Source organism: Acinetobacter sp. Swhac1, from assembly GCF_013390985.1.
GTDB lineage: Bacteria > Pseudomonadota > Gammaproteobacteria > Pseudomonadales > Moraxellaceae > Acinetobacter > Acinetobacter towneri.
The window spans coordinates 1-57,671 of record NZ_JACASN010000020.1 but is presented as its reverse complement, the minus strand read 5'-3'; the positions used below and the strand labels follow the sequence as shown (position 1 = coordinate 57,671).

Below are 57,671 nucleotides of genomic sequence, written 5' to 3'. Positions count from 1 at the left end.
TACCTTGAATTAACGTGATATAGCGAGTTAAATTCGCGTGTTTTTTAATATTATTATTTTCAAAAAAATCAGTTAAACCAAGCAAATCTCGAGCATCGGTAAAACTTGTTCCATGCTGTGTCCGTTTAAACTCGCTTGGCATCAGGGCAAAAGCCTTATCTTGCAGGATGCGCTGAAACCATTGTCGTAAGGCAGGTGCATTTTGGTTAAATTCTGTTAGTTTTTCCGACAACCCATTGATTAAATTTATATAAATTCTAGAAGGAATAAGTTTGGTTTGCGGTCCAATTTTGTTGGATTGTATCCGCAATTTGGCAATGACTTTTTCCAGATGCAAAATTGGCTTATAGACATTAAATGCAGGAATAAGGTCAGGGTATTGCTGCTGTATAGAAAAGCAATCTTTCAACAAAGCTTTGAGACATGAAGCAATTCTAAAACTGAATCCCATATACGCTTCTTGTAATTTTGTAATATAGACTACATCTGTAAAAAGTTGCTGTAAAGTACAGCCATTTCGATATGCAATTGCAGCTAAATGTCGTAGCACAGTAAATCGATTTTCAATACTTTTGATAATCGGCTTACCTGTTTTGACGTATAACAGCGCAAAAACAATTTTTTTCATTTCGGTGCGAATTTGACAGAAGATAAAATCATCTTCACGTGCACTGTGAAGCCATGTATTAAAATTTAATCTACAATGGCAATTCGGCATATACGGTGAAAAGTCCCAAACCTGATCTCCGTATTTAGACAATGTTGCTCCATTTGGCATTCGGGATAGAATAAAAGATGAGGGAACAGTCAGCTGATTATTTTGTAGATTGTACTCATCAGGTAAAAACAGTTCAGCAATACCCAATGAATATAAATATGAATTAAATGAACTCATGCGATCCACCCCAAATCAAGTAATAATTCAAAATGATTCAGCCAATACGCATCTAAATCACCACTTTCCACTTCTTCCTGAATCGACAAAATGCGATCTCTTAAAGTTTCATAAGCGTTTGACAACTCAGTCAGTACTTCATCAATACGATGTAGAACCACACCAAACTGCGACTCCCATTTGATCAAATCCGTTGCTTTTTGTTTGACGTAGCCGAGCAGACTTTTCAGTGATAAAAGCTTACGCACATCTTCATCATCAGCGTGGACTGCATAGTGTTGGCAGAATAAGCAATGCTCAAATTGCTGACAGTTCGGTGTAGGAGCTTGTTCTGTAAAGCCTAAAGCTTTTTCAGGCTGTGGATAGATAGAGGCACATGCACCGACAGGTGAGGGTTGAGCATCAATAGTTTCATCTAACATTTGCACCGAAATTCGTTCAAGCGTTCGAGTTTTTGAGACGGCAACTTCTCGCAGCTCATTAAAGAACTGTGAAATTTGTTGAGCTGCATCTTTGAATGAAGTACGTACATAATTATTTCTTGCTGTATCAAGTGAATGCCCCATCACTTCAGCTTCCAGCAATATATCGCCATCGCTCAATTCAACAGTTTGACTGCTTTTATGTTTACGCCACTGCTGTGGCGTAATCCAAACCATTTTCGGGAAAATGCGCTGTAAAAAATTTTTTATTAATTGTAATCTGCCGTTGCCTACAGGTCTCAATTGCTGAATTTCGTTGCGCAATGGAAAGACAAAATCACATGCTTCATCTTGTACATACCATTCGCGAAGTTCCAGAATCTTCCTAAAAACTGGCTCAAATTTCACCCCAAATTCGGGTTGAACTTCTTTCCCGCCAGCACGACTTTTTGTACCTGAAAAGCGTCGTCCTTGAGTACTTGGTAGGTTTTCCATTGTTCCTATTTGTAATTGCTGAGCAGTATCTAAATTTGCCCCCGTTTGTGCGATAAATAACAACATGCCAATGCAAAGACCATAGGAAGCAAGTCTTTCACGCTCTAAATGTCGCTTGTCTTTATTACGTTCTTCAAGCTTACGAATCGCTTGATTGCGATTTTCACGTACACGTTTTCGATGCTCACTATCTTCTTCTAACTCAAAATCAGCCAGCATTTTGGAAAGGGCTGGAATAATTGGATATTTGGCTAAATAATTCTGCATATCAAACTGGATATGCTGTTTTTCAATTTGATGATGAAAGCCCGAGTAAAAATAAAAATCTTCCTGATCCACAGATTGAAAATGCGCAGGAAAGTCATTTTCTTGTACAACTATACGATGAATTTCAAGAAAGACATTCAACAAAGTTGCATACGTCTTCTGATGATCTTCTTTAGCAATTGGAAAAACAGGAATATCATAACGCTGAGACTGTACTTGCATCGCTTGACTAACAATATCAATTTCATGACAGTCAAATACATATGCGATTAACTTCGCCGCATTACGCTGATATAGCTTTGCTGTATGTGCAGCCAAGCTTTCTGCATCAGTATCTGCAAACAAAGTGCGATCAACTAAATATTTGCTGTAACGACGATACGCATCTATCACACTGTCTTGATTTGAAAAATCATAATTTTTCTTTTGGCTATCCACCCAATCTAAAAAAAGTTTACTGGTGTAATAAAATAGTACTTTGGACAAATCTGATCCGCTCATTTGCAACAAATAGTCCGTTAAGCATTGCAAAAAATAACGTCTTTTTTCATCAAAAGATGCAGATAACTGTTGTTCTGACAACGCCTCGCCAGATACTCTTTTCCGATAAAACAGAGTTCCAATATCTAATTTCTTAAAACCAAATGCAGCAGTTTTATCTTTGCAGACGAGAACAAGTCGCTCATGCTCATTAATTTGTTTGTTAATATCTGAGATATGCACAAAAATCGGATAGTGTCTAAAATTCATAACAATTCTCCCGCTAAATTGACAGAAGACATCACGTATTTCATTAAGCTTGATTCATATTCATGCTGAATTTTACTACGCCACTTTAAGCGAGATTTGTAATTCAAATATTGCAAAGTCGTGCTGATGTTACGATGTCCCATACGGGCTTGCACATACTCAACAGCGGTCATAGCAGAATGCCCATCTGGCAAATGCTGTAACTGACTTTCAAGCAGATTCATCCCAAAACTGGCACGTAAGTCATGGAATTTGAAACTTTTAAATTGTGGATCAATCAAGCGAATTTCGGGTAATAGCACGACTTTTAAATAACTACGTACCGCTTCACCCTCATACAGTTTCAGCCTCGCCCCAAATGAGTCAGAGGCTTTGATCTGCTCTATCAGCTCTTGCTGTTCTGCTTTGCTGGTGTAGAAAGATGTACCCAGTTTGGTGAGAAATACATAGTTTTCATTAGAATCACCGTAGCCAGACTTCTGTCTACGCAGACGCGCTTGCTCACTATTGATATAGATTTTAAGATCTTGAGCTAACCAATTGGGGATCAATAAGGTCATTGGCTTTTGAAATTTAGTATCCACGCCTGTTCCCGCTCCAACAGGCAGACGGATGAAACCATGGCTATCAGACTCACGATTAAATAAATTTTCGATTCGTAAAGTACAAATGGTTTGTAACCGGGCACCTGTAAAGAGTGCAAGATAAAACATCAGCTGATATTCACGTGATGATTTTTGCAGTGCTTTTAATACAATAGCTTGCTCTTCAACAGTAAGTGGGCTTAATTCACCCCCATCTACAATTGCTTCAGAGTTTTGGGCTTTAGCAGGAACATGAATTGCAAGATCATGTGACTTAATTGCCATTTTTCGACGTGCGCCAAACTCATTATCCACGGCAATATATTTGTAGACATCTTTAAACGGTATGCCATAGCGCTGATGATCAACTAAGTCTTCTGTAACGAGAAATCGATAAAAATTCACTACCGCATTAATTCGATTACTTGCAGAGCGAGCTGAAATTAGACCTGCATTCGCTTGCTCAATAAGACGAGCACGATATTTAAAAATCGCATTCAACTGTTTTAGTTTATGAAATTTCAAACAATCTAGCTCTTCATCTTCTAAAAATCGCTGAAAATCAATTAATTGGTTAGCAATTGAAGAAAATGTTTTAAAATCATACTGTATTGTTTGTTGTAATTTTTTCAGCAAATACAGATTAAAGACGTCAGAAGGGTTGCCATCTCCCTGAATAATCACAGGGAATTCAAGGTAAGCATCACCATGTTTTTCAAACGCTGCATCATTTAAACGATCAGTTGTCTTAACCAATGTCAATAACTGAAATTTTTTAATGGTCACGACTTTGGCTTTTGATTGGTAGCGTGACTGACCATTTTTAAGTTTAGTGCTCATTTTGAGCCTCCTGTTTATTAAAAAACAGGCAAAAAGTGTCCTTGGGATAGGATTGACAAAAATGCCCCTATCCATCAAAATCGAAGTGTCTGGACGCCAATCAAGACATTCATAAAAGCTCATGTTCCGGCATGGGCTTTTATACTTTTTGCCGAATGAAAATAATTACTTTTTTGTCAATTCTCTCTGTTCCTCTTTTCTTAATCGTTCCAATTCTGTAATAAAAAAAGCATTCATTGACTGATGTCTTTGCTTTGCCATTTGTTTGACCCAAGAAACTAAATCTATGGGTAAACGAAGATTCGTCTGTTTCATGTGCATCACACCAATTGTTAGCATATTGCTAACATAGCAATATGCTAACACTTATGTCAACTCTTTTTTTATAGCATAATGCTAGTGCTATTTTTTACCGACTTAAAAATGTATGAGTAAGAAAGATATCCAATTTAATCTTCGTATTCCTGAAGAGCTAAAAGCTAAAATTGATGCTGCAGCGAAAGTGAATCAACGCTCTATCAATGCAGAAGCGACCTCTCGACTTTACGATTCATTCGTCATGAATGACAACATTCAAGTTGAAGCAGCAAAAATCGTTGAAAACTTTCTTCGAGCTCGATCTCCGACAGAGCGAAAAAAAGTGGTAGCTAAACGTTTAAATTTTGTATTAAGTGAATTGAAAAAAATTTATCATTTTAATGAATTTACAATTGCTGAATTAGCTTTTAAGATCAATGAAGATACGGCTGATGAGGCTGAAGCATGGTTTAGAGCAGAATTAGAACCCACCTTCGGACAATTGAAAAAAATAGCGCAACATACTTCAGTGAATCCAAACTGGTTACTCTTTGGTAAACAGACTCCCTATTATATTCAGCACAAACGTTTAAATGAATATTTAGATGAAGATATAAAGCTGCTTTTAGGTTCGGACCCTAGTAATGAATATTTATCTGCATCAAAAGTGCAAGAAATAAAATTTATTCGCGAATTATCAGAAAAAGGGGAGTTAATTATTCTTAAAATTTATGAAAATTACGCAGTTGAGACTTTTTATCCTCCATATCATATCAGTGACGTAAATGGTGTTGGTGGATATAATTCATTGTTATATTTTTGTTTTTTGACAAAAGTACTCCTGCGATATTACACCGCCAAGGTAAATATAACCAGCCACCTTCTCTCAAAAGAACAGTTTAAACTGATTTTGACTGGAACAGTTCATCCATTAACAATTGTAGAAAAATTACATCATATCCCTTGGGCAAGTGATTTATCCGATAAATTTACAGATGAAAATTTAGATTATTGGGATGGTTTTGATACGTTAAGAGCTAGAATACTACGAGACTTTGCAGAGAAAGAATACATTCAGGAAATTTGGAATGATCCTAAGTTGTATTTAAAGCATCCTATTAAGTTTTAAAAACGGATGATATTTTACTAAGCACCATCCCTTTTTCTAGGCTCATTGGTATATTCAAATAAATCTTGCATATTACAATTAAAATATTTACATAAGGTATCAGCGACTGAAAGTTCAATTCGTACTGCACGATCATAGTAAAGACTTGTGAGCGTATTACGATTAATACCAGTCGCTTGAGCTACCTCACTTAACTTTAAAATTTTTCGTTCACCCATCAAATTTGACAACCTACATCTAATCATAACAACCTTTAAATTAAAAAATTAACCTACAGCAGGTTAATTTAACTTGATAAATAACTTTTACCATGATAATTTAACCTCCAGCAGGTTATATTGTTTTATTAAAAAACAAATTAGCCGTTCTAAATTTCATTATATAGTTTTTTAAGGAAGTTCAGCTATGAATAACTACTTTTCTCCAAAATTCTCTGTTTCAGAGGAAGTTCGTTCAACTGCTATTGCACTAATCAAAGAGTTTAATATTGACCGTACATTTGATTTAGCTTTGTTTCTGAATGTTAACCCCAACTTAAATGACCAAGATGCGACTTTAGCCTGGGTGAATTATTTTGAAAAAAATCAACATGATCTCAGTGACTTCAATCATGTTAGACGCCACTTTATGAAAAATTTTCCTAAAATTATGTTTGCAAATTTCAGTGAATAAAATAATCAAAGGGAGATATCAAATATCTCCCTTAATTTTTATAGCAATGCTCTTATGGTAATCTCAACAAAAAGTAAAATTCAATTTAATTGGTTGTAAAAATATGGAATTATTTATAAAAGCAGGCCATATTGAGCCTTCAGTCATTATTTTTGACGTGTTTGGTACACTTGTAAAAATAGAGGAAAGACGTTCCCCATATAGAAAATTAATGAAATGGCTAAAAGAAAATGGGCGACAACCAAAACCTGATGATGCCAAATTTATTATGTCCCACAATTTGAATTTGGCAGAGCTTACAAAGCGATTAGCAGTAAATATTCCAGACCAATTTATGCAAGAACTTGAGCATGATTTAGATGAAGAGTTACGCTCTATTAGACTGTATGAAGATACCTTATCAACTTTGGAAGAATTAAAAAAACTAGGATTCAGATTGGCAGTATGCTCGAATTTAGCGATGCCATATGGAAAAGTTGTTTCTTCATTTTTACCTTCTCTTGATGCTTATGCTTGGAGTTATGAGGTTGGAGCAATTAAACCAGAGTCACAAATTTATCAATATCTAATTGATAAATTACAATGTCATGCCAAAGACATTTTATTTATTGGAGATACTCTTTTAGCTGATTACAGTGGTCCAACTGAATTTGGTATGTCAGCACGTTTAATTGATCGTAAGAGTGGGCAAAAGCTGGCAGATGTTTTAGCTGATATCATTCGGTAATTAATATTGGTTTAAGTCTGAAAAAATTAGTTGAATTTAAGAAGCCCAAAAGTTTTAGCTTTTGGGCTTTTTTTATGGTTATGGGTTAAAAAGATTTAACTTATCGGCAATATATAAGGTCGGTGTATCGACACGCATGCGTACATTATCCAAATACTTTTGCTCTAAACCATTGGTTGTCCAAAGCCCCATGTCATCATCATTCACAATTCCAAGGGTTTGTCGGTTAATCAACCATAAACCTTCCATTTTGTCATGTGCATAACTTACACGTTTACCCATATCCAATACCAATGTTTTACTTGCTGGTTGAATATTTAGTGCTTGTAATGCTTCCCATTTTTTATCGTTATTCATGAAATATTGCTCGAGGGTTTTACCTGCAATCGTTAAACCAAGTTTAGGATCTTGTACTAGATCGCCCTGAGTTGCGATATCCTCCAAATTGGTAGCATCCTTCAGATCAATACGATAAACATGTTTCATGATATTCGGATTGTCTTTAAGGAATTTGCCATCACGTTCCAGTACTAAAAACTCATGATCATTAATCGCAATAATAGCTGAGTTTGAGTTAGCATCAATTTCTTGACGATAGAGATACTGAGCAACTTTTCCTGTTTCAAGATTGATCGTCACAATACGTGTTAAGGTTGATTTATTAACAGCTTTGGTCGGTAAGTCCATTGTCGATTGCATAATCCCAACCAATGTTTTTTGGTCAGGTGTAATGGTTAAACCTTCCATACCACGGTTGGCACGACGATAACTAAATTCTTGCGGTAAAGTGAAGGTATTGCGCACATCATTTACAAAAGGATTAATACGACCAATTTCTTTTCCATTGGCATCATAGTGCACAATGTGAGGACCATATTCATCACTCACCCAGAATGTACCATCATTCAATGCTGCCAAACCTTCAGAATCGAGACCGTAATCATCAAGTTTGATAGGGTTCGTTATTGGGTCATAAGGCTTTGACGGATCTTTAGTGATGACCTTACCATGAATATCGTAAGGTGTTTCGCCTGTACCACCTAGTGCTGCAGTATTCGGTAATCCACTAATATTATTTCCATCACGATCTTTTAATAAAATCGTTTTGATGAGTTTGATTGAGCCATCATCTTGTACCTCAAATAACCCAATTTTAGGTACATAGTCTGGCATTGGAAAAATCTTACCAGCACCATTCACGCCATCATTATAGTCAGCATTTGGGCCACGATCTGTGATTGCGTAAAATTGTTTATTGTTCGTAGGATGGGCAGCAACATCAGAGCCAAAGCCACCCTGTCGAAGAGTAAATGCACTCGCAATAGTTGTTCCATTCGCCTTAAAGCTTGTTAAATTTTGGTAAGGCAATGCAACACCTTGGGCAAATAAGTTTGGACCACACTGGATGGAGCTTTGCTGAATTTCATTCGCATCCAACTCACCATTTTGATTTTTATCCAAACCGCTTTCAATACGTGTTCCAGCACTCCAGCAATCATCATTTCCAAGTACTAAAGGCGTCTGTTGAATCAAACTATTCAATCCATTTTGACCATTGTCCCCATCATCAGTACATGCCGTTAAGAAAATTGTCGAAGCTAATAAAGCTAAAGTTAGTGGTGTTTTTTTCATTGTTCATAAGCATCATTGTAGATATAGATTTCATGGTAAAAATCAAAAATGACATTAATGTGAAAAAAATATAAATAATTCATGATATTAAAATCTTAGGTTAGCATTTAAGTTCAGCTATCTTTCTAACTTTTTAAAATAGGTTTCACATTTTGAAGCGGGGCCAAAATTATATTTTAAAGCGGTATTGGCTCTAGCTGTTGCATATTCAATACCTTGAATTTCACGCTGATGAGCAAAAACTTGAATCGCAGGATGTAACTGTTCTGAGCAACTGGCATCGTTGCTAAAGTATTTTAAGGTCTTGGTATTGGAAAAATATATTGCAGCAAACAATCGCCCATCTTTAAACACAATCGCTGATGAAGCATCTAAACTGCTTCCAGACCGACCTTCATAATACAGAGCCTCATCTGTTTTCAGTAAATATGGCGCTGAGTAATTGTCGAAATTAGATTGAAATTTTAGATAATCATGCTTTAACAATGTTTGAAGTTCTGTTTGGATTTTTGGATTCAAAACAATTTGAGGAATTGATGAAATATCTGAATATTGAATGAAGTCTAGTTCTTGAGCATAGGTAAAAATGGAGATTGAAAAAAGTAGAAAAAGATAATATTGATTCTTCATATCAAATTTATTATTTTTATGTCCATATTGACTTACTTATGGATTGTTCATTTTATATGGACACTTATGGAGTAATCAAAAATTCAACTATATTGCTTTAAAATTGCTTTAAAATTATGTGATTGAGTTGTAAAATTATGTGTTAAAATTGGCAATTGTCACAGTTTTTGAGTTTTTGGGGTAGGAACTGTTGAAACATTTTTTACTACGACTTGGATTGGATCTGCGTAAGCTTATTTTAATTTCCACAATTTTAAGTGTATCAGGCTTATTTGTCGTAAGTATTTTTATTTTGAATTATGCAATTAAACAACAATTAATTCAAAATTCACTTTCAGTGAATGAAAAGTATGCAGAAAAAATTGCGACCAATGCCAATCAGCATTTTACTAATATGTTAAAAGAATTAGAATATAGTGCTAAAGTATTAGAGAAAAATTTTTATAATATAGATGTAAGAAAATCTGAAGTAGAGCGTTTAAAGAATCAGTCTGATAACTTTAATAGTGTTTTAATTGTGGGTGAAAATAAGCATGTTTTGGCATTTGCACCCAGTAGTTTGAATTTTAATTTCGGTCAAGATTATAATTCATTGGGTATAGTAGAGTCAACTGAAAAAAAGAAAACTTATATTTCTACACCCTATTGGTCTGTAAAAAATAATCTTTTGGTCATGATGTCTCAACCTGTTTATAATGGCAAAGATAATTATTTAGGGATGATCAGTGGTACGATTTATTTACAACGGAAAAACTTATTAAATACAATGCTGAATACACAATATGACTATAAAAAAAGTTATATGTATGTGATTGATCAACATAACCGTATTTTTTTTCATCCAGATAAAAATCGTATTGGTGAAAAAATTATCAACAATACGGTGTTGGATTATATTAATCAGCATAAAAATGGCTCAATCCGTTTAAAAAATAGTTTAGGTATAGATAATTTGGCAGGTTTTGCACATATTCCAAGTGTAAATTGGATTGTGGTTTCTCAGCAGCCGACAGAGGATTTACTTGCACAAGCCAATACCTTGATTTTAAAACTATCGGTTGGAATCTTTATTTTTTACTTATTTATTTTCTTATTGGTTTGGTATATCTCAAGCTTTATTTCTTCACCTTTGAACCGCTTGGCACGTATGGCAAGTATGCTGAATCAGGCTGAAATTCAAGATAAAATTAAAGAAGTTGACCCGTGGTATTTCGAGGTATCAAAGTTTAGAACCTCATTATTACTCAGTTCGGAAACCTTTAGTCATCGGATTGCGGAGTTAAAGCATCACGTCAATACTGATCCATTGACAGGTTTATATAACCGTCGTGGGATGCAATTATTTTTAAATGAGTTGGTCAAAACCCGAACTGAGTTTGCAGCATTGTCTATTGATATTGATTTCTTTAAGAAAGTTAATGATCACTATGGGCATGATCAAGGTGATATGGTACTGCAAACGCTCGCCCAAATAATGCAAACTAATTTTAGGGATCATGATATTTGTTGCCGTTCTGGGGGCGAAGAGTTTTTAGTGCTGATGACGACTGCCGACCCAAGTGTGGCATATAAAGCTGCGGAGCGTTTAAGAACGACCATGCAACAAACCAATATTAATGGTATGGGTGAAATTACCATCTCAATTGGTATCGCATTTTGGTTTAAAGATGCAGAGGATATTTCTGAAGTGCTTAAACTTGCAGATAATAAATTGTATGAAGCCAAACATGCTGGGCGGAATTGCACAAAGTCTACGGCTACATGAGAATTTGGATAGATTCCTATTCAGCTAACACAGAGGCATGCGATGGAAAAAGATCAAGATCCAACGATTGTGGTTGAAGACAGTCCTGAACAAGAAAAATATGAACTTCTGAAAGAAAAGCTGAAATACAAACAAGCGGAGCGCGAAAACTCTAAAAAGATTGATCATAAACAAGTACGGCTGAATATTCAGGCCGATGCCTTGCCAAGCAAAACCTTTTTTATAATGAATGCTTTGGCAGCTATTATTGCAGGCTATGGTTTATTGTCTAATTCAGCGGCAGTGGTGATTGGTGCAATGCTGGTTGCGATGATGCTTGGTCCTATTTCAGGTATGGCTTTAGCATTTATTGATAATCGATGGTTGTTTTTTAAAACAGCATTTAAAACCTTAGTTTTAGGTGTGTCGATGATTGTCAGTATTGGCATCATTTTAGGTCTTATCAATATTAACTTACCTATCACCCATGAAATTCTGTCTAGAACTCAGCCTACCATTATGGATTTAATGATTGCACTTGCGGGTGGTGCAGCAGGGGCATTTGCAGCCGTTTCACCACGTCTGTCTGTGGCTGTTGTTGGCGTTGCAGTTGCGACTGCTTTGGTACCGCCGCTGGTTGCAAGTGGCATATTAATTGCGCATCTGGAATGGAAACATGCAGCAAATGCTCTGCTGTTGGCACTGACCAATATTGTTGCTATTCAAATTAGTTCTTCACTGGTGTTATGGGCAGCTGGTTTTAGACGCGGTTCAGATGAAGAAGTAAATAGCACAGTAATTGAATTTATTAAAAGAAATATCGTGAGTCTTTTAGTACTTTTTGCGCTGGGTATCTATTTAAGCTTTAACTTTATGATGATGTTAAATAAACAGATGTATGAACATCAGGTAGAAAGCTTGATTGAAAGTCAATTTAATCAACATAATAATTTGATTGATACGGTGCAGTTTGATCGGCGTAAAGAGATGACTTTAATTCGCGTAGTCTTGCGTGGAGATATAGCGCCAAAACCTCAACAGATTTCTGCATTGAATCAAAAATTAGCACAAGACCCACGTGGAAAACCAAGTGTGGTTCAAGTGCGGTTTATTCCTGTGCAAATTATTCAAGCCAAAGAAAGTCCTGATTTTGAGATGAAGCAAGTTGAAGCCGAGCAATTGATACAACCTTAGATTCAACAATAAGAAATTGATGGTATTTACAGCTTACTTTAGATGGAGTCTTATTATTCAATAGGGCACTCATAATGTTACATATTACACCGATTTAATTTAATAGCCTCAAAAGGTTATAGTTAAGCCAATTTTAAGCTAAACCACTTAACATCCGATTTATTTCAAATCAGATTCACTATGCTTCCACGCTCTCCTTACAAAGGCACTTCTGGTTTACAACGGATTTTGAATGCCACAGGCTATTCTTTGGCAGGCTTTAAAGCCGCCTTTCAAAATGAAGCGGCATTTCGGCATATCATTCTGATTAATTCACTGCTGATCCCGCTCAGTTTTTTCATGCCTGTCAGTCGTGTTGAACAAGTGCTCATGATTGTGGTGTGTTTACTTGCCATCATTGTCGAACTCATTAACTCTGCTATTGAAGCTGTGGTCGATCGTGTTTCGATGGAGCAACACCCCTTGTCTAAAAATGCCAAAGATATGGGCAGTGCAGCGCAATTTGTTGCTTTGGCAATTATCACATTGACTTGGGGCGCATGCCTGATTCCTGCTTAATCCTTCAAAAAAGCATAAGATAGACTTTAGAATAGATAGTGAGTTGAGTAATCCTAATGCGGCATCAGCATTCAAAATTTTTACTTCTTCAAGCAATTTTACTCCTTCTGAGTTTGCTGATATTGCTCAATTTTTTTAGCGTTGCAGGCATGCTAGATTTACACCTAATTCAACCTTTTATAGATGCACATGCAGAATTTCCACTGCGACAAAATTGGGCATTGGCTGAATTAAATCATCGTTATGTCAAATATATCCTGATTGCAGTATATCTGAGCTATTTGCTGGCTTGGTTGCTGTCTTTCAGATTTCAAAAATTACGTGCTCGTCGTTGGGAGTTTGGCTATTTCTTTTGGATGGTGGTGATTTCGACCAGTGTGATCGCAATACTTAAATCGCAGTCGGCACATGCTTGCCCGTGGGATATGAGCATTGCTACAGCGCATGGCGTTTGGTGGGATTTAAGTGCAACGGCAGGGCATTGTTTTCCTGGTGGGCATGCCTCAAGTGGTTTTGCTTTATTGGTAGGGTATTTTGTTTATCGGGTTGCTCAACCTAAACGTGCTTATTTTTTCTTAATTGCAGCATGTATTTTAGGCATGGGGATGGGCTGGGCGCAAATGATGCGCGGGGCACATTTTTTTAGTCATAACCTTTGGACAGGCTGGATTACTTGGTGTTTGAACTTAGTCGCTTATGCGTTCTTGGCGCATAAATTGCCACAATCAAAATTTAACTTAAAATCCGATTTTAAAGCAGAGGAAATTTAACCTGCACACATAAACCACCTAAACTGGCACTTTTAGAAAACTCTAAACTTGCACCTAAGCGTTGCGTGGCTTTATCTACAATAGATAAACCTAAACCACTACCAATTTCCGCATGGTTATGAATACGGTAAAAACGCTGTCGAATTTGATTGAATAGTGCGGGGTCAATGCCTGCACCACTGTCTTCAATTTGCAAAATAGCATGCTGCGCTTGCTGAAAAATAGTCACATTAATCACGCCTTGTTTGGGGGTATATTTAATCGCATTATCAATTAAATTATAAATAATGGAATGCAAAGCAGAACTTTGTCCATGAATATTCAACTCTTGGCGTTGTTCGACACCTAAATCAATATCTTTTTGCAATGCCAATTGAATGAGCTGTTCCACACAGGCAATGGTCATTTGATTTAAAGATAGAGCTTGATCGCTTTCAATTAGACTATCTGAGGCATCTTGCTTGGCTAAGCTTAATAACTGATTGACCAAATGCTGTAAACGCAAAACCCCTTGGCTTAAATTATTGAGAGCATCACTATGTGGAAATTGCTGCAATAAAATTTGTACTTGTAAATTAAGTGCGGTGAGCGGGGTACGTAACTCATGTGCAGCATCGGCAACGAACTGGCGCTGTTCCTGCTGTGCGGCAGAAATTCGCGTAAATAACTGATTCATTTCCTGAATCGTAGGTGCAAGCTCGACAGGATAATCCAACATGTGAATCGGGCTGAGATCCTGCGCTTTACGACGTGCCAATTCGCTTTTAAAGTCATTGAGCGGTTGGAAATTATGACGAATGAGCCAACCCAAAGCCAAAAGGGCAAAGGGTAAAAATAGCGCGTAAGGAATAAACATATTTGCCGCTAACTCTAAAGCTAAATATTGGCGCACAGAGTTTTGCTGGCTAATTTGAATTTGTAGATTTTCCTGCGGCAAAATATAGGTATGCCACAGTCCAACTTCAGTTTGATGATTATAAAACCCTGGTTTTTCTACGGGTTGTAGCAACACACCTTGAGGGTGTAATTGTGGTGTTGCATCGGTATATGACCAAATATCGACAAATAAGTCTTCTTCACTATATCTCTGATTTAAATTGATTTGGCTTTGTGTAGGTTCTGGATGGTTTGCTGCAATGCGTTCCGCCAAACTTTGCATTTGTGCATCTAAAATTTCATTCATTTCTTCTAGGGCAATTCGATACGCTGCAAATACCAAAACGCAGCCCAACATGACACTAAAGATAGAAACATAAACAATCAGACGTTTTTGCAAAGAGTAGGATTGCATTAAATTTGCCCTAAACGGTAGCCCAAACCACGAATGGTACGAATAAAGTCCTTGCCAAGTTTGGCGCGTAAATGGTGAATATAGACTTCAATGGTGTTGCTGCTGACTTCACTGTCAAAATCATATAATTTATCTTCTAAATTACTTTTAGAGAAAATTTTATTAGGGTGGCTGACCAAAGCCATTAAAATTGCCCATTCACGATTCGACAATTCGATATATTCACCTTTGAATTTTGCCAAATGTTGTTCGGTATCTAAGACTAAATCGCCATAACTTAAAATATGTGCGGTATCGTTTACAGGATTTTGTGCGCCGCTACGTCTGAGCAGGGCATAAATTCGCGCCAGTAATTCATCAAATTCATAGGGTTTAATTAAATAATCATCTGCACCCTGATTTAAACCATCCACCCGTTGTTGCAATTGATCACGCGCAGAAATAATCAGCACGGGCAATTGTAGATGTAACTGGCGAATGTTTTTTAATACCTGCATGCCGTCCATCATGGGTAAGCCTAAGTCCAGCAACACCAACTGGATATCTTGCTGCTCTAATTGCTTTAAGCCATCAATCCCGTTGTTCACCCAAGTAACATCAAATTGCTGTAACTTGAGCAAGGTTTGGGTCGATTCGGCAATCATAAAATCATCTTCAATGATTAATATTTTAGGCATGTTACGACTCGTGCTGCGGTTGAGTGGTAGATGGGGCAGAACATTGATTCAGCATATCATTTTTCGGATCAATCACTTGGCTTTTTACATCTAGTAAGCTCAATAAACTTGGGAAAAGATTGTCCTGACTCAATGCTGTTTGGCGTTGTGCTTTTAAGCAATTCACTTGCGCAGCATTTTGTTGTTGCCAAGTTTCTGAAAACCACATCAGCATCGGTACATGAGTTTGTTGAGTGGGTGCCATAGAATACGGTGCGCCGTGTAAATATAAACCATGTTCGCCTGTCGATTCTCCATGATCAGACAAATACCAAAAACCTGTTTGATAGTTTTTTTGTTGCTCTAAAGTTTGAATCAACTGACTTAAAACATGGTCGGTATAGACAATCGAGTTGTCATAGGTATTGCGTAAGGCATCGGCACTGCACCCCTGAATCGCATTGCTGTTACACGTCGGTTGGAAGGGGTGATAAGCTGCGGTTGAGCGTTTGAAATAAGCAGGTCCATGACTGCCCATTTGGTGCAATACAATTAAATGTGAGCGCATGTCTTTCGGGTCAAGCTGAGCAAGATAAGCCTGTAAACTGTCCACTAAAATTTCATCTAAACATTCACCGCTAGCATCACACCATTTTTGTTTTAGCGCTGCAGGAATTTGATATTGCTGCACCCGATCACAAGCACCTTTACAGCCTGAATTGTTATCAATCCAAGTGACTTGATAACCAGCATGCTGGGCAATATCCAGTAATCCTTCACGGTGATTTGCCAGTTGTTCATCATAGTTTTGGCGTGGCATCCCCGAGAACATGCACGGCACAGAAACAGCCGTGGCTGTACCACATGAGCTGACTTGAGTGAAATTAATCACAGGCAGTTTGGACAGTTCAGGATTGGTGTTTTTTGCGTAGCCATTCAGTGAGAAGCTTTCGGCACGTGCAGTTTCACCAACCACCAACAGCATAATTTTGGGTGCTATGCCTGTTTGCGCACGTTGAATTAAATGTGCATCTTCACCATAGCGCAGCAGCGGCAAATTCTGTTTGGGTGCTTTCTTTTTATAATACGATAGACTAGAGGCAATCGCATTTTGTGGAGAAAGCATGCCTTTTAAATCACGATGCTCGCGGAAGATTGCAGCATAATCCACATAAAAACAGAACAATAAACCCAAAATCAGCACAATCGAAACTACACTGCCTAAAGTCTTTTGCAGTAATTGACGGGCAAAATGAGTCGGCTGAATTTTAACAGACCACACCAAGACCAATGGCAATAGTACAAACAGCACACTCCAAACCACTAAGCGTACAGACAAAAGATCACGTACTTCACGTACATCGGTTTGCAGCATATTTTGAATTTGGTCTGCGGTAATCACTACGCCCAAGCTATTAACAAAATAAGCGCTGAATCCACCGACTACAATCAAAATACTGGCTAATATTTTGGCATTCCAACGCCAGTTTAGCCATTGCAGCAACAGATGATACGCCGATACGATGACGATCACAGTTGCAATCAATAAGCCTATGGCTTTAATGCCCTGATAAGGTGTGAATTGTTGAATTTTCTCATAAAATCCATAGTTCAATACCAAGCCTAACCATAGGGCAAGCAGTAGATTGAAATAGAATAAAGAAATCGGTTTTTGCCAAAAGCGTAGTCGGGCAAAGATAGATGGAGCAAGTGGTGATTCGGGCTGCTTAGACATTGTCAATGATTCAAAAGACTTTAAGATGCTTTAGTTTAAAATTTGAAACTTAAAACTGACTTAAAATTGTGGGCTGAATCTGTTGTAGTTTTATTTGATTAACTTTGAAGATAGAAGTTTTAGAGATATAAACTTTGCATGGATAAGCTGTTCATTCATGTTATTTCTGAAGCTTGCCCTATCTCTGAACATATTTTTATCCAAAGATAGGGCAGATTTTTATACTGAGTTTTCTAGATTTTAAGCCACAGCGACATGGAACATTGAACCAATCCACGCACTGAATACCATGGCGACAATACCCCAGATCATGACACGCAATGCACCTTTCCACATACTTGCGCCACCGACATAGCTGGCAAGCGCACCCATAACCCCTAGACTGATTACACCGACCAACATCACGCCTTTGTCTAACAGATGTTCAGGTAAGAGTAAAATAGACACCAACGGGAATAATGAACCTATAGTAAATGCCAATGCCGATGAAAAAGCTGCCATAAATGGCTGCGCTGAGGTGTGTTCTAAAATACCAATTTCGTCACGGGCATGGGCATCTAGAGCATTGTGAGCAGTCAGTTGTATGGCAACTTGTTCTGCCAATTCGGCATCTAAACCACGAATCATATAAATATTGGTGAGTTCTTTTAGTTCATGCTCTGGATTGAGTTTTAATTCGCGTGCTTCCATCGCAAGGTCATTTTGTTCAATGTCTTGTTGAGATTTCACCGAAATATATTCACCTGCTGCCATAGAAGCAGCGCCCGAAATTAAGCCTGCAATACAGGTAATTAACAATGTTTGAGAAGATGCACCACTGGCTGCCATCCCCACGACCAAACTGGTCACAGAAATGATCCCATCGTTCGCACCCAATACTGCAGCACGTAACCATCCAGACCGTTCAATATAGTGTTTTTCGAGGTGGTAAGAATGTGGCATAGATCAAACTCTCTTGTTATTCAATTTTCGTTTATTGATGTGTGATATAGCATAAATCATTCTAAAAAATTTATCGTTTAAAAATGAGAGGTATTTCACAAAATAGATGAAGTCGTAATGTGGTTTTTGAGTTTGAGCTTGGAGTTTTTTATAAAATTTCCTTAAATTTCAACCTTTAAATGCCTTAAAAAATGATCAATAGCTTGTAAGATGATAAAAGAGATTGATTCAATCAGGCTTGCAAGTAAATAGGAAATATCGTGATGTCTTTTCAGAATATTGTCGTACCTGTAGTGAGCGAAGTCAGTCTAAAAACCATTCATCGGTTGGGTGCAGGGTAAAGTATGCCTAAATTATCTCGTGACTTAGTATCGCCAGACGTATTTGACTTAAAGTCATTTATTTCTCCTCGCATTAGGGGTAGATGTCGCACTTGCAGAAGTCATACGTGGACACGGTACAATTTATGATGCAGAAGTCTGTGATGCTGCGGTTCGTTTAATTAATGAAAAAGGGTATGAATTACCGCGCTAAAATATGCGTAATGAATAGTGCTAAAACTTGATTGTTGTGCAGTTTATCGGAGAGATTCTTAAAAAGTGTTAAATTTATCTCGTAAATTATATAGAATGCTCACTAATTCAAATTGTGTTTATATATAATACGCTCCCATAAAGTAACAGATATTCCAAGTTTCCCCCCACACTTCCCCAAAGTGTGAGTTTTTTTATGCTATGTATTAAAAAGATAGGGATGTAGATTTCCTAAGTTAAATTTAAGCTGACAGATACAACAATGGTTTCTAACAAGTGGATAACTGTCAGGTCTTGTTTGAATGGGGGAAGCTTAATTCCAAATCACTTCCCCAATTCAATATCTTTCAAAATCACACAATCTGCCTGTTCATCGCCAGAGCAATGATCTGCAGAGCTTTGTAGCCAGTTCGCCATTTCCTGTAATTGCGCAATCTTCTGTTTTAAGGTTTCAATATGTTTAAGTGTGAGCTGCTTTACTTCTGCACTTTGTCGGTCAGCATTTTTCCATAAACCTAGCAATTCTTTCATTTGCTCAGAAGAGAAACCCAAAACCCGTGCATGCTTAATAAAAGACAAAGTTTTTAAATCTTGCTCAGAATAAATCCGATAACCCGAAGCAGAGCGTTTGGCGGTATCCAGTAAACCAATTTGCTCATAATAACGAATCATTTTGCTGGAAATACCCGATAGCTTAGAGGCTTGACCAATATTCATGTGACTTCTCTCATAAAAAGGGCGTAGAACAATCTTCTAAACCCTTTGTGTGTTGCATTTAAACCTGTGCTGCTTGGAAATATTTTAAACGGAGCGCATTACCCAATACAAACACTGAAGATAATGCCATCGCGCCCGCAGCAAAAATAGGCGAGAGCAAAATACCTGCAAACGGGTATAGCACGCCTGCAGCAATTGGAATCAAGGCAATATTATAAATAAATGCCCAAAACAGATTTTGACGAATATTGCGGATAGTGGCTTTACTCAAAGCAATTGCATTGGGCACACCTTGTAAATTGCCCGACATCAATACAACTTCGGCTGCTTCAATCGCAACATCTGTACCTGTACCAATCGCAATTCCAACATCGGCTTGTGCCAAAGCAGGGGCATCATTAATACCATCACCCACAAAAGCCACACGTCCAAATTGCTGTTGTAATTCACGTACAACATCGACCTTGCCTTCAGGTAAAACCTCGGCCACCACATGATCAATCTGTAAACGTGCAGCAATTGCCTGAGCCGTATGTCGGTTATCTCCCGTAATCATCGCCACTTTTAAACCCAGTTGATGCAACGCTGCAATAGCAGCAAAAGTCGTGTCTTTAATTGGGTCTGCAACGGCAACAATGGCTGCCAGTTGTTGATCAATCGCCATATAAATTGGTGTTTTGCCTTCTTGTCCTAAACGTGCAGCTTCTGCATTAAAAGCGCTAACATCTAGCCCAATTTGTTGCATATAACGGTCTGCACCAATCTGAATACGTTGACCATTCACCAGTGCTTCAATACCTGAACCTGTGATGCTGTCAAATTCGGTCACAGGCAGTAAACTGACTTGCTTTTCTGTTGCAGCTTGCACAATCGCCAATGCAATGGGATGCTCAGATTTCGCTTCTACCGATGCTAAAAGTACAAAGACCTGATCTGCATCAAAACCCGATTGCACATGAAAATCGGTTAATGTCGGTTTGCCTTCGGTGAGCGTTCCTGTTTTATCCACCGCGACCACTTTAACATCTTGCAAAAGCTGCAAAGCTTCGCCTTTACGAAACAGCACGCCCATTTCAGCGCCACGACCTGTTCCCACCATAATTGAAGTCGGTGTGGCTAAACCCATCGCACATGGGCAGGCAATAATTAGAACAGCGACTGCATTGACCAAACCAAAGGTCAGGGCAGGTTCTGGGCCAAAAATAAACCACACAATAAAAGTAAGTGCAGCCAATAACATCACGGCAGGTACAAACCACATGGTTACTTTATCCACCAAGGCTTGAATGGGTAATTTAGACCCTTGCGCCTGCTCGACCATGCGAATAATTTGCGCCAACACCGAAGCTTCACCAATGGCAGTGGCACGAATATTTAGTGTGCCATTTTGGTTGATGGTGCCACCTACGACTTGATTGCCTATTTGTTTGGCTACAGGAACAGGCTCACCTGTAATCATTGACTCATCTATATAACTATGACCTTCGATCACTTCACCATCTACAGGAATGCGCTCACCTGGGCGGATTTCGACAATGGTATTGGAGCTGACTTCCGCCACTGGCACTTCAATGATTTGACCATCCCGATGAATACGTGCAGTTTTAGCTTGCATGCCAATTAAATGCTGAATGGCTTGCGAGGTGCGACCTTTGGCTTTGGCTTCAAAATAACGACCCAGCAAAATCAAACTGACAATCACTGCCGCAGCTTCATAATAAACATGCACTGTGCCTTCGGGTAAAAGCTGCGGCATAAACGTTGCCACCAATGAAAAACTGTATGCAGCCAAAGTTCCTACCGCCACCAAAGAGTTCATATCAGGCGCAAAATGTAACAGCGCTGGAATCCCTTTTTGATAAAAACGACGTCCTGGTAACAGCAGCACCAATGTGGTTAAAGCAAATTGAATCCACCAGCTTTGTTGTTGCCCAATATTGTGCATCACCCACATGTGAAAGGCAGGAATCATGTGTGATCCCATTTCCAGAATAAACACAGGCAAGGCTAAAATCAGTGAAATTACTAAATCACGTTTCAGTTGTTGCTGTTCCAGATTCTTTTTATCGTGTTGTTCGTTAGAGTCGTGTTGCAGCAGTTTGGCGTCATAACCTGCTTTTTGAATCGCTCGAATCAGGTCTTGGCTAGAAACTGTGGCATTCGGTTGAATCCATGCGCGTTCAGTCGCCAAATTGACATTGGCTTGTTCTACACCAGACACTTTCTTTAAGGCTTTTTCGACACGTGCTACACACGAGGCACAGGTCATGCCATCAATAGACAGTTCTATTGGTTGAATGGCAGCTACATCAAAACCTGCACGTTGCACTGCCTTAATGAGCAGTGCACGGTCTAAAGGTTGCGATGCGTGAATCAGTGCTTTTTCTGTTGCAAGATTCACTTCAGCTTTTTCTACACCATCGACTTTTTTTAAGGCTTTTTCGACACGCCCGACACATGAGGCACAGGTCATGCCTTCTATAGACAAAGTTTCCTGATAGGGAGAGGCATTTGGGTGTTTTGCGTCCATGGTCGTCTCTATAATTTGGAGGATGTGTTTAGCATATAGATTGACACGATGGTAAGGTCAAGTAAATTTTAGCCCAAAATAGGCTTGACCTTGCCAGCATGGTAAGCTTTAAACTACAGTTCAACAAAGGCAGAAGTGTGGAGTTCGCAATGAAACTATTGATTGAAAATATGACTTGTGGCGGTTGTGCACGTGGTGTCACGGCAACCATTCAAGATGTTGATCCTGCTGCAAAAGTTGAAGTCGATTTAGCGACTAAAATTGTGACCGTGGAAAGCACTGCAACTGTAGATCAAATTACGGCTGCATTGGCAGAAGATGATTTTCCTGCACAAGTTCAATAAAACTGCATCATCTAAGAAGCTCCAATGTGTGAGCTTATCGTAAGGTCAATTGGTCAACTGACGAATTGACCTATTTTTTTGCCTGCCGATTTTTTCTCGTTGTTTTTTGATGTGACCAACTGAATACATTTTGATCACGAAGATGCTAAACCAAGCCAATCAGAAGCTGAGATTTTCTAACTTCAAGCTGAGTTTCATTCATTCAGGGCTGAAAATCTGCTGAATGAACTATGTGCTGTCCTCTAAAATATACTCTTCAATATTTATCGGAATAAAAATATTTTTTGGTTTTAACTTGTTGTTATTGAAATATTTATTTTAATTTTTAAATTTAAGGGATAACAGAAAAACCATCATTTTTAGATGTTTTGCTGCATATTTTAAATTAAGGTGAATAAAATTCACTTTGGACTGAGGTTAAATCATTTTTATTCACTTTGTCGTTCCAGTATAAATACCCTCATTCAGAAATTTTAACTTTTTAAATTTGGGTAGTAGATCATCATGACAAAGCCATTCACCTGTTCAATTAAACGTATTCGTTTTGACGAAAACTATGAACCTGCTAACAACACGCGTTTAACCACCAATTTTGCAAATTTGGCGCGTGGTGAAAGCCGTCAGGAAAATTTACGCAGAACTTTAGCGATGATCAATAATCGTTTTAACTCGCTGGCATCTTGCGATAACCCAAAAGGTGATCGTTATTCGCTTGAAATCGACATTATTTCTGCAGAAATTGATATTGAAGGAAATGGCAAAACTTTTCCATTCATTGAAATGCTAAAAAGTACGATCACAGATCATCAAACAAATGAACGTATTGAAGGCATGATTGGCAACAGTTTTTCATCGTATGTTCGTGATTATGATTTTAGTGTGGTCTTGCCAGCATTAGGCTGCAAAGTAAATGAAAAGCCTGAAAGCTTTGGTGATTTACATGGCAAGCTTTATCAGCATTTGGTCAGTTCAGCAGTGTTCCAAGCTGAGTTTCAAAAACAACCTGTGATTTGCCTGAGCGTATCAACCACAAAAACTTATTATCGTACGACCAATGTGCATCCTGTCTTAGGCACAGAATATAAAAATGATGAATATTCACGAACCGATGACTACTTTGAAAAAATGGGTTTAACCGTGCGTTACTTCAAACCTGAAAATAGCAATGCACCGCTTGCGTTCTATTTTTCTGGCGATTTACTGCATGATTACACAGATTTTGAGTTGATCAGTGCCATCAGTACTATGGAAAGTTTCCAGAAAATTTATCGTCCTGAAATTTATAACACCAACTCACCTGCAGGCGAGGTCTATCAGCCAAGTTTGAATTATCAGGATTATTCATTAACCCAAGTTGTATATGACCGTGTTGAGCGAGGTCAGTTGGCAGTCAAGCAGGGCAAATGGACTGAAGAAAACTTTATCAAACCTTATCAAGACATTCTTGAACAATGGGCTGCCAAGTTCGTGCCGCTACATGCTGCCAATCAAGAACGTGTTGCTTAACTTAAAATACAGATAGAAGATTCAAAATGGCTATTTTATTACCGACCTCAACGGCTGGCAGTTTACCTAAACCTTCGTGGCTCGCAGAACCTGAAAAGCTTTGGTCAGCTTGGAAATTAACAGGGCAAGAATTACTGGACGCAAAACAAGATGCGCTACGTCTATCACTGCATGAACAACAGCAAGCAGGGATTGATATTGTGAGTGATGGGGAGCAAACCCGTCAGCATTTTGTCACCACCTTTATTGAACACCTTGAAGGTGTCGATTTCGAGAAACGTGAAACAGTCAAAATTCGTGATCGTTATGATGCCAGTGTCCCTTCTGTGGTGGGTGCAGTTTCTCGTCAAAAACCAGTCTTTGTTGAAGATGCCAAATTCCTGCGTTCACTGACAGATCAACCCATCAAATGGGCGTTGCCTGGTCCTATGACCATGATTGATACTTTATACGATGCGCACTACAAGAGCCGTGAAAAACTGGCGTGGGAATTTGCCAAAATCCTGAATCAGGAAGCGCGTGAACTTGAAGCAGCAGGCGTGGATATCATCCAGTTTGATGAACCTGCGTTTAATGTGTTTTTTGATGAGGTGAATGACTGGGGCGTGGCAACATTAGAGCGCGCGTTAGAAGGTTTGAAATGTGAAACAGCCGTGCATATTTGCTATGGCTATGGCATTAAAGCCAATACCGATTGGAAAAAAACACTCGGCTCAGAATGGCGTCAATACGAAGCAGTTTTCCCAAAACTACAGCAGTCTAATTTGGATATTATCTCACTGGAATGTCACAACTCACGTGTTCCGATGGATTTGCTTGAACTTATCCGTGGTAAAAAGGTGATGGTGGGTGCGATTGATGTCGCAACGAATACGATTGAAACAGCCGATGAAGTTGCAGATACATTGCGCAAAGCATTGCAATTTGTCGATGCTGACAAGTTGTACCCATCGACTAACTGTGGAATGGCACCATTGAGTCGTCAGGTTGCACGAGGCAAGTTACAGGCTTTGGCTGCTGGTACGAAGATTATTCGCCAAGAATTATCTAGTTAAGCGTTCGATCAGGCGAAGTGAATTCAAGCCAAGTGAATTTAAGTTAAGTGAATCAGGGATGCTTTTTCAGGCAAAAAGCATCCTTTGAACTTTCTAAAAAAGTTGAGTGTTGGAATACGGTGATGGTTAAAGCAACAGACTTCAAAAATGCAATGTCTTTCTTATCAAGTGCAGTCAATGTAGTGACGACAATGGGAGATGCAGGACGTCATGGTTTTACTGCATCTGCGGTATGTAGCGTGACAGATACACCGCCAACATTATTGGTGTGTATGAATAAATCATCGCGTTCACATCTCAGTTTTTTAGAGAATAAAGTGCTGTGTGTGAATGTGCTAAATGCAGAACAAGAACATCTTTCCAATGCATTTGCCTCATCAAAATTGAGTTCCGATGAGCGTTTTAAGCAGGCTGAATGGGCTGCTTTGGAAACGGGCGCTCCTATATTAAAAAATGCATTGGTCAGCTTTGATTGTGAAATTTCGCAAATTCAAGAAGTGGGGACGCATACTATTTTTATTTGCCCAATAGTTGCCATTCAAAAAAATCAACAAGATCAGGCGTTGGTTTATTTTAATCGTCACTATCATCAAGTTGGTGAAACTGAGTTTGTTTAATTCGCTATAAAATATTGCAATATGCGATAATCAGTTTATACTTGATTTATAGCAAAATGCGATAAAATATTATGCATGTGATCACCCACGCTAGAATTATAGAGGCAATGCACAAGTGGCCACAGGCTGAAACAGCACTCGATGGTTGGTATCGAATTATTAAGGCAAATGATCCGAAAGACTTTGCCGAAATGAAGCAGTTATTTCCAGCAGTTGATAAAGTTGGAAAGTTTCATGTATTCGATATTGGTGGGAATAAGATTCGACTTATTGCTGTTGTGATGTATCAGGCAAAGCGTGTGTATATTCGTCATGTGTTATCCCATAAAGAATATGACAAAGGTCATTGGAAGGAGGATTAGTATGAACGCAATGATTAAACAGGCTGTAGATCACTGGCACTACGTTGCTCCTTTGCTGAGTAAACCAGAAAATGAAAAAGATTTTCATGCACTTGTCGAGGCTTTAGATGAGCTTTTAGATATTGTTGGTGATGATGAAACGCATCCTTTAATGGGGCTGATTCATCAACTCGGTGACTTGGTTTCTGTTTATGAAAATGAACACCTGCCTATTCCTCATGGAGATGGTCGTGCTGCTTTAGCTTTTTTGATGGCGCAACATGGATTAGGTCAATCTGACTTGGCAGAGGTTGCAACTCAATCTGTGATTTCGGAGATTTTAAGCGGCAAACGCCAGTTGAATATTCGTCATATTAAAGCGCTGTCTGAGCGGTTTAAGGTTTCTGCTGATACATTTTTCTAAACGATTTTATATTTTTTAGACATTTTATTTTTAGATATTTAAAAATAAATAGCTCCGAAGATGCCGCTGCATGTCGTTACCCTGAACCCGAAAAAGTTCAAGGCGGACGCGACGCATACTTGCTGGGTTTCCCATACGAGATGGGCATACGCTCTAAATATGCAGAACACAATCCTAAGATTTAAGTATCGGCAGGGATATAGACTCGCTGGCGAACACCTCAGAGTTAGAATTAGTATAACCCATCTCAGTTGCTTGGCAACTCATGTTCACGAATTAACTGTAAAGATAGAGCTTGTTTGCATAGCCTTTATGCAAACTTAAGTCAAAAAAACGACACTTAAGTAAGGGCTTCAACTTCTTGCAAAATGGTGCTGAGTAAACGCTCACAATGCTCATAATGCTGCAAAGATTTATTCATAGAAAGAACCTCTTGCATCAACTCTAAAGCCACCACAATAATCAGTTTGCTCGGTTCCATATTGGGCGCTTTACGACGAAACTCATCATAGCGTTCATTCAATAATTGTGCTGCACGCTCTAAATCTTCTCTTTTTTCTTCAGTTGTGGCTAAACGGAAACTATGTCCTAAAACACGTAAATCAATTGGAATTTGAACTGACATATTAACCTTCCTCGCTCACTTCGGCAGGGTGGGCAAGTTGTTGAATTTCTTGCGCATGATGATCTTGAGCTGTACCTAAAATTGCAAGACGCTGAATAATGGCTTCCACTTTGGCTTTTGCATGCTCATTTTTTTGTAACAATCTTTCACGTTCTTGTTTGAGTGTCTGAATTTCGTGCTGATTTAAACGCTGATCATTCAGCATTTTTTCTTTTAAAATGCGTAATTCATTGCGTTCAGCCAAAATTTCCTGAAAGCGGTTTTTCAAATCAGTACAGCTTTTTTCCAAACGACTGTAACGGTCTGCCAGTGCTGTCGCATCTTGATTTAACTGCTGTAATTGCGCTTGCGTGCTGCTTAATTGCTCAGTCAGATTCTCAATTTCATCTTGCTTGGCAGTAATAATGCTGTTTCTTTGAACAATTTGAGCATGATGCTGTTCCTCAGCAGTTTGCTTGGCTGTGCTGAGGGCGGCATTTTCACTTTCATAATGATTAATTCGTGTTTTTAAAACACCAATATACGCTTGTAGACGCTGTAATTCTTCTAACATATCGTGGTCGCACAGTATTGCAAACAAAGGTAATATATACGAAGTATAGAGATTGGATAAACGAATGCAAGACGATATTTCAGGTTGGTCGGAATGGTTCCGCAATTTTTCTAACATTGAAGAAATTTCAAGCCCAAGTGAGTTACATGGCTTGCTGACAGGTATAGTTTGTGTGACAAATGCACCAACTGAAACCGAGTGGCAGCAGATTTTAGAAACCCTCAATGTGCCAGAATTAGAGCCAGCCGCACTGTCACTTTTAACCGATGAATCGGAAGATGTCGCACATGCTTTGTCTGAAGATGAGTTAGATTATCTGCCGTTATTGCCAGATGATGAACATCTTTTACAAGAACGTGTGCAAGCTTTGGCGGATTGGTGTGCAGGCGTCGTGCTTGGGTTTGGTTTAGCTTCTGGGCATATTCGTTCAGATGAAATCGAACTGATTGAGCATTTACAAGATGTCGCTGCGGTTGAATTTGAAGATTCAGACAATGATGAAGAAGGCGAAGAAAGCTATCAGGAATTGTATGAATTTGTACGTTTGATTCCTGTGAGTTTATCTGTAGGACGTAAAAAAGTGCCTGTAGAAGAAAGCTCTTTATTGCAAAACTTACATGCTAAGTCGCGTCAACAAACCGTACAAACAACACAAAACGCAAGTACTGTTGTTGAAATGTTTACGCCACACCGTCCGAGTTAATCGGGCGTTGTGTGCCTAAGTTAAGTCGGTGTAAGGTGCTTTAAGTCATTACAACAATCATATTTTCATCATTTTATATATGTAGACCGTATTTATGAAAAAATTGACTCAAGTCGAATTTAAAGAACGTCGTGATCAACTTGCAGAACTGATGGGGCCCAATAGTGTCGCAATTATTGCAACCAGTCCTGTGGCAATGCGTAATCGTGATGCAGATTATAAATATCGTGCCGACAGCAGTTTTTTCTATTTAACAGGTTTTGCTGAACCTGAAGCAGTTGCGGTGATTGAAACCTATGAATCAATTGATGAAGGTTATACCTACACCTTGTTCTGCCGCGAACGTAACCGTGAAATGGAAATCTGGAATGGTTATCGCGCAGGGCTAGAAGGCGCAATTGAGCTATTTGAGGCTGATGAGTCTTTTGCAATTGCGCAATTAGATGCAGAAATCATTGCTAAAATTGTCAATAAAGACACGTTGTATTATCGCTTAGGGCATCAGACTGAATTTGATGTACGTGTTGCAGCATGGAACCAACAAGCCGATGCACAACATCGTCAAGGCAATACTGCACCTGCCAAAATTGTTCAGTTAGATCGTTTGCTAGATGAAATGCGTTTGCATAAAACTGAGTCTGAATTAGAGTTGATGCAAATTGCTTCAAATATTAGTGCAGAAGCACATACTCGTGCCATGCAAACAGTAAAAGCAGGCATGATGGAATATGAGCTAGAAGCTGAACTGAATTACATTTTTGGTAAAAATGGCTGCGTACCTGCCTATAACAGTATTGTCGGTGGTGGTGAAAATGCCTGCATTTTGCATTATGTCGAAAATGACAAAGTGCTTAAAGATGGCGATTTAGTCCTGATTGATGCAGCCTGTGAATATCAGTGCTATGCCTCAGATATTACCCGTACTTTTCCCGTGAATGGTCAATTCAGTCCAGAACAAAAAGCACTGTATAACATTGTATTGGATGCGCAAATTGCAGCAATTGAAGCTGTACAAATTGGTAACTCCTATAAAGAACCACACCATGTTGCGGTGCGTATTTTGGTGCAAGGTTTGCTTGATCTAGGCATTATGCAGGGCAATTTAGAAGAAATTATTGCTTCGGAAAGTTATCGCCAGTTTTATATGCACGGTACAGGGCATTGGTTGGGCATGGATGTGCATGATGTCGGCAGCTATAAACACGGTGAAGACTGGCGTGTTTATGAAGAAGGTATGGTGGTGACCGTTGAACCGGGTCTATACATTGCACCCGATGATGAAACGGTAGATGCTAAATGGCGTGGTATAGGTATCCGTATTGAAGATGATATTGTTGCGACTGCGAACGGGCCATTGAATCTGACTTCAAAAGTGGTGAAAACCGTAGAAGAGATTGAAGCATTGATGGCAAAAGCTAAATCTGCTTAATTGGGTCTAATCAAAGCTGGTCAAGTGATCAGCTTTTTTATTAGAAAGCGCGTGTAAATTTTGAGTATGTAAATAATTTTTAGTCTTTGATCCGCTTTTTTGCTTCATCATAAACAATGTTATCAGCACGCTTTCCAACGGTAATGAGCAAAATAACGACCTGATCATCTTTGACCTGATAAATAAGTCGGACACCCGCTTTTAATAATTTGATTTTATAGCAGCCAGCAAGATCACCTTTAAGCATGTTCTTTGGAATATGTGGCTGCTCAATGACTTTGGCTAATTTTTTCTTGAATTGGTCGCGGATAGCACTCGGAAGCTTTTCCCATTCTGCAGTGAAGTCCTTGTGACGTAAAAGTTTATAAGTCATCTAATGTGACTTCCTCGAACATCTCTTTAGGATCATTCATGCGTTTACGGACGAGTGCCAATAGTTCTGCATCTTCTTCTGAAAGCAATACTTTTTGTACTGGAAGCTTTCCAGTCGTTGCCACATATTCAAGAATATTGGTAAAGAAATCGGTAGGTGAGATACCTTGTTCTTTAAGGATTGAATAAGATTTTTCTTTAAGGGCTTCATCGACCCTGAAATTAACAGTAGCCATCACTTCTCTCAGTTATTGAATGTATGGAAATATTGTAATGCAATATGCATTACAAAGATAGTTTGTATAATAACCATTATGTGAGATCATTTTTATCGTTGAGCTTATTCTAAAATCAATCATCAGCCATCAATAATACTAAGTATTGAATTTATCTTCTCTTGTGTCATACATGGCTCGGAGCAAGAAGATGAGGGACTAATAATTATAGTTTGAATTGGACATTTGCAAGAAGTCTAATCATCTTCCATAGCTTCAACACTAATTCATTATAAAAATAAATGACTTTGCGGTAAGATAAAATCCATTACAGATTATACGTATTTCGATTGAATCTTTTGAAGTCGAATACCTCATAAAAAGGATCAAGGCATGCAACAAGAAGTGATCATTGTAGGCGGTGGTATGGTCGGGCTAAGCTTAGCCTTGATGTTGGCTAAGTCAAACATTGCAGTAAAGTTGCTAGAAGCGATTCAATACCCCAATTATGACGATGCCAGCCTTGCGCCGTATCATTCCAGTTTTGATGCACGTAACAGTGCCTTATCGCGTCGCAGCGTACAAATTTACCAAGAGCTAGGTTTATGGGATGCCTTGCAAGAACATGCTACGCCTATTTTAGAAGTTCAAATTACCGAACAAGGTAGTTTTGGCAAGGCACGTTTATTGGCCGAACAAGAAAAAGTCGAAAGCTTTGGTCAGGTGATTGAAAATGCATGGTTAGGTCGGGTGTTACTGACCGAAGTGCGTAAACAACCTTTGATTGAATTGATTGATGGTGTGCAGGTCACCAGTCTTAAACAAGATGCAGATTTTGCCTATATTGAAGCGGTACGTGGTCAGGAACAATTACAGCTTGCTGCCAAACTACTAATTGCTGCCGATGGTCGTGATTCTTTCTGCCGTAAAGCCTTGGGCATTGGTGCATCGGAACATGATTATGACCAAGTAGCGATTGTGACCACAGTGCAAACCTCCAAGCCGCATGCGCATGTGGGTTTTGAGCGTTTTAGTCACTTAGGGCCTTTGGCGTTGCTGCCCCTGCCAGGTGAATATCGCCGTTCTGTGGTGTGGCCTGTGCCAAAAGGTACAGAACATGAATGGATTGGCGATGAAAATGATCAACACTTTTTAAATGCCTTGCAACAAGCCTATGGTGACCGTGTAGGGAAGTTTGAAAAAACAGGACGTCGTTTTAGTTTTCCATTGTCACAAGTTCTGGCAGAAAAACAGGCGGTTGGTCGCGTTGTACTGATGGGTAATGCAGCGCATACCATTCACCCAGTCGCAGGGCAGGGCTTTAACTTGTGTATGCGAGATGCTTACGTATTATTGCGTTATCTCACCGAACAGGCGGCACAGTCAGCAGATTTAGGCGATGCTGCAATGCTGCGTGACTATGAACAATCGCGTTTGAAAGATCAACAGCGAGTCATTAAATTCTGTGACAGCGTGGTACGTGGATTTAGCAATCAAAACCCAATCCTGAAATTTATGCGTAATACAGGCTTAGTCGCGTTTGATACCATTCCAGGCATTAAACCTTTGGTCGCCAATTATGCCATGGGGTTAAAAGCATGATCACAGCAAATCAACAAACGCAAGTGTTAGATGTCGTCATTATTGGTGGCGGCTTGGTGGGAGGCTTAACTGCACTTTTATTGGCACAAGGGGGTGTGCAGGCTACAGTTTTAGATGCCGCACCTATTTTAGATGCAGAGAAAACCCTTGCAGTTGCCAATCCGCGTGTTTTGGCGCTCAGTCAGGCTACGATCCACCTATTAAAAACCGCAGGTGTTTGGCCTAAACTTGTGCGCCACATGCCGTATAGCGGCATGCAGGTTTGGAATAAAAATGGCTATGGTGAAATTAATTTTGGCAGTAGTGCTACGAATACACCCGTGATTGAACAAGCGCTTGGTTCAATGGTAGAGCCAAGTATTTTAAACCTTGCGATTCAGCAACGAATGCTAGAGCAAGTGCAGGATTATCGCACGCAAGTCAAAGTGACCCGTTTGGAGCGTGGTGTTGGCGTTTGGCATATTCATTTGGCTGATGGTACCCAATTACAAACTAAACTGGTGATTGGTGCAGATGGTGCCAACTCCTTTGTGCGCGAACAGGCCTTTATTGATTTTGATGTGCTGGATTATCGTCAGGCAGGTTTAACCTGTGCGATTCGTACTGCATTGCCACATCAGCATGTAGCACGGCAAATATTTTTGGAAACAGGCCCGTTGGCGTATTTACCAATGGCCAGTTTACAGGATGAGCAAGAAGGGCATTGGCAGTCTATTGTTTGGACTTTGCCCGATGACTATGCCGAAGAATACGCCAAGCTGAATGATGCCGATTTTACTCAACTCTTGACCCGTGAAAGTCATCACATGTTGGGAGAGGTCTTAGAGGCAACACCACGTGCTATTTTCCCACTCAAGGCCCGTGCAGCAGAGCGCTATGTGCAAGAGGGGCTGGCATTGATTGGTGATGCTGCGCATGTGATTCATCCACTTGCAGGACAAGGGGTGAACATTGGCTGTTTAGACGCTGCAGTACTCTGTGATGTACTACTGCATGACTTTAAGCGTGGTGTTTGGGCGCATGAACAGACTTTAAAACGTTATGAACACCGTCGTAAAGGACAGAACGATGCCATGATGCACAGCATGTCTGCTATTGGTTGGATGGAAACCACGACTTTATTCCCTGTGGTATGGGCGCGTAATTTTGGTTTAAAACAGGTTGAACAACAGCCTGCACTAAAAGATGCCTTTATGGCACAAGCCAATGGATTAAGCCTGTTACAAGATACCCGTTACGCGGTTTAACCCTAAAGAGTCGTTTTTTGTACGGTCATACATACCTGATTACGAATTTGATTAAAAAAGATACGTTTTTTTTAATCTAGACTCTATGCGAAAGGCCAAGAGATTGCTAAATTTCATCGTAATTCATAACCAGTTTTCACTTGGACTAAATTGAAGTCATTTGTGGGGAGATTAAGATGACGGACATGAACGATTACGATGATGTAGAAGATTCAACTGTAGACGAAGATGAAGCGAAAGCGGCTGAAAAAGGTGCAGCAGAATCAGAAGAAGGTGCTGTAGATGGTGATCTTGCAGAAGCAGAAACTCTCACTGTAACTGCCAAACTAAAACAGCGTCAGGCATTGGAAGATGAAGTGGCTGCATTCTTGGCGCGTGGCGGAAAAATTACCGAAGTGCCACCAGATGAGTCTGCGCGCGACTAATCTGTTGAACGTGCTTGCTGAACTTGTTGATTGAATTTATTCGTTGAACTGTTGAGTGAGTTAGGGCGGGATGCTTACTATGCAGGCTGCTCTAATGTTTATCACTTCAAGATAAAAAAGCATCACCTTGTATAAAGGGTGATGCTTTTTTTATGCGCGATGATCGTCATCACTGTTATTGCTCAATCGGATTATTCAGCTGCTTGGCTTAATTCCAACGCACGTTGATAGGCAATTTTCTTTTTAATCCCTGTTAGATCAGCCGCCAATTGTGATGCTGCTTTTACCGATAAATCTTGCAACAAACGCTGCAATAATTGATCTAATTTTTCTTGTTCCATGTCTTTTTCTTCGCTCGCTCCCCCCACCACCAATACAATTTCACCTTTTTGTTGATGATGATCTGCTGCGATAAATTCAGCCAATTCACCTAAAGTCATTTTTTTAATGGTTTCAAAGGTTTTGGTGATTTCACGGGCAAAGCCAACAGGGCGATCTGCACCAAACACGGCAGCCATATCTTTGACTGAATCTAAAATTCGATGTGGTGCTTCATAAAAAATCAGGGTTTGGGTTTCATCTTTTAGCTTTTCAAGTTGTTGTAATCGCTGTGACTGTTTAGAAGCGAGAAATCCCTGAAAACTAAAGCGATCACTTGGTAAGCCAACCGCACTGAGCGCTGCAATGGCTGCACATGCACCCGGCACAGGAATCACACGAATACCATTGGCTTGTGCTGCACGAACCAGTTTAAAACCTGGGTCGCTAATCAGTGGTGTACCTGCATCGCTAATGAGCGCCATGTCTTCGCCATTGAGTAATTTTTGGACTAAAATATCAATCTTGTTGCTTTCGTTGTGTTCATGGCAGGCTGTAAGCGGAGTTGAAATATTAAAATGTTTCATTAATTGTGCAGAGGTGCGGGTATCTTCAGCGGCAATTAGGCTGACCGATTTGAGCACATCAATTGCACGGTAGCTCATATCATCTAAGTGACCAATTGGGGTAGCAACAACAAATAACTGGGCACTCATTGAGTTTTCTCCGTGGGAAATAGCAAACTAAAATAAAAATGATGGAACACGAAACAACAGCAGTATTGGCTTGCGTCTGATACAAGTTACAGACCAAGCGCTTATTCTACCTGAATTGCAGTCTGGCGTGTGAAACTCGCGTCATCGCACTTCAGCGAATACTACGATTGCGCACCATAACAAAATAAAAAAAATCGGATATAGCATGAATCAAAAAACACTGCAGCAAAGCATTGGCACATGGGCAGAGCAGACGGCTTGGCAATATTTACATCAACACGGTTGGCGTATGCTGGAGCAGAATTATCACAGTGTTTTTGGTGAAATAGATGGGATTTTTATTCAAGCAGAACAACTGATTTTTGTAGAAGTTAAAGCACGTTCTCAAACCCGTTATGGCAAAGCCTACGAAGTGGTGTCTGCATCCAAGCAGCGTAAAATTATGAAAACTGCCCTGCAGTTTTTAACAGAATATCCACACTATTCAGAATATTATTGTCGTTTTGATGTGATTTGCTTTGATTTTTCTCGGCAATTTGCAAAAACAGTACAGCAAGACTTTTCCAAATTCCCGTATGATTTGCAATGGATTGAAAATGCTTTTACTTTTGATGCAGACTTGATTAATCTTTGAGTGAAATTTAAAGCAAAAGCATCAGTCGGTGTATTGTTGATCGTGCAAATCTAAGGATGAAATGCACAGCACAAGCCAGAATTGAAAGAAAATAATAGGAGTCTTGCTGAGTGTTCAAGCGTATTGCAGTGACCTTGCTGTGTGTAGCAAGTTTATCGGGTTGTGCAAGTTTTATTTCAAGTGGCACAGGCACTGCGCCAGTGGGTACAGAAAGTGGTGCACGCTCACTTGGGCAAGTGTTTATAGATAACTCTATTGAACGTACTGCAAAAATTAATTTATATAAACTGGATTCACGTTTTAAACAATCACGTGTCAATATAGAAAGTTTTCATGGCAATGTGTTGTTGACAGGGCAAGTGCCTGACGCCCATTTAAAACAATTAGCAGAAGACAATGTGCGTGCCATGAGTGATGTAAAAACCATCCATAATTATATTACAGTGGGTAATCAAATCAGCTATAGCACCATTATGCAGGACACCACGGTCACTGCAAATACCCGTGGTTTGATTATGAAAGCGCCTGTGGTGTCAGACAGCAAAGTGCGTATTCATACCGAAGATGGCGTGTTATATGTGATGGGACGTTTGAACAATGCAGAATTGCAGGATTTAAACCAAGTGCTACAACAAGTGGGCAATGTCACTAAAATTATTACCCTAATTGATAATATTGAGCTACAGCCGAGCAACAACGCGAACTTTGTCAGCCCAATGGTTGCTCCAGAAACACAAACGCCAGTCGCGATTGACCCAGATCAGGTTGAACCGACACATGTTCAATAATGTGGAACACTGGTTTAAACAACTGAATAAAACTTTAGAACAGGCGAAACGTATTTATGAAGAATTTCGCCTGTATAGTTTGGGCAGCTATGCGCTGAACCGTTTAACCCCACGTCAGGGTTATACCGTTCAAAGTAATATTGCTTATGGTTTACGCGCGCGACATCGTCTGGATTTGTACCGCACTACAACACCACGCCCGCAGTGTCCACTCATGGTGTTTGTGCATGGTGGGGCATGGTCACGTGGCGATAAGCAGGATTATCGTTTTGTGGGCGAAGCTTTTGCAAAAGAAGGCTTTGATGTTGCGGTGATGAACTATCAACTCGCGCCACAGCATATTTTCCCCACCTATATTGATGATTTAACTCTTGCACTGAATTACTTGACTCAGCAGCAACACAAACTGGGTATTTCTACGGCACAGGTGGTATTGATGGGACATTCGGCTGGGGCATTTAATGTGATGTCCTTGTTGTACCATCCCCAGCCCTATGCTTTAAGCTGTAAAGATCACATTCGTGCGATTATTGGTTTGGCAGGGCCTTATCATTTTGATTATAAGGATGATCCGCTATGTGCCGATGCCTTTGATCAAGAGGTGCCGTATCAGGATGTGATGCCGTATTATTTTGTGGAGCCGAATTCAGTCAAACACTATTTATTGGTGGCAGAAAAAGATCAAATTGTGGGGGCAAGTAATGCCACAGACTTCGACCACGTATTAAAGAAATATGGCAATCATAGTGAAATTATTGTCATTCCAAAAACAGGGCATGTCAGTGTTATGGCATCGGTGTCGAGTTTGTTTAGTCGTTTCTTTGCGACCAAACGCCAAATTATGCGTGCTTTAGATCAGGCACTTAAAGATGCGTGATGTTGACTGATCTTCTGTGGAAAATGGTAATTAAAAAAACCGTTGCAGCTTATGGGGTGCAACGGTTTTTTAAATGCAAGATTGCGAATTAGACTTATAGCCAAGCTTTGGTGTCATCTGCCACAGGCGTGCCTTGGGTCACATGCATAATCATGGCATGGGCGATACTGCCTTTAAATGGAATATCAGGCAGTTGATCAAACTTAAAGAACTGTGCATCACGAATTTCTTCTTCCTGTAACTGAATTTCACCGCCTGCATATTCAGCTTTAAAGGCGATCATTAAGTTACTTGGAAAAGGCCACGGCTGGCTGGCAAGATACTGAATATTTTTAAGTTGTACGCCAACTTCTTCAAAAGTTTCACGACGTACTGCTTCTTCGAGTGTTTCACCCACTTCAACAAAGCCTGCGATTAAACCGTAAATGGGCAGTTTATTGCGTGCATTACGCGCCAATAAGACTTCATCTTCACCACGAGTAATCACGGTAATGACACATGGATTTACGCGCGGATATTGGTGATAGCCACAAGCAGGGCAGACCATGGCATATTGAGTCGCATGGACTTCGGTTTTATGACCGCAATGGCTGCAGAATTTATGATTGCGACGCCATTCGAGTAACTGAATGGCACGGCTAGCTTGTTCAAACTGTTGGGTGTTCCAGACTTGTAAAAGTTGTCGGATAGGCACCAGTTGAAAGCCTTCAGGGATAGATTCATCTTCAAGTAGATCTCGGGCAATCACTTGATCACCCGAGCTAAAACTTAAATCACTTGCCAACTTTTCCACACGTGGTAATTGGAAGTTTTCATCGACCAAAAGTTGTTGTTGCTGAAAAATATATGCAAGTGAGAGTTCAGTCATTAGGCTACAGTTTTCAATTTTTCACTACTGTCCAATGCTACCTTAAACATGCTTTGCAGAACAGGTTGTTTGTTCTTTAAATTGTCAATCAGCATATCTGCACTGGCAAGCGTATCTAAGATATTGTTGACCTGTTCAGCTGTTAAGTTTTGCCCTGCTTCAACTTGTGCATGCACAAAATCTGCAGATACTTTCAGTGCTTTTTGACCACTTTCAGCATTCAAGAACAACATTGCCCCTGCAACTTCACGAATTTGCGCTGAAGTATGCTCTAAATCTGCAACACTTTGAGTTTGTAGGTGCTGTGTCAGTGTTTGCGTGATTAAGTCAATCAGTAACTTGGTTTCAGTCAGCAAGGCTTCGTGTGCTTCATCTAAACGATCTAGCGAAATGTTCATGTTATTCACACGTAACTGCAAACGGCTAGAGGTGTGGTGACGTTCAAGCACACCGATTGAGTTCATGGCCGATAAAATCACGTTCATTAATTGCTGGGCAAAGTTTTCATCTTTGAGTAATTCAGGACGGCTTAATGATTCAGCTTGGCGTTGTAAGTCCAAATGCGCTTCATTTAAGTTCAAGACTTTAAACAAGTTTGCTAACTCTGTTAATTTGCCTTGTAATTCCAGCGTTTTTTCAGGACTCATGTTTTGATAGTTGTATTCAATATCATTGCGAATTTGTGTCATTTCTGTGGTGACCAAATCGCTAATGGTATGCATGGTGTCAAAATCTGGACCATATAAATGACGGCTGAATACTTGGAGCTGCATGTCGGTGAGTAAGTCTTCACCAATATTCATTTGACTGCGAATATGTTGAGAAATTTCATCTTCTTGACTAATACACAGGCTCAACACATTCGCAAGATCAGACAAGCTGGCGGTAAAGCTTTCTGGCGTAGCAAAGTATTGACGCATATTGTGCTCAATACTAATAAAAGTACGCAAACGTGGCTCATTCAACAACAAGTTATCAATATGGTTAAAGGCAACGTGTACTAAGCCCCAATATTGCTGACTCGGATGTTGTTCTGCCAAACCTGCCAAATACGTTCCTACCAGTTTAATCGCTTGAAGATCCATGGCAGATTCTTCTTGCTTGAGCAGCTTATGTAATGACAGTTTATATAAGCGATGTACATAAGCCGACTTTTCTAAAGAAGGCACTTGCGGCAATTGGAAACTTGGAGTGATGCAGTCCAATAAAGTTTCAATATGCTGACCTTCCTGAGTCAATGGTTTACCCAATGCCAATTCTAAACGGTTTAAAGTGTCGAGTAGGAATTGTGGAATTTTAACTTCACGTAGGCAAATAAACTCAATATAACGCTTGAGCATGGTGGTGCCTTCGCTAAGTGCAATGACTTCCAGCGTGTTGATATTGCTTGGATTCCCCATAATTTTACGCATCAGCTCTGCTGAGTATTGCGCAATTTTTGCCAAGCTTTCCATATCAATTAAGGCTAAAACCTGAGCACACTGTTCAAACTGATTCAGTGCATCATCAATCCCAAAAGGCAAAGTTTGATCTTCTGCTAAGGTGCTTACTGCGGATTCAACCAGTTTGATAGAATTATCAACCTCATTTTTTATTATCAGTAAGGCAGTTGGATCAAAATGTATAGAGGTTTGGTAAGACATGGATCTGCACCTTTCCTAGTGTTTTATCTGTTTGTTGGTTCTTTGCAAAATACACAAAGTCCTATTTGCTTTAACTATAACTGAACTGGCAAATCTTTAAATACATAAAATTACAAAACTCGTAGATTTTATTTGGCAAAAAAGCAAGGTTTACCGTGTTTTTCTTCAAATTGTTTGACCCAATTCTCATGTGCAGCCAATTCTTCTTCTGATGGCAGAATCACAGCAAGATCAATATCAATGCTTAAACGATCACTTTGACGTTGCTGTTCTTCGCTTGCAGACAGAGCATCCATATCAAAGGCGACTTGTCCGCCAGTCATTGCCAAGTAAACATCGGCTAGAATTTCAGCATCTAGTAATGCGCCGTGGAACGTACGGTCACGCGCAGGAATTTCATAGCGTCTGACGAGCGCATCGAGTGAGTTTTTTTGCCCAGGATGCTTACTTTTTGCCATGAGCAGTGAGTCGGTCACTTCGCATACTTCGGACAAATTGCCCAACCCCGCACGACTGAACTCCATATCTAAGAAGTTCATATCGAAGGTGGCGTTGTGCGCAATAATTTCTGCACCTTTAAGATATTGATACAGCACATCGGCAATTTCGGCAAACTTGGGTTTGTCTTTTAAGAACTCATCTGAAATACCGTGAATGTTTTCTGATTCACCGACCAGTTTTTCAGGCTGAATATAAATGTGGATGGAACTGCCCGTGAGTTTACGGTTAATCATTTCCAGCGCACCGACTTCAATAATCCGGTCACCATCTTGATAGTAAAAACCTGTGGTTTCGGTATCCAGAATCAGTTGGCGCGGGCCGTGTAGCTCCATTGTGGCAGGGGTGACCACAATATGCGGATGCAATTGAGTTGTGTTCACTGCGTCAACGCGAGCTGATGGATTGGTTTTTTCTGTTTCAGTTTCATCTGTAATGGTTGATTCAGTTGCAGGCACGTTGGTTTCTGCTTCAATGACATGAACAGATGCGCTGATTTCGAGTTCCGTGTCGGTTGCCTGATGAGCTTCCTGAAGCGTATTTTGCATATCTTCTATTTCAACCTCGGCATCATCGCCCATTAAATCAAAACCAAACGGGTCATCGAGCAACCAGTCAGATTCCGCTTTTTTTTTATCATGTTCTGCTATGTCTACTGCCGATGTGATTAAGGTTGCATTGAGGGTTGGGTTTGAGTCTGCGGTTTTTAACATTTTGCTGACTTGATCTGCACCCACATTGGCGAGTTGATCTGCCATTTCATTACCTGCATGTCCTGCGTGACCTTTAATCCAGTGCCATTCAATTTCACGACCTTGACAGACCGCATCTAATTTTTGCCAAAGGTCAGGGTTTTTGACATCTTTCCAGTTTTTCTTTTTCCAACCGTGAATCCACTCGGTAATGCCTTGTTTGACGTAATTGGAGTCAGTCCAAATAATCAGCTTGGCATCCATTGGGCAAAATAAAATGCCTTCAATCGCTGCAGTCAATTCCATACGGTTATTGGTGGTTTGAGCTTCGCCACCATATAATTTATGTTCTTCTTGTTCGGTAACAATATACGCACCCCAACCACCCAAGCCAGGATTACCACGACAAGCACCATCAACATATAAAGTGATTGTTTGAGACATAAATCAGATCCGCAGGTTGTGCAAAATAAATCAAAATGAAAAGCTATTGTATATCGCAAATTCGGTTTAGACGTGTAAATCCTGTCTATTTTTTAATTTCTTGTAACATTTATAGACGAAACGCGCTAAATTAATGCCTTGTGTCGTTGTCTAGCTCTACTACAATGGCAAGTCTAAAAAATAATTTATATACGAGTTGTTTGGATTTTTTTATGTATAAACCAACCACGCGCATGTGGCAGCCGACTTTACCTTCATTTTTAAAAATTACAGTTTTAGGTTCAGCATTGGCTGCCCTTGGCTTGATGACGGGCTGTAGCTCGACGCAGGGTGCGAGCAAGCCACTCACTTCAAGTCAGGTCGGTTCGGGTTATTTAGATGCCAGTACTTTAGATGGTCTGGAAGATTTACTCTCTGCAACCGATATGCGCGCGGTAGAAGGTGACCGTTTATTAATTTTAAAACACGGTGATGTCTGGAAGCGTATGACCGTTGGTTTCAAAATGGATTTAAACCATTGGAACCCACGTATTGAAGCGCAGCGAGGCTGGTTTATTTCACGTCAACCGTATTTGGATCGTTTAAGTGCGCGTGCGTCACGTTATTTGTATCACACGGTTAAAGAAGCTGAACGTCGTGGTATGCCAACTGAATTGGCGTTGTTACCTGTGATTGAAAGTTCCTATGACCCTGCAGCAACCAGTAGCGCAGCTGCCGCAGGTTTATGGCAGTTCATTCCAAGTACAGGGCGTATTTACGGCTTAAAACAAACTTCGATGTACGATGGTCGCCGAGATGTCGTGGAGTCGACTCGTGCTGCCTATGAGTTTTTGGGCAGTTTGTATAATCAGTTTGGTTCTTGGGAATTGGCATTGGCGGCTTATAACGCAGGCCCGGGTCGTATTCAACAAGCCATTAACCGCAATAAAGCTGCAGGTTTACCAACCGATTATTGGTCTTTAAAACTGCCGCAAGAAACCATGAACTATGTGCCGCGTTTCTTGGCGGTAGCACAAATTATTAAAAGCCCGCATGCTTATGGCGTGTCTTTACCCCCAATTGCCAACCGTCCACACTTCCGTGAAATTAATGTGGGCGCGGTGAATTTAAATGATGTGGCCAATATTACCGGTCTCAGCCGTGCCGAACTGTATTCGCTTAACCCTGGACATCGTGGGGATCGGATTGATAGCCAAAGTCCAATGCGTATTTTGATTCCTGCAGATTTAAGTCCGACAGTCGATGCACGATTGAAAAAACTCCAAGGTGGTAGCGGTTTATTGGCAAGTAATAACAGCAATACCCCATCGTTTTCATCTTCTGGTGTGACCATTACACCGTCTAAATCTGAACCACCTGCGTTAACGACCAGTACAACAACCAAAACGACTACAAGCAAACCTGCAGCATCTGCGGCAGTCACAACTACCAATACACCAAGCACAGCATCAACCACGGCCAGTGTTTCAAAACCAGCAACCACTACGCCTGCACGTTTGTCACGTACCCCACAAGGTTCGGACGCTTTGGCTGCATTTGCTGCGGGTAGCGATATTCCAAGTGCGCCGCGTATTCCTGTTGCTGTTACACCTGCTGCCAATATTCAGCCTGTGCGGATTGAGCCACCAATTTCCAGTACTGAGCGCGAGCAAATTTTGGCAGCAGTGCAGGCTGAAGGTAGCAATAAAACTGTAGAAGAAGTATTGCAACCTGTAGCTTCTAAAGCCGAACAAGAACAACTTGTGGCAGAGTTGAAACAAATTGCGCCGCAAGGCACTGAAATTGTCGATCCATACGATGGCAAAATTAAGCTGACCGCTATTCAGACCAGTCTGTCTGTTGCAGAGCAGCAAGGTAAAGAATTAACCAAAGGTTTTGCTTACCCGAAAAGTGTGGCAGAAAATACGCGCCCAGATTCAGAAGAAGCAAAGCGTAACCAAGGTAAGAACTATTTACGTACGGAGTCTGAGGTGGTGGTCGTACCACAAAAAGGCAAACGTACCACGTACACCGTGTTAGCGGGGGACACCTTGGCCAGTATTGCCATGAAAAATGGCTTGAACTGGCGTGATATTGCCAAGTGGAACCAAATTGCTCCAGATGCAACTTTGTATGTGGGCACCAGTATTTATTTATACGATGCCAAGCCACAAGTACAGGCAGAGCCTGCTAAGCCAAAAACCATGCCTGAGCAATACGTGGTGCAAGCCAATGATACCTTAACAGGTGTCGCCAGTCAGTTTGGTTTAACTGTAAAACAATTGGCAGATTTTAATAACTTAAGCACCACCAGTGGCTTATTTGTAGGGCAGCGTCTAAGTTTAAAAGAAACGGCTGCATCTAAAGCCAAAGCAGAAGCCGACAAAAAAGCCGCAGAACAGGCTGCAAAAATCGCAACCAAAACTTACGTAGTGAAGCGTGGCGAATACTTAAAACTGATTGCAGACCGTTATGCCTTGTCAAATCAGGAATTGGCTGATTTAACTCCAGGTTTAAACGCGAACAGTAGCTTATTGGTTGGGCAACGCATTAATGTGCCTGTAAATGAAGTGATTGCACAAAAAACGGAAGCGAGCAAAGCTGAAGCCAGTAAGTCAGAAACAAAAGCAGCAGAGCCAAACTATCCGACTGAAAACTACCAAGTACAGCGTGGTGATACTTTATCGAGCATTGCCAACCAAGCCAAAATTTCTTTGGCAGAGCTCGCCAGTTTAAATAATATAAGCACGCAAAGCGGTGTGCGCATTGGTCAAACCCTCAAAGTGCCTGCAGGTGTCAATGTGCCTGAGCGTTATACGGTACAACGTGGCGATACCTTATCGGCGATTTCGACAAAATATAATCTCAGCCAAGACTATATTGCAGACTTAAACAATCTAAGCCGTAACAGTGGTTTAAGAGCAGGACAAATTCTTAAACTCACGGGGGATGTTCCTGAGAAAAAAGCCCAAGTTGAAGCGGTGGCTGAAACCACCAATGATATTCACGTGGTCAAAGCAGGGGAAACTTTAAGCAGTATTGCGCGCCAATATAAATTGCAATTGAATTATTTGGCAGAGCTGAATGATCTTTCACGTACTGCCAATGTCCGCATTGGACAACGCTTAAAAGTCGATGCCAGCGCTGCAAAAAATGAAGTAAAAACAGAGGTCGTAAGTGCTGCGAAAAGCAGCAGTAGCAAAGCCACCGAAGCTTATACCGTTAAAAGTGGTGAGTCTTTAAATTCGATTGCCAGCCGTGTGGGTGTGTCAGTTGCAGAATTGGCGAGTTTAAATAACTTAACGCCACGTTCAGGTTTACGCATTGGACAAAATATTCAAGTTCCCAAAACCGTAACTGAATATAAAGTGAAACGTGGGGATACGCTGATTGGCTTATCCAGTCGTTATGGCATCGACACCAAAGCATTGGCAGATTTAAATGATATGCAGCCAAATACTCAATTGCGTATTGGCGATGTGATTAAAGTCCCGAATCTGTAAAGTTTAATCCTGAGGATGTCATGTTTTGACGGCATCCTCAGGAATACTGCACAAGGAGCTGTGTGCATGTCATTTGCCATAAAAAAGACACATCAATATCTGGGCTGTATTTTAGGTTGTGTGGTCTTGCCGCAGTTTGGATGGGCTGCGTTACAAACCACGCCCTATATTGCCGTACATAGCCAGCCTCAGTATGTGGGGCGCTCGGCTATGCCTTATGCCAACCCGCAAGCGCCCAAAGGTGGCGATTTAATTCGTGCCAGTAATGGCACTTTTGATAATTTAAATGACATGAATGGCAAGGGCAGCTCAACCGATGGGGTGAGTTTTATATTCGATTCACTCATGAGCAGTTCTTTAGATGAGCCGGGGGTGATGTATCCCTTATTGGCAGAAAAAGTCAGCTATGACCCCAAGCAAACTGCATTTGTCATTTTTCATTTAAATCCTAAAGCTAAATTTAGTGATGGCAGCCCAGTTACAGCAGATGATGTGAAATTCAGTTTTGATGCTTTTCAGACCAAGTCTAATCCAGGTTTACAAATGTATTTATCCGATTTAGATAAAACCACGGTCTTGTCTAAGCATCAGGTTAAAGTCAGTTTTAAATCCACTAACAATGCAGAAATGCCGCTGATTTTGTCGCAAATGCCAATCTATTCTAAAAGAGACTGGCAAAAGCGTGACTTTACCCGCATCACACTAGAACCGATTTTAGGTTCAGGGCCGTATCTTATTGAGCGGATTGATGCAGGGCGCAGCATTACTTATAAGCGTAATCCAAATTATTGGGGCAAAGATTTACCCGTAAATAAAGGGCGCTATAATTTTGACCGCCTGAAGTATGTTTATTATCGCAATCTGGATATTGCCTTCGAAGGGTTTAAGTCGGGGCAATACACGTTGCATGAAGAATATACCGCACGAAAATGGGTCACTGAATATCGTTTTCCTGCTGTGAATGCGGGCATGGTGGTCAAGCATAAATTTCAGCACCAAAACCCAATTCCGACTCAAAGTTTTGTTTTTAATACCCGTAGACATGCGTTTCAGGATATTCGTTTTAGGCAGGCTTTAACCTACGCTTATGATTTTGAATGGCAAAACAAAGCCTTGTTTTATGGGCAATATCGCCGTTTGCAAAGTTATTTTTCTAACAGTGAATTAGAAGCCAAAGGCACACCTTCAGCCGCAGAATTGTCTGTTTTAAAACCCTATTTGGCCAAGCTGCATCCTATTCAACGCCAAGGCGTATTGCAAAATTGGCAGTATCCTGTGACTGATGCCAGTGGCTTTAACCGTAACGGCTTGCTTAAAGCCCGTGAATTGCTTTTGAAAGCGGGTTATCGTTTTCAGCAAGGTAAATTGGTCGATGCCAAAGGCAAAGCCATTCAAATTGAATTTTTAATTCATCAGGATGGTTTGCAACGCACATTAGTGCCTTTTGTGCGCAATATGAAACGTCTGGGCGTTACGGTAAATATTCGGCATGTCGATGTGCCGCAATATATTGAACGCATGCGCCGTGCCGATTTTGATATGACCACCAGTGTCATGCCGCAATCTTTAAGTCCAGGCAATGAGCAAGCACAGCTTTGGAGTAGTGCTGCCGCAGATCAACCAGGAAACTATAATTACGCAGGCATTAAAAACCCAGTAATTGATGAAGTGGTACAACAGTTGATTCGTGCGCCTAATCGTGAACAATTGATTGTGCGTACCAAAGTTTTGGATCGTTTATTGCGCGCAGGGTATTATCAAATTCCAACCTATGGCAAAGGTGAAAACTGGTATGCCTATTGGAATATGTATCGTCAGCCCGCCATCAAACCTAAACTATCGGCAGGAATTGATTATTGGTGGAGCGATGCGGCACAAGCCAAGAAAGTTGCACATTATTTACGTCAACAATAACGATTTTAAAACTCAAGCATGACAGTGTTTGCGATAAACCAGAACATTGCCAAAAGGTAAGTACATGGGCACATACATTCTCAAAAGATTGTTCCTGATTATTCCAACCTTGTTTTTCATTTTATTGATTAACTTTGTGGTGATTCAAATTGCACCGGGCGGTCCAGTCGAACAGGCGATTCAGCAAGCCGAAGCCTTTCAGGGCATGGGGGCGACAGGCGGTGAAACTGCTGCAACCTCCAATAGCAGCAATTATCAAGGTGCTAAAGGTTTAAGTGATGAAATGGTCGCAAAAATCGAAGCGCAATATGGATTCGATAAACCTGCACATGAACGCTTTTGGCAAATGCTCACCAGCTATGTGCAGTTCGATTTTGGCACCAGCTTTTTTAAAGATAAACCTGTGACCCAATTGTTATGGGAAAAATTACCTGTATCGCTATCTTTAGGTTTATGGAGCACCTTGCTGATTTATTTAATTTCTATTCCTTTAGGCATTAAAAAAGCCCGTCAGCATGGCTTGTTGTTTGATAAAGCCACTTCTATTTTGTTGGCGATTGGCTATGCCATTCCTGCGTTTGCCTTTGCTATTTTACTGATTGTATTTTTTGCAGGCGGTTCATATTTTCAGTGGTTTCCTTTACAGGGTTTGGTGTCTGAAAACTTTGCTCAATTGAGTCTGTGGGGAAAAATCACCGATTATTTTTGGCACATGACTTTGCCTTTATTGGCGATGGTGATTGGTGGTTTTGCAGGGCTGACCTATCTGACCAAATATTCATTTATGGAAGAATTAAACAAACAATATGTGTTGGCGGCACGTTCTAAAGGTCTTACTGAATCGCGTGTGTTATATGGGCATGTGTTTCGTAATGCCATGCTGATTGTGATTGCAGGTTTACCCGAAGCGTTGGTGAGTATTTTCTTTGTTGGGAATTTATTCATCGAAATTATTTTTAATTTAGATGGATTAGGCCTGCTTGGTTTTGAGGCGATTGTACAGCGTGATTATCCTGTAATTTTTGGCACTTTGTTTATTTTTACCTTATTGGGCTTAATTCTACGCTTAATCAGCGATGTGTTATATCAGGTGATCGACCCACGTATTAGTTTTGAATCGCGAGGGGCAAAATAATGTCACCGATCATGCAGGCGCGTGTGCAGCGTTTTAAACAGAATAAATTGGGTTTTGGTTGTTTCATTGTCTTTATCATTATTTTTGTGTTGTCTTTGGCGGCAGAACTGATTGCCAATGATAAACCGTTATTGGTCAAATATGAGCAATCTTTATATCTGCCAGTGTTCAAGGCTTATCCTGAAACGACCTTTGGCGGTGTATTTGAAACCGAAGCAGATTATAAAGACCCAGTGGTGCAACAACTGATTGCAGACCGAGGATGGGCAGTTTGGCCGCTCATTGAGTTTTCTTACCAGACCCCGAATTTAGATTTGGCCGTTCCTGTACCTTCTGCACCAACTGCACAAAATTGGCTAGGTACAGATGACCAAGGGCGCGATGTGTTGGCGCGAATTTTATATGGCTTGCGTGTATCGCTGTTATTTGGCTTTGCATTGACTTTTGCATCGGCAGCTTTGGGCATTTTGGTCGGGGCAATTCAGGGCTACTATGGCGGCTGGGTCGATTTAATTGGGCAGCGCGTTTTAGAGGTGTGGGGTGGTTTACCGATGCTGTTCATGGTGATGATTTTGGTCAGCATGTTTACCCCAAGTGTGTATTGGCTATTTGTGATTATGCTGTTATTTGGCTGGACGACACTGGTCGGCTTGGTTCGAGCAGAATTTTTACGCGCCCGAAATTTTGACTATGTCCGTGCAGCGCGAAGTTTAGGCGTAACCGATCGTACCATTATGTTTCGGCATATTTTACCCAATGCCATGAGTTCGAGTTTGTCGCAGTTGCCATTTATGCTAACCGCCAATATTACAGCTTTAACTGCACTGGATTTTTTAGGTTATGGCTTACCGCCCGATGCAGCATCTTTAGGGGAGTTGTTGTTACAAGGTAAAAATAATTTAAATGCACCTTGGTTGGCATTGTCAGGCTTTTTTACCTTAGCAATTGTGCTGTCCTTGTTAATTTATATTGGGGAGGCGACCCGTGATGCATTCGATCCAAGACGTTAATTCTTCAACTGCATCACAGCCTGCAGTATTGCTAACAGTCAGTCATCTGCATATTCGGCAGCAGGAACAGGTTTTGCTGCACGATTTAAACTTTGAGCTGCATGCAGGCGAAACCATTGCTTTGGTTGGTGAAAGTGGTTCTGGAAAATCTATTAGTAGTTTGGCATTGCTGGGTTTATTGCCCGAACATTTACAGGTGCAAGGTCAGGCAGTCTTTGCAGAACAAGATTTACTTCGCCTTAAACCGCAACAATTGCGACAAGTTCGTGGTCAAAAAATTGCCATGATTTTTCAGGAACCAATGACGGCTTTAAATCCGTTGCATCGAGTGGAAAAAATTATTGGTGAAAGTTTATTACTCCAAGGTTGGAGCAAAGAAAAAACGCGTGCCCGGGTGCTGCAATTACTTGCAGATGTCGGCATTCCACAGCCTGAAGAAAAACTAAAGCGTTATCCACATGAATTATCTGGGGGGCAACGTCAGCGAGTGATGATCGCAATGGCGTTGGCACTCGATCCCGATATTTTAATTGCTGATGAACCAACTACGGCTTTAGATGTGACTTTGCAGGCGCAGATTTTGGATTTATTAAAAAGCCTGCAAGTGCGTCGTAATATGGCCATGATTTTGATCAGCCACGATTTGAACTTGGTCAAACAATATGCAGATCAGGTCATTGTCATGAATCATGGACGGGTCGAAGAACAGGGCAGTGTGGCAGATATTTTTAATAGACCGCAGCAAGCCTATACCCAAAACTTGTTGAATCATGATTTTGGTGAAGCTTTGCAGGTTGATGAGTTGCCGACCATTTTGGAGTTGGAGCAGGTTGCTGTGAAATTCCCGATTAAACAAGGCTTGCTGAATCGGGTTAAAGATTATGTGGTTGCGGTTGAGCCGTTAAGCTTCGAACTTCCGCAAGGTCAATCGATTGGTATTGTTGGTGAAAGTGGTTCGGGTAAAAGTTCATTGGCACTTGCAATTGCACGATTGATTGAAAGTGAGGGAAAAATTGAACTACTTGGGCAAGATCTGAATCAACTGAATGAACGCCAATTGCGTCCCTTACGTCAGCAGTTTCAAATTGTATTTCAAGACCCGTTTAGCAGCTTAAATCCACGTTTAAATGTGGAGCAAACCATTGGTGAGGGTTTGGCATTGCAACAATTGTCCAAGCCTGAAATCATCCAGCGCATTGATGAAGCTCTAAGCAAAGTGGAATTGCCTGTGAGTTTTAAACAACGCTATCCGCATGAATTGTCGGGTGGGCAACGTCAACGGATTGCATTAGCACGCGCGTTGGTGCTGCGTCCTAAACTGTTAATTATGGATGAGCCGACTTCTGCCTTAGACCGTACCACGCAACGTGCTGTCGTGCAGCTGTTACGCCGTTTGCAGCAGCAAGAACAGATGAGCTATTTGTTTATTAGCCACGATTTGCAAGTGGTGAAAGCACTGTGTCAAAAAGTGTTGGTGCTGCATCAAGCGAAAGTCATGGAATTTCAAGATACTGTACAGTTATTTAGCCATCCGCAAACAGAATATACCCGTCAATTGATTGCTGCCAGTGAGTATTAAACCTTCAATATTTTTAAACAGCTATTTCGGCTGGCTGACTTGTTTTACCATTTTGACAATAAGATTTGTCAAAATGGCATTGACCTGTTCCGAAAAATCTTTAGAGTAAAAAAGACCAATAAAACACAATACGGAACAGTGTATGAGCCATCTTGCCGAAACAATTCAGATTCGTAATACCATGTTTAAAAATCGCATCATTAAAGGCGCGATGAGTGAGGCGCTTGCCAACACGGCAGGGCAGCCGAATAGCCTGCATTTAGGTCTATATGAAGCATGGGCAAAAGGTGGTTTGGGCTGTGCCATCACTGGCAACGTAATGGTCGATTTACGTGCCAAAAATGAACCGGGTGTTGTGGGAATTGAATCAGACCGAGATATAGAAAAGCTCAAACAGTGGGCAGAAGTTGGTAAACGTTATGGCATGGTGCAATTGGTACAGTTGTCACATCCTGGGCGGCAATGTCCGAAAGGTTTGAATAAAGAAACGGTTGCACCTTCGGCTGTGCCTTTTAGTCCAAGTTTAGCTTTGAGTTTTGGTACACCACGTGAACTACATGAAGATGAAATCCTCGATATTATTCAGCGTTTTGCCAAAGCTGCACAGATTTGTGAGCAAGCGGGCTTTGAGGGGATTCAACTGCATGGTGCGCATGGCTATTTGATCAGCCAGTTTTTATCGCCACTGACCAATAAACGCCAAGACCAATGGGGCGGCAATATTGAAAACCGTATGCGCTTTTTGATGCAAATTTATCAAGCGGTACGTGCAGCGACCTCAGACAATTTTATTGTATCAGTCAAACTAAACTCTGCAGATTTTCAACGTGGCGGCATCACTGAAGAAGAAGTGATTAGCGTGTTTAAAGCCATGGATGAAGCAGGTATAGATATGATTGAAATTTCAGGTGGTACTTATGAAGCACCCGCGATGGCAGGCTCTAAAGCTGATAAACGTAAACCAAGTACCATTGCCCGTGAAGCCTATTTTTTATCTTTTGCGGAATTGATTCGCAGTCAGGTGAAATGCCACTTAATGGTGACAGGTGGTTTTAGAACGGTAGTTGCCATGAATGCTGCTTTGGACAGTGGTGCATGTGACTTTATTGGGATCGCCCGACCATTTGCGGTAGAAACCGATTTAGCCAACCGTTTGTTGGCGGGTCAAGATGTACGTTACGGGGTCGATAAAATTAAAACTGGTATCCCGATGATTGATAAAATGGCAATTATGGAAATTATTTGGTATGCCGCGCAGTTCAAAGCAATTGCACAAGGCAAGCGTCCAAACCCGAAACTCTCGCCTTTAAAAGTCTTTTTCAAATATTTAAAAGGCAATTTAACTGCGGTGATTAAAGGACAGGTCAACTCACGTAAATCAGCTTGATTCGTATTTTTCAAACCTCAGTGGACGGATTCAAAGCTTAAACTATGGTTTTTGAATCAGTCCGCACAGATTGAAATATAAAACTAATGCGTTAGATAGCAAAAAGCCCAAGTCATATTGATTGGGCTTTTTGTTGAGATGTAAACATCTCGAATATGGCGTCCCTACGGGGATTCGAACCCCGGTTACCGCCGTGAAAGGGCGATGTCCTAGGCCTCTAGACGATAGGGACAAATAGAAGTTTATATTTTCAAACCATGTAACAACCAATGCAGTTGTTGAGAATATGGCGTCCCTACGGGGATTCGAACCCCGGTTACCGCCGTGAAAGGGCGATGTCCTAGGCCTCTAGACGATAGGGACTTAAAAAAATATCTACTTCTGAAATTGGCGTCCCTACGGGGATTCGAACCCCGGTTACCGCCGTGAAAGGGCGATGTCCTAGGCCTCTAGACGATAGGGACGTTTCAGAGGTGGGCGTATAATAGGGCGTATAAGGGGGGGTGTCAAACGCTTTTCTGCAATAATTCTGAAAAAAATGTTCAACTGAATAAAATTAAAACTATTCTGCTGTCGTGATACGTTTGAAGCGGTAAAAATCATGCTTTTCAAGTTATTTTTAAATGGACACATTTATTAGAGCAGCATGATTTTCTTTGTATTTTGCAGTATTAATTGCTAATCAACACAACTCAAAAAACAAGGCAATCCGAAGATCGCCCCTATTGTTTTACATCATCGCTAAAAAAGCATTATGATTTTTTGTGATAAATCATGTAATAACTGAGATAGCACAACACAATAAAAATCATACAGCCAATAAAACCTGCCAGCATTTCAGGGTCAAACACCATACTTAAGCAAGTAATAAAACAGAACACAAAACCTAAAATAGGCACTATTGGAAATAGCGGTGCAGCAAAACCTAAGTCCTGCACGGTTTTACCTTGTTTATACCATTGGCGACGGAAGTTAAACTGGCTTAAACAAATGCTCATCCAGACCACGACCATGGTAAATGCAGCCACACCCAAGAGGTTTTTAAAGATGGTTTCAGGCGCAAATTGTTCAGACAATAAACCTGGCATTGCACCGAGCATGGTGACCATGACTGCAATATAAGGAATACCACGCGCATTCACCTTAGAAAAAATCTGTGGTAATTGCTTTTGGTGTGAGAGCGACCACATCATTCGTGAAGCTGCAAATAAACCTGAGTTCGCTGCAGAGAGTAACGCTGTGATAATCACAAAACGAATAATATCTTCCGCATAAGGAATACCAATCTGATTAAACACCGTTACAAAAGGACTGCTGCTTACACCTTCTGCAGCCAAACCTGCAGCCTGATGTGGTAGCAAGGCACTAATCACCACAATGGTACCTACAAAGAAAATCAACAGACGGAAAATTGCGGTATTGATTGCTTTAGGCACGTTTTTGGCAGGGTCTTTGGTTTCACCTGCGGCAACACCAATCAACTCTGTACCTGAAAAGGCGAAATTAACAATTAACATGGTTGCAAAAATAGGGAATAGCCCTTCAGGAAACCAACCTTGTGCGGTTAAATTGCTAAATAAAGGTGCAGAGGTATAACCTTGATAAGACACAGCACCTAAAATTGCCATTAAACCCAAAACGATAAAGGCAATGACAGTCACGACTTTGACCAAAGATAGCCAAAACTCAGATTCTGCAAACAAGCGCGTGGAAATCATATTCAAACCAAATACAACGCCACCAAAAATCAGTGTCCAAATCCACATGGAAATATGCGGGAACCATTCCTGCATTAGCAACGCAGCGGCGGTAAATTCTGTGCCTAAAGTGACCGACCACGTGAGCCAATATAACCAAGTGATGGTATAGCCCGTGCCAGGTCCAATATATTGTTTGGCGTATGCCCCAAATGAACCTGAAACAGGCATGTGTACGGCAAGCTCGCCCAAACACAGCATCACCATATAGGCAATTAAACCACCAAAAATATAAGCGATGATGGCGCCAACGGGGCCTGTTTGTGCAATGACTTCACCTGAGCCTAAAAATAGACCTGTGCCAATAGCACCGCCCAGTGAAATCATAACCAAATGTCGAGTGCTCATCGCACGTTTTAAAGGCATAGTATTGCCTTGATGCACAGCATCATTTTGATGATTCGATGACGGCATAAGTGATAGGAGAAAAAATGAAATGAAGCGAAGTATTGTAGAGAAAAACTACAAATCTGCAATCTTGAAATAATAAATTTGGATTAGAAATGATCGTATAGCACGATAAATGGCGTCCCTACGGGGATTCGAACCCCGGTTACCGCCGTGAAAGGGCGATGTCCTAGGCCTCTAGACGATAGGGACGTTGCGAGGTGATGCGTATATTATGAATTTTTAGCGACAGTGTCAAACCTGAATCTAAAAAAACTGCCGCACTATTTGTTATTTGCTTAAAAAATAATACATCTTTAAAAATAAATCAGTGCATGTAAATTTGAATACGGTGCATCATTTTAATGATCAGGGGTTTGATATTGCTTTTCAGTGGTTGTTGTTTGTGTGGCTGCGGGTTGAGTGCTTGGTTTAGGTTGAGCAGGCTCACGATTCACAATATAAAGATACAACGCAGAAGGCGCGAGAATGACCAAAACCAAGACAATTTTTTTCAACATGGCAGAATCAATAACACAAATTGGAATATTGCCATTATAACCAAAGCCAGCTCAAAAGACTGCATGCATAAAAGCTGATTCGCAGTAAAAATCATTTTGATGCTCAGTCTTGTGGTTGAAAAGCACGAATCAAAACCACAACACTAAAAAGAAAACAGGACGACAAACGCAGTCTGTCATCCTGTAAACATCTCAATGTTCGAGTACAAATCGTATTATTGATCTGTGTTGAGTAAGTTCTCTACCATGTGCGGCGCAAGTTTATTTAGAATAAAACAAAACAGCTCTGCAGTTTTTTGCGTATCGTATAAAGCTGAATGAGCTTCTTTGCCATCAAACTCAATACCTGCCTGAATGCATGATTTTGCCAGCACCGTTTGACCAAACATCACCGCACTTAAAGTCACTGTATCAAACACTGAAAAGCTGTGGAATGGGTTTTGGTTTTTCGTGCCTGTGCGGGCAATGGCTGCTTGTACAAAGCCTAAATCGAAATGCGCATTGTGACCGACCAAAATGGCATGGGTACAATTCTGTTGGCGACGCACTTCATTGACTGATTTGAAAATCCGTTTTAATGCGGTTTTTTCATCTTCAGCCATAGCCATACGCATAGGGTTGAAAGGATCAATCCCAATAAAGTCCAACGAACGACGGTCTAAATTTGCCCCTTCAAACGGGTTGATATGCGCATGATACGCTTCACCTGGTACAAATTTGCCATCCGCATCATAAATAATTGGAATGGCAGCAATTTCCAACAAAGCATCGGTTTGGGCATTAAAGCCTGCGGTTTCCACATCGACCACCACAGGCAAAAAACCACGAAAACGTTGCCCCATCACGGGCAAAGTTGTATCTGTCACACTTTTCTCCATTGAATGGTTTTACCCGCATATAACGGAATAATTTGTTCACCATCCAAGTAGTCTAAACTGGTTGGAATGATTTGCTCTTCTTTCACCAAAGTAATGGTGTTGGTATTACGCGGCAAACCATAAAAATCTGCACCAAAGAAGCTTGCAAAGCCTTCTAAGCGGTCAATACGTCCAACTTGATCAAAAGCTTGTGCATAAAGCTCAATTGCCGTAGGCGCACTATAGCAGCCTGCACAGCCACATGCATTTTCTTTGGCATTTTTTGAGTGCGGTGCGCTATCTGTCCCTAAGAAAAATTTAGGATTTCCGCTAGTTGCGACTTCTAATAAGGTTTGTTGATTGGTTTGACGCTTTAAAATAGGCAAACAATAGAAATGCGGTTTTACGCCACCTACTAACATATCATTACGGTTAAATAATAAATGTTGTGGGGTAATGGTTGCTGCGACATTACGGCCTTGTTCTAAAACAAATTGCGCTGCTTCAGAGGTCGTAATGTGTTCAAGCACCAATTTTAAGTTTGGAAATTGTTGTAATAATGGTGAAAGCACTTCATCTAAGAAACGTTTTTCACGGTCAAAAATATCGACATGATTGTGCGTGACTTCGCCGTGCAGTAATAATGGCACTTGTTGTTCTTCAAGTTGCTCAATCACCGCATATACTTTACGAATGTCGCTCACCCCATTGTCTGAATTGGTGGTCGCGCCAGCAGGGTAAAGTTTAATGGCATTCACATGCGCAGAGGCTTTAATTTTCTTGACTTCTTCGGGAGAGGTTTGATCGGTAAAATACAACACCATACGCGGATCAAAATTTACACCTTCAGGGACGTGTGCCATGATGCGTTCACGATACGCTTCCGCTTCTTCTACCGTTTTTACTGGTGGAACAAGGTTAGGCATACAAATTGCGCGTGAAAATTGCTTGGCAAGATCGGGAACAGTACGTTGTAGTGCTAAACCATCACGTAAATGAGCATGCCAGTCATCTGGCTGGATAAGAGTAATCGTATTCAAGGCGCTGCCAGTCTGAAAAATAAAACAGATGATAATCTATAAATGTTAAAATGGTAACGTCGAAAGCCATAAAAAATAGAAATGCCTGAATTAATTGTTTCGACATTGTGTTATTTTTAAACCACTAAAAAAATTATATTCAGGTTGTTACAGTTTTGCTGTGCAACAATCGTGATTAAATGGAATTTAAAGCATCCATGGAATACAAATATAAGTTAGCCAAGCTACAGTACGACAAAGAAAAAAATGAAGAGTTGATTAAACGTCAACGTAAACGTGCGGGGCAGGTTTTTCCGAAACAACTGGAAGTTGAGTTTTGGCAACAGCATCTTGAACAAGCTCGGCACAACATTAACCAATATTTTTGGTCGGGCGTACTCATCTACTTTATTATCACCGTGCTGATGATTACTGGGGATTATTGGATTATTGATCGTAATTTTTTTAAACACGATTTTATCCACTCTTTACTAGGCTTGGTCAATGGCGCGTTTTGCTTACTGACCCTGTTCTTTTTTGCCCATTATAAAATTTTGCGCCCGTATTATGCCTATGCCGCCATGGCTATGATTTTTTGGGCCATTGTGTCGATGACCTGGCTGACCATGACGGTGCATACCGAAGTGTTTAGACACCAAGCCATGATGATCATCAGCATGATTTATATTATGGGTTTTGTACTGACGGGGGTGAAGCCGTTTCACATGCTGCTGACTGGGTTAATGGCGGCTGTGGTTGCCATGATTATGCTATTAACCTTGTATATTCCAATTGATGTGATGGTGATGGGGCGGGTGTTGGTTGGCAGTACGGTAGTGGGTTTTTTAATCAGTAAAATGCTGTGTACCCGTGAGCGGATGATTTTTTTGGTCATGCACCAAGCCCGACTTAGTGAAAAAATTAACCGTATTCATGCTGAAGAATTGTTGCATTTAAGTCAGCATGACGCGCTGACTAAAGTATCCAACAGACGTACTTTTGATGAAATGCTGGACAGCTATTTCGAACAGGCACGGCATGATGAAGTGCCATTGTCTTTACTCTTTATCGATGTCGATTTTTTTAAAAAATATAACGATCATTATGGGCATCAAAAGGGAGATGAAGTCATTTCAGCGATTGCCAAATCCATTAAAGACTCAATTCGTCACATGGATTTTGTTGCGCGTTATGGTGGTGAAGAATTTGTGGTGTTATTGCCAGAAACCGATGCGCATGGTGCGTATGCTGTGGCTTCCAATATTTTTAAAGCGGTTGAGCGTTTAGCGATTCCACATAGTCAATCTTTGGTTGACAGTAATGTCACCATCAGTTTGGGCTTTACCGTCTATAAAGGTGAGGCGGACATTTTTAAAAGCGATTTCTTACAACGTGCAGACCAAGCCTTGTACCGTGCGAAACAGTTGGGACGTAATCAAATTTATTACCACACTTTGCAGGTGGAAGAAGTGCTGTAAATTTTTCTATCTCCAAGTGAAAGAGGACTCCACCCGTCAGTCAGGGTGGAGGTGAATTTCACAAATTTCAAACTTGTTGATTCTGAATATATTGTTTGATTATTTCCAAAGGCGCACCACCACAAGACCCTGCAAAATATGATCTTGACCATAAAACAGGTTTTGTATAATTCCCTCTCAAGTCTAAAAACTCATTTCG

54 protein-coding genes, 4 tRNA genes and 1 other RNA gene (1 of these 59 running past the window's edge) are annotated in these 57,671 nt (G+C 40.5%); 28 read left to right on the top strand and 31 right to left on the bottom strand.

The annotated features are described in order from the left end of the window. The 4 genes from HX743_RS11005 to HX743_RS10990 form a co-directional block, all read right to left on the bottom strand. On the bottom strand, positions 1-895 hold the start of the coding sequence (locus tag HX743_RS11005) for a hypothetical protein (protein ID WP_178319234.1). 1,163 nt of this gene lie to the left of the window's left edge; 895 of the gene's 2,058 nt are visible here — the first part of the coding sequence; the start codon lies at positions 893-895; its stop codon lies beyond the left edge, outside the window. After that, the gene (locus HX743_RS11000) at positions 892-2,829 is read right to left on the bottom strand and encodes a hypothetical protein (RefSeq protein ID WP_178319233.1); all 1,938 of its coding nucleotides are present in this window, start codon (positions 2,827-2,829) and stop codon (positions 892-894) included. The genes HX743_RS11005 and HX743_RS11000 overlap by 4 nt, the downstream gene beginning before the upstream one ends. Continuing rightward, positions 2,826-4,253: a site-specific integrase gene (locus HX743_RS10995; RefSeq protein WP_178319232.1), complete on the bottom strand. Its 1,428-nt coding sequence runs from the start codon at positions 4,251-4,253 to the stop codon at positions 2,826-2,828. Before HX743_RS10995 ends, HX743_RS11000 begins: the two co-directional genes overlap by 4 nt. Positions 4,254-4,418: 165 nt before the next feature. Further along, on the bottom strand, positions 4,419-4,568 hold the full coding sequence (locus HX743_RS10990; RefSeq protein WP_228153534.1) for an Arc family DNA-binding protein: 150 nt from the start codon (positions 4,566-4,568) through the stop codon (positions 4,419-4,421). A gap of 112 nt (positions 4,569-4,680) precedes the next feature. Between HX743_RS10990 and HX743_RS10985 the strand changes: the two genes are divergently transcribed. Beyond that, positions 4,681-5,679 carry an Arc family DNA-binding protein gene (locus tag HX743_RS10985; protein ID WP_178319231.1) on the top strand — a complete coding sequence of 333 codons (999 nt, stop codon included), beginning with the start codon at positions 4,681-4,683 and terminating at the stop codon, positions 5,677-5,679. A gap of 17 nt (positions 5,680-5,696) precedes the next feature. Here the strand turns inward: HX743_RS10985 and HX743_RS10980 are convergent, their stop codons facing one another. After that, positions 5,697-5,924, bottom strand: coding sequence for a helix-turn-helix transcriptional regulator (locus HX743_RS10980; RefSeq protein WP_026443898.1), 228 nt, complete (start codon positions 5,922-5,924; stop codon positions 5,697-5,699). A gap of 160 nt (positions 5,925-6,084) precedes the next feature. On the opposite strand from HX743_RS10980, the gene HX743_RS10975 reads away from it, so the two are divergent. Beyond that, positions 6,085-6,351, top strand: a complete 267-nt coding sequence (locus HX743_RS10975) for a hypothetical protein (protein ID WP_178319230.1) — start codon at positions 6,085-6,087, stop codon at positions 6,349-6,351. 103 nt (positions 6,352-6,454) lie between these two features. Beyond that, complete coding sequence (locus HX743_RS10970) at positions 6,455-7,078, top strand: HAD family hydrolase (RefSeq protein WP_178319229.1); 624 nt, start codon at positions 6,455-6,457, stop codon at positions 7,076-7,078. Between the two features lie 78 nt (positions 7,079-7,156). Here the strand turns inward: HX743_RS10970 and HX743_RS10965 are convergent, their stop codons facing one another. Both HX743_RS10965 and HX743_RS10960 read right to left on the bottom strand, forming a co-directional pair. After that, positions 7,157-8,710, bottom strand: coding sequence for an esterase-like activity of phytase family protein (locus tag HX743_RS10965; RefSeq protein WP_178319228.1), 1,554 nt, complete (start codon positions 8,708-8,710; stop codon positions 7,157-7,159). A 117-nt stretch (positions 8,711-8,827) separates the two neighbouring features. Next, positions 8,828-9,340, bottom strand: coding sequence for a hypothetical protein (locus HX743_RS10960; protein ID WP_178319227.1), 513 nt, complete (start codon positions 9,338-9,340; stop codon positions 8,828-8,830). Between the two features lie 190 nt (positions 9,341-9,530). Between HX743_RS10960 and HX743_RS10955 the strand changes: the two genes are divergently transcribed. The 4 genes from HX743_RS10955 (at position 9,531) to HX743_RS10940 (ending at position 13,606) form a co-directional block, all read left to right on the top strand. Further along, positions 9,531-11,105 carry a sensor domain-containing diguanylate cyclase gene (locus tag HX743_RS10955; RefSeq protein WP_178319226.1) on the top strand — a complete coding sequence of 525 codons (1,575 nt, stop codon included), beginning with the start codon at positions 9,531-9,533 and terminating at the stop codon, positions 11,103-11,105. 42 nt (positions 11,106-11,147) lie between these two features. After that, a complete protein-coding gene (locus HX743_RS10950; RefSeq protein ID WP_178319225.1) occupies positions 11,148-12,278 on the top strand; it encodes a TIGR00341 family protein in 1,131 nt (376 codons plus the stop codon). 180 nt (positions 12,279-12,458) lie between these two features. Continuing rightward, a complete protein-coding gene (locus HX743_RS10945) occupies positions 12,459-12,836 on the top strand; it encodes a diacylglycerol kinase (protein WP_178319224.1) in 378 nt (125 codons plus the stop codon). 56 nt (positions 12,837-12,892) lie between these two features. Continuing rightward, positions 12,893-13,606, top strand: coding sequence for a phosphatase PAP2 family protein (locus tag HX743_RS10940; protein WP_178319223.1), 714 nt, complete (start codon positions 12,893-12,895; stop codon positions 13,604-13,606). Here the strand turns inward: HX743_RS10940 and HX743_RS10935 are convergent. From HX743_RS10935 to HX743_RS10910, 6 genes are all read right to left on the bottom strand, one after another. Next, a complete protein-coding gene (locus HX743_RS10935; protein WP_178319222.1) occupies positions 13,587-14,897 on the bottom strand; it encodes a HAMP domain-containing sensor histidine kinase in 1,311 nt (436 codons plus the stop codon). The genes HX743_RS10940 and HX743_RS10935 overlap by 20 nt on opposite strands. Next, entirely contained in the window at positions 14,897-15,574 is a 678-nt protein-coding gene (locus HX743_RS10930; protein ID WP_104852307.1) for a response regulator transcription factor, read from the bottom strand. The genes HX743_RS10935 and HX743_RS10930 overlap by 1 nt, the downstream gene beginning before the upstream one ends. 1 nt (position 15,575) lies before the next feature. Beyond that, positions 15,576-17,288 (bottom strand): phosphoethanolamine transferase, encoded by a 1,713-nt coding sequence (locus HX743_RS10925; protein ID WP_178319221.1) that lies wholly within the window; start codon positions 17,286-17,288, stop codon positions 15,576-15,578. 240 nt (positions 17,289-17,528) lie between these two features. Then, entirely contained in the window at positions 17,529-18,230 is a 702-nt protein-coding gene (locus HX743_RS10920; RefSeq protein WP_178319220.1) for a VIT family protein, read from the bottom strand. Between the two features lie 857 nt (positions 18,231-19,087). After that, the gene (cueR, locus tag HX743_RS10915) at positions 19,088-19,480 is read right to left on the bottom strand and encodes a Cu(I)-responsive transcriptional regulator (RefSeq protein WP_178319219.1); all 393 of its coding nucleotides are present in this window, start codon (positions 19,478-19,480) and stop codon (positions 19,088-19,090) included. Between the two features lie 58 nt (positions 19,481-19,538). Then, positions 19,539-22,010, bottom strand: coding sequence for a heavy metal translocating P-type ATPase (locus HX743_RS10910; RefSeq protein ID WP_178319218.1), 2,472 nt, complete (start codon positions 22,008-22,010; stop codon positions 19,539-19,541). 149 nt (positions 22,011-22,159) lie between these two features. Between HX743_RS10910 and HX743_RS10905 the strand changes: the two genes are divergently transcribed. The 6 genes from HX743_RS10905 (at position 22,160) to HX743_RS10880 (ending at position 26,297) form a co-directional block, all read left to right on the top strand. Beyond that, positions 22,160-22,354, top strand: coding sequence for a heavy-metal-associated domain-containing protein (locus HX743_RS10905; protein WP_004970528.1), 195 nt, complete (start codon positions 22,160-22,162; stop codon positions 22,352-22,354). 504 nt (positions 22,355-22,858) lie between these two features. Next, on the top strand, positions 22,859-23,860 hold the full coding sequence (locus tag HX743_RS10900; protein WP_154320486.1) for a putative oxygenase MesX: 1,002 nt from the start codon (positions 22,859-22,861) through the stop codon (positions 23,858-23,860). 26 nt (positions 23,861-23,886) lie between these two features. Then, complete coding sequence (locus tag HX743_RS10895; RefSeq protein WP_178319217.1) at positions 23,887-24,915, top strand: methionine synthase; 1,029 nt, start codon at positions 23,887-23,889, stop codon at positions 24,913-24,915. 122 nt (positions 24,916-25,037) lie between these two features. Next, on the top strand, positions 25,038-25,532 hold the full coding sequence (locus tag HX743_RS10890) for a flavin reductase (protein ID WP_004970523.1): 495 nt from the start codon (positions 25,038-25,040) through the stop codon (positions 25,530-25,532). Between the two features lie 71 nt (positions 25,533-25,603). Continuing rightward, positions 25,604-25,894: a type II toxin-antitoxin system HigB family toxin gene (locus tag HX743_RS10885; protein ID WP_019836372.1), complete on the top strand. Its 291-nt coding sequence runs from the start codon at positions 25,604-25,606 to the stop codon at positions 25,892-25,894. Between the two features lies 1 nt (position 25,895). Next, complete coding sequence (locus HX743_RS10880; RefSeq protein WP_004970519.1) at positions 25,896-26,297, top strand: type II toxin-antitoxin system HigA family antitoxin; 402 nt, start codon at positions 25,896-25,898, stop codon at positions 26,295-26,297. Between the two features lie 47 nt (positions 26,298-26,344). On the opposite strand, the gene ssrS is transcribed toward HX743_RS10880, so the two are convergent. From ssrS to HX743_RS10865, 3 genes are all read right to left on the bottom strand, one after another. Further along, positions 26,345-26,527: non-coding RNA, 6S RNA (gene ssrS / locus HX743_RS10875), on the bottom strand. 110 nt (positions 26,528-26,637) lie between these two features. Continuing rightward, positions 26,638-26,922 (bottom strand): cell division protein ZapA, encoded by a 285-nt coding sequence (locus tag HX743_RS10870; RefSeq protein ID WP_004970518.1) that lies wholly within the window; start codon positions 26,920-26,922, stop codon positions 26,638-26,640. Position 26,923: 1 nt separating this feature from the next. After that, on the bottom strand, positions 26,924-27,475 hold the full coding sequence (locus tag HX743_RS10865; protein WP_178319216.1) for a hypothetical protein: 552 nt from the start codon (positions 27,473-27,475) through the stop codon (positions 26,924-26,926). Positions 27,476-27,539: 64 nt separating this feature from the next. On the opposite strand from HX743_RS10865, the gene HX743_RS10860 reads away from it, so the two are divergent. Both HX743_RS10860 and pepP read left to right on the top strand, forming a co-directional pair. Beyond that, positions 27,540-28,178 carry a UPF0149 family protein gene (locus tag HX743_RS10860; RefSeq protein ID WP_178319215.1) on the top strand — a complete coding sequence of 213 codons (639 nt, stop codon included), beginning with the start codon at positions 27,540-27,542 and terminating at the stop codon, positions 28,176-28,178. A 94-nt stretch (positions 28,179-28,272) separates the two neighbouring features. Then, positions 28,273-29,607: a Xaa-Pro aminopeptidase gene (gene pepP, locus HX743_RS10855; RefSeq protein WP_154320488.1), complete on the top strand. Its 1,335-nt coding sequence runs from the start codon at positions 28,273-28,275 to the stop codon at positions 29,605-29,607. 79 nt (positions 29,608-29,686) lie between these two features. Here pepP and HX743_RS10850 read toward each other — a convergent pair whose 3' ends face one another. Together HX743_RS10850 and HX743_RS10845 are read right to left on the bottom strand one after the other, a co-directional pair. Beyond that, a complete protein-coding gene (locus tag HX743_RS10850; protein ID WP_154320489.1) occupies positions 29,687-29,980 on the bottom strand; it encodes a type II toxin-antitoxin system RelE/ParE family toxin in 294 nt (97 codons plus the stop codon). Further along, positions 29,970-30,215: a type II toxin-antitoxin system RelB/DinJ family antitoxin gene (locus tag HX743_RS10845; RefSeq protein WP_167846138.1), complete on the bottom strand. Its 246-nt coding sequence runs from the start codon at positions 30,213-30,215 to the stop codon at positions 29,970-29,972. The genes HX743_RS10850 and HX743_RS10845 overlap by 11 nt, the downstream gene beginning before the upstream one ends. Before the next feature lie 372 nt (positions 30,216-30,587). Here HX743_RS10845 and ubiH point away from each other — a divergent pair, with 372 nt between their 5' ends. The 3 genes from ubiH (at position 30,588) to HX743_RS10830 (ending at position 33,468) form a co-directional block, all read left to right on the top strand. Continuing rightward, positions 30,588-31,796, top strand: a complete 1,209-nt coding sequence (ubiH, locus tag HX743_RS10840) for a 2-octaprenyl-6-methoxyphenyl hydroxylase (RefSeq protein ID WP_178319214.1) — start codon at positions 30,588-30,590, stop codon at positions 31,794-31,796. After that, positions 31,793-33,043: an FAD-dependent monooxygenase gene (locus HX743_RS10835; RefSeq protein ID WP_178319213.1), complete on the top strand. Its 1,251-nt coding sequence runs from the start codon at positions 31,793-31,795 to the stop codon at positions 33,041-33,043. Before ubiH ends, HX743_RS10835 begins: the two co-directional genes overlap by 4 nt. 176 nt (positions 33,044-33,219) lie before the next feature. Continuing rightward, complete coding sequence (locus HX743_RS10830) at positions 33,220-33,468, top strand: hypothetical protein (protein WP_004972644.1); 249 nt, start codon at positions 33,220-33,222, stop codon at positions 33,466-33,468. A 191-nt stretch (positions 33,469-33,659) separates the two neighbouring features. Here the strand turns inward: HX743_RS10830 and rsmI are convergent, their stop codons facing one another. After that, entirely contained in the window at positions 33,660-34,502 is an 843-nt protein-coding gene (gene rsmI / locus HX743_RS10825) for a 16S rRNA (cytidine(1402)-2'-O)-methyltransferase (protein WP_178319212.1), read from the bottom strand. A gap of 205 nt (positions 34,503-34,707) precedes the next feature. On the opposite strand from rsmI, the gene HX743_RS10820 reads away from it, so the two are divergent. The 3 genes from HX743_RS10820 to HX743_RS10810 all read left to right on the top strand — a co-directional run bounded on the left by HX743_RS10820 (position 34,708) and on the right by HX743_RS10810 (position 36,801). Further along, complete coding sequence (locus HX743_RS10820; protein ID WP_178319211.1) at positions 34,708-35,136, top strand: YraN family protein; 429 nt, start codon at positions 34,708-34,710, stop codon at positions 35,134-35,136. Between the two features lie 110 nt (positions 35,137-35,246). Next, positions 35,247-35,924, top strand: coding sequence for a BON domain-containing protein (locus tag HX743_RS10815; RefSeq protein WP_004972649.1), 678 nt, complete (start codon positions 35,247-35,249; stop codon positions 35,922-35,924). Further along, on the top strand, positions 35,914-36,801 hold the full coding sequence (locus HX743_RS10810; RefSeq protein WP_104852296.1) for an alpha/beta hydrolase: 888 nt from the start codon (positions 35,914-35,916) through the stop codon (positions 36,799-36,801). Before HX743_RS10815 ends, HX743_RS10810 begins: the two co-directional genes overlap by 11 nt. Positions 36,802-36,895: 94 nt before the next feature. On the opposite strand, the gene nudC is transcribed toward HX743_RS10810, so the two are convergent. From nudC to dnaQ, 3 genes are all read right to left on the bottom strand, one after another. Continuing rightward, positions 36,896-37,669, bottom strand: coding sequence for an NAD(+) diphosphatase (gene nudC, locus HX743_RS10805; RefSeq protein WP_096902169.1), 774 nt, complete (start codon positions 37,667-37,669; stop codon positions 36,896-36,898). Continuing rightward, complete coding sequence (locus tag HX743_RS10800) at positions 37,669-39,312, bottom strand: chemotaxis protein (protein ID WP_096902171.1); 1,644 nt, start codon at positions 39,310-39,312, stop codon at positions 37,669-37,671. Before HX743_RS10800 ends, nudC begins: the two co-directional genes overlap by 1 nt. A 128-nt stretch (positions 39,313-39,440) precedes the next feature. Beyond that, positions 39,441-40,946, bottom strand: coding sequence for a DNA polymerase III subunit epsilon (gene dnaQ, locus HX743_RS10795; RefSeq protein ID WP_178319210.1), 1,506 nt, complete (start codon positions 40,944-40,946; stop codon positions 39,441-39,443). Positions 40,947-41,158: 212 nt separating this feature from the next. On the opposite strand from dnaQ, the gene HX743_RS10790 reads away from it, so the two are divergent. From HX743_RS10790 to HX743_RS10765, 6 genes are all read left to right on the top strand, one after another. After that, positions 41,159-44,428: a LysM peptidoglycan-binding domain-containing protein gene (locus tag HX743_RS10790; protein WP_178319209.1), complete on the top strand. Its 3,270-nt coding sequence runs from the start codon at positions 41,159-41,161 to the stop codon at positions 44,426-44,428. A 66-nt stretch (positions 44,429-44,494) separates the two neighbouring features. Beyond that, positions 44,495-46,342, top strand: a complete 1,848-nt coding sequence (locus HX743_RS10785) for an extracellular solute-binding protein (protein WP_178319208.1) — start codon at positions 44,495-44,497, stop codon at positions 46,340-46,342. 64 nt (positions 46,343-46,406) lie between these two features. Further along, positions 46,407-47,477, top strand: a complete 1,071-nt coding sequence (locus tag HX743_RS10780) for a microcin C ABC transporter permease YejB (RefSeq protein ID WP_178319207.1) — start codon at positions 46,407-46,409, stop codon at positions 47,475-47,477. After that, positions 47,477-48,487 carry an ABC transporter permease gene (locus tag HX743_RS10775; RefSeq protein WP_178319206.1) on the top strand — a complete coding sequence of 337 codons (1,011 nt, stop codon included), beginning with the start codon at positions 47,477-47,479 and terminating at the stop codon, positions 48,485-48,487. Before HX743_RS10780 ends, HX743_RS10775 begins: the two co-directional genes overlap by 1 nt. Then, positions 48,465-50,066 carry an ABC transporter ATP-binding protein gene (locus tag HX743_RS10770; RefSeq protein ID WP_178319236.1) on the top strand — a complete coding sequence of 534 codons (1,602 nt, stop codon included), beginning with the start codon at positions 48,465-48,467 and terminating at the stop codon, positions 50,064-50,066. The genes HX743_RS10775 and HX743_RS10770 overlap by 23 nt, the downstream gene beginning before the upstream one ends. Before the next feature lie 142 nt (positions 50,067-50,208). After that, positions 50,209-51,453, top strand: coding sequence for an NADH:flavin oxidoreductase/NADH oxidase family protein (locus HX743_RS10765; RefSeq protein WP_004972669.1), 1,245 nt, complete (start codon positions 50,209-50,211; stop codon positions 51,451-51,453). Positions 51,454-51,609: 156 nt separating this feature from the next. Here the strand turns inward: HX743_RS10765 and HX743_RS10760 are convergent. The 8 genes from HX743_RS10760 to pyrC all read right to left on the bottom strand — a co-directional run bounded on the left by HX743_RS10760 (position 51,610) and on the right by pyrC (position 56,015). Continuing rightward, a tRNA-Glu gene (locus tag HX743_RS10760) sits at positions 51,610-51,685 on the bottom strand. Positions 51,686-51,740: 55 nt separating this feature from the next. Next, positions 51,741-51,816, bottom strand: a tRNA-Glu gene (locus HX743_RS10755). Between the two features lie 25 nt (positions 51,817-51,841). Beyond that, positions 51,842-51,917, bottom strand: a tRNA-Glu gene (locus HX743_RS10750). A gap of 288 nt (positions 51,918-52,205) precedes the next feature. Next, positions 52,206-53,624: an amino acid permease gene (locus HX743_RS10745; protein ID WP_026438458.1), complete on the bottom strand. Its 1,419-nt coding sequence runs from the start codon at positions 53,622-53,624 to the stop codon at positions 52,206-52,208. A 110-nt stretch (positions 53,625-53,734) separates the two neighbouring features. Beyond that, positions 53,735-53,810, bottom strand: a tRNA-Glu gene (locus HX743_RS10740). A 149-nt stretch (positions 53,811-53,959) separates the two neighbouring features. Next, on the bottom strand, positions 53,960-54,118 hold the full coding sequence (locus HX743_RS10735; RefSeq protein ID WP_004972674.1) for a hypothetical protein: 159 nt from the start codon (positions 54,116-54,118) through the stop codon (positions 53,960-53,962). 215 nt (positions 54,119-54,333) lie between these two features. After that, entirely contained in the window at positions 54,334-54,996 is a 663-nt protein-coding gene (gene rnt, locus HX743_RS10730) for a ribonuclease T (protein WP_096902181.1), read from the bottom strand. Beyond that, a complete protein-coding gene (pyrC, locus tag HX743_RS10725) occupies positions 54,981-56,015 on the bottom strand; it encodes a dihydroorotase (RefSeq protein WP_178319205.1) in 1,035 nt (344 codons plus the stop codon). Before pyrC ends, rnt begins: the two co-directional genes overlap by 16 nt. Positions 56,016-56,212: 197 nt before the next feature. On the opposite strand from pyrC, the gene HX743_RS10720 reads away from it, so the two are divergent. Then, positions 56,213-57,472: a GGDEF domain-containing protein gene (locus HX743_RS10720; protein WP_096902183.1), complete on the top strand. Its 1,260-nt coding sequence runs from the start codon at positions 56,213-56,215 to the stop codon at positions 57,470-57,472. 67 nt (positions 57,473-57,539) lie between these two features. Here HX743_RS10720 and HX743_RS10715 read toward each other — a convergent pair. Continuing rightward, on the bottom strand, positions 57,540-57,671 hold a 132-nt coding region (locus HX743_RS10715), incomplete at its 5' end, for a transposase (protein ID WP_178319204.1).

Excerpts from the sequence above, each read along its gene's own strand:
- HX743_RS10850 (WP_154320489.1), bottom strand. The coding sequence starts at position 29,980 with ATGACTTATAAACTTTTACGTCACAAGGACTTCACTGCAGAATGGGAA.
- HX743_RS10775 (WP_178319206.1), top strand. The coding sequence starts at position 47,477 with ATGTCACCGATCATGCAGGCGCGTGTGCAGCGTTTTAAACAGAATAAA.
- cueR (WP_178319219.1), bottom strand. The coding sequence starts at position 19,480 with ATGAATATTGGTCAAGCCTCTAAGCTATCGGGTATTTCCAGCAAAATG.
- HX743_RS10720 (WP_096902183.1), top strand. The coding sequence starts at position 56,213 with ATGGAATACAAATATAAGTTAGCCAAGCTACAGTACGACAAAGAAAAA.
- HX743_RS10945 (WP_178319224.1), top strand. The coding sequence starts at position 12,459 with ATGCTTCCACGCTCTCCTTACAAAGGCACTTCTGGTTTACAACGGATT.
- HX743_RS10810 (WP_104852296.1), top strand. The coding sequence starts at position 35,914 with ATGTTCAATAATGTGGAACACTGGTTTAAACAACTGAATAAAACTTTA.
- HX743_RS10765 (WP_004972669.1), top strand. The coding sequence starts at position 50,209 with ATGAGCCATCTTGCCGAAACAATTCAGATTCGTAATACCATGTTTAAA.
- HX743_RS10930 (WP_104852307.1), bottom strand. The coding sequence starts at position 15,574 with ATGCCTAAAATATTAATCATTGAAGATGATTTTATGATTGCCGAATCG.
- HX743_RS10835 (WP_178319213.1), top strand. The coding sequence starts at position 31,793 with ATGATCACAGCAAATCAACAAACGCAAGTGTTAGATGTCGTCATTATT.
- pepP (WP_154320488.1), top strand. The coding sequence starts at position 28,273 with ATGAAAAAATTGACTCAAGTCGAATTTAAAGAACGTCGTGATCAACTT.
- HX743_RS10885 (WP_019836372.1), top strand. The coding sequence starts at position 25,604 with ATGCATGTGATCACCCACGCTAGAATTATAGAGGCAATGCACAAGTGG.
- HX743_RS10860 (WP_178319215.1), top strand. The coding sequence starts at position 27,540 with ATGCAAGACGATATTTCAGGTTGGTCGGAATGGTTCCGCAATTTTTCT.
- HX743_RS10780 (WP_178319207.1), top strand. The coding sequence starts at position 46,407 with ATGGGCACATACATTCTCAAAAGATTGTTCCTGATTATTCCAACCTTG.
- HX743_RS11000 (WP_178319233.1), bottom strand. The coding sequence starts at position 2,829 with ATGAATTTTAGACACTATCCGATTTTTGTGCATATCTCAGATATTAAC.
- HX743_RS10900 (WP_154320486.1), top strand. The coding sequence starts at position 22,859 with ATGACAAAGCCATTCACCTGTTCAATTAAACGTATTCGTTTTGACGAA.
- nudC (WP_096902169.1), bottom strand. The coding sequence starts at position 37,669 with ATGACTGAACTCTCACTTGCATATATTTTTCAGCAACAACAACTTTTG.
- HX743_RS10920 (WP_178319220.1), bottom strand. The coding sequence starts at position 18,230 with ATGCCACATTCTTACCACCTCGAAAAACACTATATTGAACGGTCTGGA.
- HX743_RS10845 (WP_167846138.1), bottom strand. The coding sequence starts at position 30,215 with ATGGCTACTGTTAATTTCAGGGTCGATGAAGCCCTTAAAGAAAAATCT.
- HX743_RS10830 (WP_004972644.1), top strand. The coding sequence starts at position 33,220 with ATGACGGACATGAACGATTACGATGATGTAGAAGATTCAACTGTAGAC.
- HX743_RS10770 (WP_178319236.1), top strand. The coding sequence starts at position 48,465 with ATGCATTCGATCCAAGACGTTAATTCTTCAACTGCATCACAGCCTGCA.
- HX743_RS10790 (WP_178319209.1), top strand. The coding sequence starts at position 41,159 with ATGTATAAACCAACCACGCGCATGTGGCAGCCGACTTTACCTTCATTT.
- HX743_RS10735 (WP_004972674.1), bottom strand. The coding sequence starts at position 54,118 with ATGTTGAAAAAAATTGTCTTGGTTTTGGTCATTCTCGCGCCTTCTGCG.
- rnt (WP_096902181.1), bottom strand. The coding sequence starts at position 54,996 with ATGGAGAAAAGTGTGACAGATACAACTTTGCCCGTGATGGGGCAACGT.
- HX743_RS10910 (WP_178319218.1), bottom strand. The coding sequence starts at position 22,010 with ATGGACGCAAAACACCCAAATGCCTCTCCCTATCAGGAAACTTTGTCT.
- HX743_RS10950 (WP_178319225.1), top strand. The coding sequence starts at position 11,148 with ATGGAAAAAGATCAAGATCCAACGATTGTGGTTGAAGACAGTCCTGAA.
- HX743_RS10925 (WP_178319221.1), bottom strand. The coding sequence starts at position 17,288 with ATGTCTAAGCAGCCCGAATCACCACTTGCTCCATCTATCTTTGCCCGA.
- HX743_RS10865 (WP_178319216.1), bottom strand. The coding sequence starts at position 27,475 with ATGTTAGAAGAATTACAGCGTCTACAAGCGTATATTGGTGTTTTAAAA.
- HX743_RS10960 (WP_178319227.1), bottom strand. The coding sequence starts at position 9,340 with ATGAAGAATCAATATTATCTTTTTCTACTTTTTTCAATCTCCATTTTT.
- rsmI (WP_178319212.1), bottom strand. The coding sequence starts at position 34,502 with ATGAGTGCCCAGTTATTTGTTGTTGCTACCCCAATTGGTCACTTAGAT.
- HX743_RS10980 (WP_026443898.1), bottom strand. The coding sequence starts at position 5,924 with ATGATTAGATGTAGGTTGTCAAATTTGATGGGTGAACGAAAAATTTTA.
- ubiH (WP_178319214.1), top strand. The coding sequence starts at position 30,588 with ATGCAACAAGAAGTGATCATTGTAGGCGGTGGTATGGTCGGGCTAAGC.
- HX743_RS10800 (WP_096902171.1), bottom strand. The coding sequence starts at position 39,312 with ATGTCTTACCAAACCTCTATACATTTTGATCCAACTGCCTTACTGATA.
- HX743_RS10820 (WP_178319211.1), top strand. The coding sequence starts at position 34,708 with ATGAATCAAAAAACACTGCAGCAAAGCATTGGCACATGGGCAGAGCAG.
- HX743_RS10965 (WP_178319228.1), bottom strand. The coding sequence starts at position 8,710 with ATGAAAAAAACACCACTAACTTTAGCTTTATTAGCTTCGACAATTTTC.
- dnaQ (WP_178319210.1), bottom strand. The coding sequence starts at position 40,946 with ATGTCTCAAACAATCACTTTATATGTTGATGGTGCTTGTCGTGGTAAT.
- HX743_RS10935 (WP_178319222.1), bottom strand. The coding sequence starts at position 14,897 with ATGCAATCCTACTCTTTGCAAAAACGTCTGATTGTTTATGTTTCTATC.
- HX743_RS10990 (WP_228153534.1), bottom strand. The coding sequence starts at position 4,568 with ATGAAACAGACGAATCTTCGTTTACCCATAGATTTAGTTTCTTGGGTC.
- HX743_RS10785 (WP_178319208.1), top strand. The coding sequence starts at position 44,495 with ATGTCATTTGCCATAAAAAAGACACATCAATATCTGGGCTGTATTTTA.
- HX743_RS10890 (WP_004970523.1), top strand. The coding sequence starts at position 25,038 with ATGGTTAAAGCAACAGACTTCAAAAATGCAATGTCTTTCTTATCAAGT.
- HX743_RS10905 (WP_004970528.1), top strand. The coding sequence starts at position 22,160 with ATGAAACTATTGATTGAAAATATGACTTGTGGCGGTTGTGCACGTGGT.
- HX743_RS10895 (WP_178319217.1), top strand. The coding sequence starts at position 23,887 with ATGGCTATTTTATTACCGACCTCAACGGCTGGCAGTTTACCTAAACCT.
- HX743_RS10745 (WP_026438458.1), bottom strand. The coding sequence starts at position 53,624 with ATGCCGTCATCGAATCATCAAAATGATGCTGTGCATCAAGGCAATACT.
- HX743_RS10880 (WP_004970519.1), top strand. The coding sequence starts at position 25,896 with ATGAACGCAATGATTAAACAGGCTGTAGATCACTGGCACTACGTTGCT.
- HX743_RS10940 (WP_178319223.1), top strand. The coding sequence starts at position 12,893 with ATGCGGCATCAGCATTCAAAATTTTTACTTCTTCAAGCAATTTTACTC.
- HX743_RS10995 (WP_178319232.1), bottom strand. The coding sequence starts at position 4,253 with ATGAGCACTAAACTTAAAAATGGTCAGTCACGCTACCAATCAAAAGCC.
- HX743_RS10985 (WP_178319231.1), top strand. The coding sequence starts at position 4,681 with ATGAGTAAGAAAGATATCCAATTTAATCTTCGTATTCCTGAAGAGCTA.
- HX743_RS10975 (WP_178319230.1), top strand. The coding sequence starts at position 6,085 with ATGAATAACTACTTTTCTCCAAAATTCTCTGTTTCAGAGGAAGTTCGT.
- HX743_RS10970 (WP_178319229.1), top strand. The coding sequence starts at position 6,455 with ATGGAATTATTTATAAAAGCAGGCCATATTGAGCCTTCAGTCATTATT.
- HX743_RS10870 (WP_004970518.1), bottom strand. The coding sequence starts at position 26,922 with ATGTCAGTTCAAATTCCAATTGATTTACGTGTTTTAGGACATAGTTTC.